The organism is Corynebacterium sp. HMSC06C06 (assembly GCF_001807295.1).
Classification (GTDB): Bacteria; Actinomycetota; Actinomycetes; order Mycobacteriales; family Mycobacteriaceae; genus Corynebacterium; species Corynebacterium striatum.
The window spans coordinates 1-43,229 of sequence record NZ_KV788449.1 but is presented as its reverse complement, the minus strand read 5'-3'; the positions used below and the strand labels follow the sequence as shown (position 1 = coordinate 43,229).

The window sequence follows — 43,229 nt, the reverse complement described above, 5'->3', positions numbered from 1 at the left end:
GCACCGTGGACTAACCCCCACAAACGAAACCCCGCCCCGAAAGGCGGGTCATTCGGCATGCCGCTTTCTAAAAAGACAGTCGCATCTGGTGCCAGACAACGCCGCCGTGAGTCGAGGCGCTCGTGCCTTCGTCGACGAAACCGTTGAATTCGGCCATGGCAGCAGTCTAAAACGCGCGCAGCGCCCCGCCGGAGTTCGGCGAGACGCTGCGGGGCGGGCGGGATTATTCCCACTCGATGGTTCCCGGTGGCTTGGAGGTGCAATCCAAGACCACGCGGTTGACGTCCTTGACCTCGTTGGTGATACGGGTGGAGATCTTCTCCAACACATCGTACGGCAGGCGGGTCCAGTCTGCGGTCATGGCATCCTCAGAAGATACCGGGCGCAGCACGATTGGGTGGCCGTAGGTGCGGCCGTCGCCTTGAACGCCGACGGAGCGGACGTCGGCAAGCAGTACCACTGGGCACTGCCAGATCTCGCCGTCCAGGCCAGCGGCAGTCAGCTCGGTACGCGCGATGAGGTCTGCCGCGCGCAAGGTCTCCAAACGTTCTTCAGTAACCTCGCCGATAATGCGGATGCCCAGGCCCGGGCCCGGGAACGGCTGGCGCGCCACGATTTCCTCGGGCAAGCCCAGCTCACGGCCCACGGCGCGCACCTCGTCCTTGAACAGCAGACGCAGCGGCTCGACAAGCTCAAACTCGACGTCGTCAGGCAAGCCGCCCACGTTGTGGTGGGACTTGATGTTCGCCGTACCGTCACCGCCGCCGGACTCCACGACGTCCGGGTACAGCGTGCCCTGGACGAGGAAGTCAACGGAGGAACCTGCGGGGGCGTCGTTAAGCACTCCTGCAACAGCACGCTCGAAGGAACGGATGAACTCCGCACCGATTGCCTTACGCTTGGCCTCCGGCTCGGTAACGCCGGCGAGCTTGGCAAGGAACGCCTCGCGTTCGTCTGCGGTGACGAGCTTTGCGCCTGTCGACGCCACGAAGTCCTTCTCCACCTGCTCACGCTCGCCCGCGCGCAGCAGGCCGTGGTCCACGAAGACACAGGTCAGACGGTCGCCGATGGCACGCTGCACGAGCGCGGCAGCCACAGCAGAATCCACACCGCCGGACAGACCGCAAATAGCGCGACCTTCAGGACCAACCTGCTTCTGGATATCAGCGATGAGCTGCTCCGCAATGTTGTCTGCGGTCCAGTTCTGCTCGAGGCCTGCAACCTCGGTGAGGAAGCGGGTGAGCACTTCCTGGCCGTGCGGAGAGTGCAGAACCTCAGGGTGGTACTGCACGCCCGCCATGCGCTTGGCGACGCACTCGAAAGCCGCCACCGGCGCACCCGCCGAGGAGGCAGTGACCTCGAAGCCTTCCGGAGCCTTGGAGACAGAGTCGCCGTGGGACATCCACACCTTGTGTGTAGCCTCGAGGCCCTGATGCAGGACGCCGCCGGAAACGTTGACGTCGGTGCGGCCGTATTCACGGGAGCCAGTCGACGCCACGGTACCGCCGAGCGCCTGGGTCATAGCCTGGAAGCCGTAGCAGATGCCAAAGACCGGGATGCCCAGTTCAAGCAGCTCGGGTTTCAGAGAAGGAGCGCCATCCTCATAGACAGAAGACGGACCGCCGGAAAGAATCAGAGCGACCGGATTCTTGGCCTTGATTTCTTCCACGGTGGCAGAGTTAGGAACAACCTCGGAGTAGATGTTGGCCTCACGGACGCGACGTGCGATGAGCTGCGCGTACTGAGCGCCAAAGTCCACAACGAGGACTGGACGCGGAGTAGTGGTTGGGTTAGTCACGCGCTACAGTCTAGCCCATTGAACCGTCTTTAAATACGGGGTACCCCAGTTCGTTGTGGGAAGCGGTGGCCGCTACACTTCGGGCTCTGGCGCGCGGACGAGCGCGTGCTGCGTTGCCGTGGCTAAAGCGGCGCGGAATGCTGCCAGACCGGGGTGGGATTCGCGGCCGGAGCGGACTGCTGTGTATAGCGTGCGGGTGCTATTTCCAGGTAGGTCCAGCACGCGGACGCTGCCGAGATTTGGCAGGAACAGCCGCGGCACGATCGCCACTGCGTGGCCGGTGTGCACGAGGTGGCCTTGCAGGAACGGGTCTGGGGTCTCAAAGACCACGTTGGGGCTAAAGCCGTGGCGCAGGCACATCTGGTGGGTAAACCGCCCCATCGACAGGTGCGCCGGGTCGATAGCAAATGGCACGCCCTCTAATTCGGAAAAAGTCAGCTCTGACCAAGGACCTTCCTGCGGCGTGATGAGGTGCAGCGGGTCCTCGGCGAGCAGCTCGCGGTGGACGTATTCGTCGGTGGCGGGGATGTCGGCGTCGTACTCCTCACCGAGAATGAGGTCCACCTCGCGGGTGCGCAGCAGTTCCGACGCCGTCTCCACATCGCGTTGCTTGATCTCCACCTGCAGGTCCGGGTGCGTGCGCGCGAGCACCGTGAGCGCTGCGGGAATGATAGACGACATCACAGTCTGGAAACTCGTCACTCGGATAGTTCCGCGCACGAGTGAGGTCGACGCGAGGACACGGGACTCCGCTTCGTCGGAAAGTGCAAGCATTCACCCTGCGTATTCGGCCAAAATCTCACCTTGCTCGGTAAGCCGGATACGCCGCCCGACCTTCTCGTAGAGCTTTACCCCGACGTCACGTTCGCACTGCGCGAGTTGCTGCGAGATAGCGGAGTGGGTGTACTGCAAAGCTTCCGCCACTGCGGTTACGGTTCCGAGGCGTTGCAGCTCAAAAAGCACGCGGAGGCGATGCAAATCCAACATTGCAGTTTTCCTTACAGGTACATGTCAAAAAGTGTAGATAGACTAACAGTTTGCCTCTGCCGCACAATATGGGCATGACAAATCCTCTCGCTATCTTGTGCGTCATCGGATCCTGCATCTCCCTGCAGCTCGGTGCGGCGCTCGCAGTGCAGCTTTTCGACGACGGCGGCACCTGGGGCACCGCTGCCCTGCGCCTGCTGATGGCGGCGGCCGTCCTGCTACTCATCAGCCGGCCAAAGGTGCGCACCTGGGGCCGCGAGCAGTGGCTCACCGCAGCTGCGCTCGGTCTCTCGCTGGGCATGATGAACGGCTTCTTCTACGCGGCCATCGCGCGCATCCCTATCGGCCCAGCGGTGACCATCGAGTTCATCGGCCCACTGCTACTGGCGGCGTTTTTATCGCGTTCGCTTCGCGACGCCGTCTGCGTCGCCCTCGCCGTCTTCGGCCTCGGCCTGCTGGGCTGGGATTCGCTGACCGGCGAGCCGCTTGACCCCATCGGCGTCGGGCTCGTGCTGGTCGCCGGTGCTTGTTGGGTTGCCTATATCTTGGCCTCGAAGAAAGCAGGAAGCCTGTTTTCCGGCCAGGACGGCCTAGCGGTCGCGCTAGCAATCGGCGGCATCGCCCTGCTGCCGATGGGCGGCCAAGGCGCCGTGGTGCTCGTCTCTGATTCCCATCTGCTGCTGCTTGCTTTCGGCACGGGTCTGCTCGCCTCGCTCATCCCCTACTCCCTGGAAATCACAGCTTTGCGAAACCTCAACCCCAACGTCTTTTCCATCCTCGTGGCACTCGAGCCGGTGTTTGCCGCTTTCTTCGGCTGGCTGCTGCTGTCGCAGAACCTCAGTCCGTTGAAGCTGCTGGCCATCGCGCTGGTTATCATGGCCTCGGTACTACAGACGATGGTGCCTGACCGCGGCACAAAACCGAAACTGCGACGGGTGCCATGGAAGGCACACCGCCGCAGTCGGGCAAAGGTCGGTTAGCGTACTGCCAGACCAACCTTCTGGAATGACTTCAAGTCCGTGTAGCCGCACTTGGCCATCGCACGCTGGAGTCCACCGACCAGGTTCAGCTGGCCGTGCGGCTCATTAGACGGGCCGTGCAAGATGACCTCGAGCGAAACCTGCTCCGGCTCCGACAACGGCGCGTATCCTGCCGCGATGAGGTCCATGTCCGCAGCCTCGATAACGCCGCGCGGGAAGCGTGGGTGCCCTGCGGTCGAAGGCCAGTAGTAGCCCTTTCCGCCTGCCTCTGCAGCGCGGGCCAAAACCGGACCCAAGACCACAGAATCAGCACCGCACGCGATCGCCTTGGCGATGTCTGCGGAGGTGAAGATGTCGCCGTCGGCAAGCACGTGCACGTAGCGGCCGCCGGTCTCGTCGAGGTAGTCGCGGCGAGCGGCAGCGACGTCGGCAATGGTGGTTGCCATCGGCACATCAATGCCCACAGTCTCCGCGTTGGTGTTAACGCCAGAGCCCACGATGATGCCGGCAGCGCCAGCACGCATCAGGTGCAACGCAGTGGTGTAATCCGCCACGCCACCAGCGATAACCGGCGTATCGATGGAACCAATGAACTCCTTCAAGTTCAGCGGCTCACCGCCCTGCTGCACGTGCTCCGCAGAAATCAACGTGCCCTGAATAAACAGAATCTCCGCGCCGGCCTTAATGACCACCGGCGCCAGCTCGCGGGCACGCTGCGGCGACACACGCACCGCCACGGTCACGCCGGAGTCACGCACCTGTGCGATGCGCTCTGCCAACAGCTCCTCATTCAGCGGCGCTGCATGCAGCTCCTGCAGCGTGGAAAGGTCAAAAGGATTCTCGGTGACCTTCGCCAAGGCTGCCTCTAGGTCCGCGTGACGGCCCCACAGACCCTCCGCGTTGATGACGCCCAAGCCACCCTGCTTGCCCATCTCGATGACGAACTCCGGCGTGGCCAAAGCGTCAGTGGGGTGCGATACCAACGGGATGTCGAAGGTATAAGCGTCGATGTTCCAGGTGGTGTCGACGTCCTTCGACGAGCGGGTACGGCGGGTAGGGACCAAGGAGATCTGATCAAGATCGTAGGTACGGCGTGCCTCACGGCCGATACCGATTTCAACGTAATCGCGCATGTGCTCTTTCCTCGAAAGATTCGTTTAGCGGTAGTTCGGAGCTTCGATGATCTGCTGCAGGTGGTGCGGGTGAGATTCCTTCAGGCCCGCCGCGGTGATCTGGACGAAGCGCTTGGTCTTCAGCTCCTCGAGGGTGGCTGAACCGGTGTAGCCCATGGAAGCGCGCAGGCCGCCGATGAGCTGGTGCACGATGGCATCGATGTCACCGCGGAAAGGAACGCGACCCTCGACGCCCTCCGGAACCAGCTTGTCCTCGCTCTTAACGTCGGCCTGGAAGTAGCGGTCCTTGGAGTAGGAGCGCTTCTCGCCGGTCAGGCCGCGGCCCTGCATAGCGCCCATGGAGCCCATGCCGCGGTAGCGCTTGTACTGCTTGCCCTGGACCACGACGATATCGCCAGGTGCCTCGGTGGTGCCTGCGAACATGGAGCCCAGCATGACGGTGTCGGCACCAGCGGCCAACGCCTTGGCGACGTCGCCAGAGTACTGCATGCCGCCATCGCCAATGACCGGCACGCCAGCCGGACCAGCCACTGCCGCAGCTTCCATGATGGCGGTGATCTGCGGAGCGCCAACGCCTGCGACGACGCGGGTGGTGCAGATGGAGCCTGGGCCAATGCCGACCTTGATAGCGTCCGCGCCGGCCTCAATCATGGCCTTCGCCGCCTCGCGGGTAGCGAGGTTGCCGCCCACGACATCGACCTTGGAGCCGAAGTCCTTCTGTACACGGGAAACCATCTCCAGCACGCGGTTGTTGTGCGCGTGAGCGGAGTCGACGACGAGAACGTCAACGCCGGCGTCGACAAGCGCGCCTGCACGAGCATAGGATTCCTCACCCGTACCGATACCCGCTGCCACCAGCAGTCGTCCGGAGGAATCCTTGGAAGAGTTCGGGAACTGCTCGGTCTTTACGAAGTCCTTGACGGTGATGAGACCGACGAGCTTGTTGTCATCGTCGACGATAGGCAGCTTCTCCACCTTGTTGGAAGACAGCAGCGCGAGCGCCTCTTCCTTGGCCACGCCTTCCTTTGCCACGACCAGCGGCATCGGGGTCATAATCTCGGAAACCTTGCGGCCGAAGTCCGGCTCGAAGCGCATGTCGCGGTTGGTGCAAATACCCACCAGGGTGCCGTTAGCGTCTACAACCGGCAGGCCAGAAATACGGAAACGAGCGCACAGCTCGTCTACTTCCTGGATGGTCATGTCCGGGGTTGCGGTAACTGGGTCAGTAACCATGCCGGACTCGGAGCGCTTAACGATCTCAACCTGGGTGGCCTGGTCCTCAGTGGACAGGTTGCGGTGCAGGACGCCAATACCGCCCTGACGGGCCATGGCGATAGCCATACGGGCCTCGGTAACGGTATCCATAGCAGCGGAAGCCAGTGGCACACCAAGACGGATGTTGCGGGTGAACTGCGCCGACGTGTCCACCTCGGACGGAACGATGTTGGATTCTGCCGGCAAAAGCAAAACGTCGTCGAAGGTCAAGCCGTAGAGGGCTACCTTGTTTGGGTCGTCGCCACCAGTACGAACGTGGTAATCGCTCATGAGTTAAGGACACTCCTTAAAGGCCAAGAGGGGTTTCGCGGTAACCACAACCTTAGTGCTTTAAGCGCGCGAAATGGTAGCCGGGCGTCCGAGTACCTGCGCCTAATGAATTCTGGCGAATAAATTGCCTAAAGGGGGTGCGACTTAATAGGCTCGCAAAGGTGAACTTCTTCGCCAATATGCCACGCGACCCATTCGCTGACGATCCCAACGACCCGGCTTCCTTCCTGGAGGAGGACGAGCAGGTCATGCCGCTTTCCGAGGACGAGCGTCTGGCTATCATCCACGACCTCACCTTGGTCCAAGAATTTGCCCGGGTGCTGGGCCCGCGGGGAATCGATGGCATCTTCTTCCTCTGCGAAGACTGCGAGGAGAACCACTTCTACGAGTGGGACATCATGGCTGCAAACATGCGCGCCACCCTCGCCGGCGAGCTCGCCCCGGTCCACGAGCCGGGCGCTGAGCCCGACCCCACCCGCTACGTCCCATGGGACTACGCCCTGGGTTACATGGACGGCCTCGACGGCCGCTAATGCGCTTGGCTACGCCACCAAAAAATCCCTAGCTCCTTTTCGGAAGCTAGGGATTTTCCTTACCGCTGGGTTTGCACCGGCGCTAGGTTATTGCCGTTGCCTTTATCTGTACCTTCGCCGTTATCTTCACTCGGTTCCGTCTGGCCCTCGGTGGGCTGCAGGGGGTTCTGCGGCGCGGAGCTCGTCACAACGACTGTCGAGGTCAAGGTCTGATATTCGGTCACCGTTACCGGGGCTGGCGCTGGGTTGGTTGCCGGAGCATCCTTCTCAACGGTCTCAGTCGAGGTCACGGTAGTACGCGGAGCGGGGGCAGGAGCTGGTTTGTCGTCTGCGCTTTCCTTGGAGGAGCGAGCGTTATCCATAATGCGGCGTGCTGCTTCCAGCAGTTCGCGGGTACCGTTCAAATCTCCCTCAGCGGAGCGACGTTCCATTTCCTCGAGGGTAGTTGCAAGCTCGACCACGGAGGCGTCGTCAGTGCCGAACAGCGACTGATTGACTCCGTATAGGGGCGAAGCCGGGCCTGCGTTATACACGGCCGTACCAGCACCAGCAATGACCAACGTGGCCGCCGCAGCACCAATAAGACCATTGACGAGAGGACGCGAACGACGACGCTTGCGGGCCGCAGCCAACGAGATTACCTCCGGCTCCAGCTCGGCGCCCTCGATGATAGGGGCGGGCGGCATCTGCCGCTCGACGTCCTCACGCAGCTCGAGGAAGAGAGCAGCCAGCTCATCTTCACCAGCGGAAGGGTCCTGTCCTTGAGAAAGGCTGGTCAGGAATGCGTCATCATCGACCAAGGGCTGTAGCTGCTCAGCAACGCTGTGAGTAGGCTCTTCCTTCTTTGCCATGATGCCCCCTTCCTTGAATGAGATATATGTAATAGAGAAACGCTTGTACTATGCGGCGGGACCGCCGATAGCCTTACGCAATTGCGACAATGCCCGATGTTGTGCGACGCGAACAGCGCCGGGAGTAGAACCCACGATCTCTGCGGTTTCTTCTGCCGACAGGCCCACGAACACACGCAAAATAATAATGTTTCGAGCTTTGTCACTTAATGTATCGAGCAACTCACGCACTCTGTTACTACCGTCTGCTACCAGCGCTGTTTCCTCTGGATTTGCCTCTTTGGTAGCGCCTTCCGGCACCTCTTCGGTGGGGTTAGACTGATCGCGCCCCATTGCCCGGTGTGCATCCGTGACTTTGTTGAATGCGATGCCGTAGACATAAGCCATAAACGGCCGTCCTTTGTCCTCGTACGAGCCGATGGACGTGGCTACGGCGAGGCAAATTTCTTGGGTAACGTCCTCGGGCGTGGGTTGGCGGCCACCTCCGATGCGAGCACGGCAGTAACGCAGCACCTGGGGGTGAATGATCCGCATGATGCTTTGGAGTGCGCGACGATTTCCGTCAATTGCAAGCGGAACGAGGTCCGCTAGCTCTTTATCGGTATCGCTCACTGTTCATCCTTGGTGGTAGTTTCCGCGTTCTGACACACGGCCAATGGCTGCAATTTTGGCATAAGCACGCTAATTTGCCCGAACCGCGAGGGTAAAGCTCCCCACTAACCTAAACCAAATTAGCCCTTTTGGGTGGATGTTTTCGCTTCATTCCCCGGCGCGCCAAAAGTTCATAAACCGTTAATCTTGCTGGTTCACACAGGTCAAAGGGGTAAAATCTCGGATCGTTTTCGCAAGTCCATATGCTGGAAAGGAACCGGTAACCAACCGTTTACCACTACGGTCAAGACTTCTTAATCGTCTTATCCATGCAAGTGCGCACCGTATTCAAGCGCTTTGGATGCCACCCCACAAAGGAGTTTTGAACGTGTCTCAACCTCATTCGCTTCCCGGCCCCAATGCGGATTTTTGGGATTGGCAGCTTCAGGGCGCATGCCGCGGAGAGAATTCGGACGTGTTTTATCACCCAGACGGGGAACGCGGAAGGGCTCGCGCCCAGCGTGAAAACCGCGCGAAAGCCATCTGCAACTCGTGCCCAGTTCTCGAGCTGTGCCGCGAGCACGCCCTTCGTTCCGCTGAGCCTTATGGCGTGTGGGGCGGCATGAGCGAGTCTGAGCGCGTTGTCGCGCTGCGCACTCGCCAATCGCGCGCCACCGTCACCGCCTAAGCCACGCATTCAGCCAAGTATCTGCTGGTTAAGGACTCTTATTGCGCAACGAATTCGCGCGGCGAGCTTGAGACGCTGACGCTCTCCGCCGGAAAGCGTATTAAGCGGCGGCCCTCGCACACCTCGCAGGGCACGTCGACGCAGCCCATGAAGCCGAACTCCACGTAGATCACGCCGGTGCCATTGCAGTTCGGGCACGCACCCTCCGAGTTGGCGGAAAACAGCGCGGGCTTCACCGTATTATCCGGGGTGGAATTGGCTTTGGCGAAGGCCTTGCGGATGGCATCCAGCGCTCCCGTATACGTCGCCGGGTTAGAGCGGCGCGAGCCCTTGATGGGGGTTTGGTCCATGAAGAGCATGCGCTTTGCGACGTCCTCCGGCAGACACGCCAGCAGCGAAGACTTGCCCGAGCCTGCAACGCCGGTGATGGCACTGAGCACGCTGATCGGGATGTCGACGTCGACCCCTTCATGTGTTTCTGCAGGCTGTCTTTGTCCTTGGAGAGGACGGAGGACTGCAAGCGCACAATGAGGCCTTGGTAGCTCATATTGATGCCGTTGATTTTGGTCTTGACATCGCTCAAGTAGTACAGGGCATGCTTCTGTTCGTCGGTGAAATCACGCACCGGCTTATCCGCAGGATGAAGGCCAGATTCTGCATATGCTTTCCATAGCCAGGAATCGATCTTCATGCCTGGGTAAAGGATGGCGCCGTCGTTGATGCTCAGAGACTCGTCCACGACCTGAGTGAGGTCTATCTGCGACGCGCGGCCGATTCCTTCGCAGGTGGGGCAGATGCCGCCAGTGCGCTCAAAGCGGCGGACTTCCTTCACACCGTTAACTTCGATGGCACCCTGGCCAGCTGCGGAGGGAACGTTGAATGAGTAAGCCGCTGGGACTCTGCGGCGATGGTTCCGAATACGAGAGAGGACTTGCCGGAACCAGAAACGCCGGTGAAGACGGTGAGTTTCTGCTTAGTGATGTCGACGCTTATCTCTTTGAGATTATTATCGCGCGCCGACAACGCGGATGAATTCTTGGTTGTGCACCTAGCCCATCCTAAGACGAAACCCCGGGCCTCCACGTGAGAGACCCGGGGTGATTCGCGGCTAAAAATTAGTGGTGATGGCCGTGGGAAGCAGCGGGAGCTTCTTCCTCAGCTGGCTTTTCCACGACAGATGCCTCGGTGGTCAGAACCATGCGGGCAACAGAGGTGGCGTTAACCACTGCGGAGTGGGTGACCTTAACTGGGTCGATGATGCCCTGCTCCAGCAGGTTGCCGTACTCCAGGGTAGCGGCGTTGAAGCCGTGGCCGTTCTCGAGTGCGGAAACGTGGTCAACGATGACGGAACCGTCCAGGCCAGCGTTCTGCGCAATCCAGTAAGCCGGGCGGGTCAGCGCGCGGGATACGGAGAGCACACCGGTCTTGGCCTCGCCCTCGAACTCCTCGGCAAACTTTTCCAGTTCCTTGGAGATCTGCACGAGTGCGGAACCGCCGCCTGCGATGACGCCCTCATCGACGGCCGCGCGGGCAGCGTTGATGGCATCCTCGACGCGCAGCTTGCGCTCGTTGACCTCGGTCTCGGTAGCAGCGCCGACGCGGATGACGGCCACGCCGCCGGACAGCTTAGCCAGGCGCTCCTCGAGCTTCTCACGGTCCCAGGTGGAATCGGTGCGCTCAATTTCGCGGCGCAGCTGCTCGCGACGCTCCTGCACTGCCTCAGCGGAGCCAGCACCGTCGACGATGACGGTGTCTTCCTTGGACACGGTCACGCGGCGCGCAGAGCCCAGCACCTCGAGGCCAACCTCGTTCAAGTTGATGCCTACCTCCGGGTCCACAACGGTGGCGCCGGTGACAACAGCCAGGTCATCCATGAAGCCCTTGCGGCGCTCGCCGAAGTACGGGGCCTTCACTGCGGCAACCTTGAGCACCTTGCGGATGGAGTTAACAACGAGCGCCTGCAGCGGCTCGCCTTCAACGTCCTCAGCGATGATGAGGGTCGGGCGGGAGGACTCAGCAATCTTCTCCAGCAGCGGCAGGAAGTCCGGCAAAGAGGAGATCTTGTTGCGCACGAGAAGGATGGCGGCGTCGTCAAGCACTGCATTGTAGGTCTCTTCTTCCGTAGCGAAGTACGGGGAAAGGTAGCCCTTGTCGAAGGAGATGCCCTCAGTAACGTCCACGGAGGACTCGATGGACTGGGACTCCTCGACGGTTACAACGCCGTCCTTGCCCACCTTGTCCATGGCGCCGGCGACCATCTCGCCGACCTCTGGGTCACGGGAGGAAACGGTTGCCACCTGCGCGATTTCCGACGCCGAGTTCACCGGCGTTGCACGCTTCATCAGCTCTTCGACGGTTTTTTCCGCCGCCGCGGCGATACCGCGGTTCAGCTCAATTGGGTTGGCACCAGCGGCAACGTTGCGCAGGCCCTCGAAGATGAGTGCCTGAGCGAGCAAGGTTGCGGTGGTGGTGCCGTCACCGGCGATGTCGTTGGTCTTGACGGCCACGGACTTCACCAGCTGCGCGCCGAGGTTCTCGAAAGGATCCTCTACGTCGATATCGCGGGCGATGGTGACGCCGTCATTGGTGACGGTCGGGCCACCAAAGGCCTTGGAGAGCACGACGTTGCGGCCGCGTGGGCCGAGAGTGACCTTGACGGCGTCGGCAAGCGTGTCGACGCCGCGCTGGATGCCCTCGCGCGCTTCCTGGTCGAATGCAATGAGTTTTGCCATAGGGTTTTCGCCTACTTCTCGGTTACTTTTCGATGACAGCGAGCAGGTCGCGTGCGGACAGCAGGAGGTACTCCTGGCCGTCGTACTTCAGCTCAGTGCCGCCGTACTTAGAGAAGATAACGGTGTCGCCTTCCTTAACGTCAAGGGCGATGCGCTCGTCTCCGTCCTCATTCCAACGGCCCGGGCCTACGGCTACGACGGTAGCCTCCTGCGGCTTTTCCTTTGCAGAGTCTGGGATAACAAGACCAGAAGCGGTGGTGGTCTCAGCCTCGACGATCTGAACGAGGACCTTGTCCTCCAGCGGCTTGATGTTTGCCATGATGATTCCTCCGTATGAAATCTTTGCCTGCCCCACGGTTCGTGGCGGAGCGGGAAGTTAGTTGTATGTGCCGGTTGTGGATGTCCAGCACAGCCGTCGTCGCGGGTGAACAACTGTGGGTCAAACAACCTTCCTAGCACTCTACCCTCGCGACTGCTAGCCCTCAACAAACACCGGACGCGCGCCGTTCGCCCTTAGCGAATATACGAAAAGCCCCGCCTAAGCGGGGCAGATTCGGAATGCGGAGTGCGGAACTTAGACCGACTTGTCGGAATTAATTACCGCTGCGCGCCACAGGTTGTACTCCTCCGGGAAATCCTCACGGTAGTTGCGCACCGCGCGGATGCCGTTCTCGACGGCGTCGATGACGGCATCAAAGTTGTCGGACTCGCCATCCGCCTCGACGAAGATGACCGGGCCGGAAATCGCACGGATTGGGTCCTGCAGGAATGCAGAGTTGCCGGTGTCGGCTGCATTGCGAGCCAGGGAGGCAACCGGGTTCGGTTCCGCGCCCTCCGCCTTGGCCTGTGGGTTAAAGAGTGCTGCGTAGGTGGAACCGTCGTCCTGGAAGACTACGGAAACGCGATCCTCGGTAGCACCACCGAGGAACTGGTTGGCATGCTCAAGCTCGAACTCGATCTTGCGGCGGGTCAGATCAGGGTTGACAAGAAAACCGGTGGTCATGGCGGATGAGAGCTCCTTTTAAAGCCAAGTGGGCAGTATCGGATCTGCAGATTACCGCCGGTTTCACCACCCCGCATCCGGAGGAAGGCAAACTTTAGGTGAACGTTAGCGCGCAGCCGCTTCGACCAACGGAACTTCCACCTCAAGCTGAGTATCCGTACCGCACGCCAAGCCGGAAGGCTCGGCGCCCTCGTGAATCAGCTGCGCCGCCACAGCCGCAATCATCACGCCGTTGTCCGTGCACAGCTTGAAACGCGGCACCCGCAACTCAATGCCCGCCGACTCGCAGCGCTTGGCCGCAAGCGCACGCAACCGCGAGTTCGCAGCCACACCGCCGCCCAGCAGCAACACCTTCGCGCCGGTGTCCTGGCACGCCCGGATGGCCTTGGCCGTCAGCACGTCCACCACGGCCTCTTGGAAGGAGGCGCACACGTCCTCGATGGAGACCACGCGGCCTTCCTTCTCCGCCTTTTCCACGTAACGCGCCACGGCCGTCTTCAGCCCTGAGAAGGAGAAGTCATGGCGGTGCTCGCCGCGCAAATCCTCCGCACGCGACAAACCGCGCGGGAAGTCGATAGTGGCCTCACCCTGCGCCGCCAGCTTGTCAATCACCGGGCCACCCGGGTAGCCCAGTCCCAGCAGACGGGAGACTTTGTCGTAGGCCTCGCCGGCGGCGTCGTCAAGCGTGGAGCCCAGCTCCTTCATCGGCTTGCCCACTGCCTGCACCTCGAGCAGCTGAGTATGCCCGCCGGAGACCAGCAAGGCCACCGCATGCGGCAACTCCTCCCCTTCCAAGTTCGCCACCGCCACGTGACCGCCCAAGTGGTTCACGCCGTAGAAAGGCACGCCCCACGCCGCAGCATAGGCCTTCGCCGCGGAAGCGCCCACGAGCAGCGCGCCCGCAAGCCCCGGCCCTACCGTCGCGGCGACGGCGTCCGGCTTAGAAATTCCCGCCTCGTCCAAGGCTGCGCGCATCACCTGCGGCATCGCCTCGAGGTGCGCACGCGAAGCAATCTCGGGCACCACGCCACCGAAACGTGCGTGCTGTTCCATCGAGGAAGCCACGGCATCGGCGAGGATTTCCATATGCCCATCTGCGGAAAGCTCGATGATGCCCACCCCGGTCTCGTCGCAGGAAGACTCGATTCCTAGGATTTTCACTTCGCGGTCCTTTCACTTGAGCGCGGCCGAAACATGGTGTGCGCGTCTGCGCCAGAAGGTTGATAGTAATTGCGGCGGATGCCGGTTTTGATGAAACCGTAGGCTTCGTACAGACCAATTGCTGGGTCGTTTCCCACGCGAACTTCAAGGAAGACCGGCGCGTTCTTCAGATCTGCGATGTAGACGATGTTGTCCATCATCATTCGCCCTACCCCGCGGCGTTGCGCGGCAGGGTCGACGCCGATGGTGTGAATCTCGAATTCCGGGTCCGCCGCGGGCCCCATCATTCCGATTCCGGCATAGCCCACGAGCGTGTGGGTCTCCTCGTCCTCTACGCCGAGATAAAACGTGTGCGGCTGGGCAACTTCCTGCACGAACGCCGCCGCTGGCCACGGGCTTTCGCCCGGAAAGAGCACGATTTCTAGCTCTGCGCAGCGGGGCGCGTCTACTGCGGTGAGTTCGCGGAGTTTCACAGGTTGAGCCCGGTGACGTCGGGAAGCGCGGCGGAGCGTGGCTTCGGCTTCGGCGGAACCGCGTCAGGCCGGCGCAGGTAGAGCGGGGTCAGCGGCTCCGGAGCGGCATCCAGGTTGGCTACAGCCACCAGGCCCGCCGGGCGTGGGTTCGCCGCGGTGTGCGGCAGGTTCTGCAGCTCTTCGGGAAGCTTTGCCACGAGGTTATCCGGGATGATTACGGCGTCCACGGCGACCTGAATCTCCGCAGGCTTGACGACGTCCGGCCCCTCCACGCGCTGCCCATCCTCATAGGTTGCCCAATAGATTTCCTTGCGGCGGGCATCGGTGGCCACGAGGGTGCGGCCCTGTGCTGCTGCCGACGCCGCGATGGCATCATGTGTGCAGACTCCGTGGACCGGAATGGAAAGGGCGTCGCCAAGCGCAGATGCGGTGGCCATGCCCACGCGCAAGCCGGTGAACGGCCCCGGACCGCAACCGACCACGATGGCGTCAAGGTCCGTGTAAGTCAGCGACGTGGTCTGCAGCAGCTCCTCAACCGTGGGGATGAGCTGCTCGTTGTGCGCGCGGGTGTCGGTCAGGATGCGCTCAGTGACTGCACCGGTTTCGGTATCCACCACGCCGGTCACGAGATCAGTGGTGGCGGTATCAATGGCGAGGACGCGCATTAGGCGGCCAGCTTCCAGGTCTCGCCTTCCTTGACGAACGGGAGAATGCTCTGAGTCGAAGCAGGCTGCAGCGGCTGGCCCGTTGGGCACAGGTTAATCTTCTCGCGGTTGAGCTTTTCTGCATAGAACTTGTTTGGGCCGCCAATAGCTACGAAGTAATTGGTGTTCTTGTCCACGTCTTCGGTGATGCCCAAATCTTCTGCATTGATGCCGTAGATTTCCTTGATTTCGGACTTCGTGGTGTCAGCGCAGATAGTGGTCATGCCCTGCCACTTGTGGCCCAGGACCTCGCTTGGAACAACGGCGCTGACGCTGAGGTTGGTTTTGTCGAGAGACGAAATTGCACTTTCCAGGGTGCGCTCCACTGGCGGCTGCTCACGCATGTTGGACAGTGCAATCATGGCGCCCAAGGCGATGATGAACAGGCCGATGAGGAAAGTGGTGATGAATTGACCGAATTTGGTCATAATGAAAGCGCTCCTTGCACGTCACGGGTAGTTGACCCCGCTAATCCTACAAGAAGCGCCTGGAAGGTTAGCCATCCGGTAGCCGCCGCACCGTGCGTCTTTGCTCCTAGACCAGCAGCAGCGCGAGCACCTGGCAGACCAGAATCTTGCCGATCATCGATGTGGGATAGACCGTGGCGTATCCCCTTTCCGCGAGTTGGGTGCCGGTTTGCGGGTTAAGGTAGGCCATGATGGCCGGGTTTGTGGTCATGCCGGCGACGACGCCCATGGCCTCGTCAAATTTCAGCTTGAACAGGAGCATGCTGCCCGCAGCCAGGCCGAGTGCCGAAATGAGAGTCAGCGCTAGGCCGACGCCGATGTAGATGAGGGAGGAAGGATCGGAAAGCGCGGCGCGGAAGCTACCGCCAGCCGAGGTACCGACACCGGCCAGGAAGAGCGTGAGTCCCAATGTGGACAGAGTCTGCTTCGCGTGGAAAGGCAGTTGCCAGTTGATAGGGCCGGAACGTCCGACGGCGCCGAGGATAAGGCCCATAACAATGGGGCCACCGCCGAAGCCAAGGCTCAAAGTGGTGCCGCCCGGCAGCGGGATTGGAATAGCGCCGAGGGCGAGGCCGAGGAAGAGACCGAGGGCAAACGGCAGGAGGTCTACGTTGCCGAGCTTGGACTCAGAGTCGCCGAGGTAGCGGCGGACGTCGTCAAGGCGGCCTGGCGCGGTGATGACGCGGACGCGGTCGGAATAGTTAAGCACCATCTCGGGCGCAGGGACCACGTCGGAGTCGCCTTTGCGCACGCGGGCGATGATGAAACCCTTGTCCTCGGTGTTGAGCTCATCAATAGTGCGGCCGGCGACCTCGGGATTGGAGACGGTGACGCGGCGGTAGACCAGACCATCTTCCTCGTGCAGGTTCACGTAGATCTCTTCGCCGAGTACGGCGATGGCCTTGTCGATTGCCTCCTCAGTGCCGTTGACGATAATCTCCATGCCTTTGCGCAGCGGCAGCTCCGGGTAGGCCAAGTTGTGGTCGTGCGGGTTGTTGATGTGGCGGGTTGCGATGATGCGTTCACCAGTGATGGCGGAAAGATCGTCGATTGTTCCCGCAAAGTCGCGGCCCAAACGCACGCCCTTCCATTCGAGGGGCGCGGCGATCATGCCTTCGGCTTTGGCGTCGTCGATGTGGTTAACCTTCAGCAGTTTCGCCCCGATGGCAGCAACGATGATGGTGCCGATGACGCAGCCCGGGTAAGTCAGCGAGTAGCCGACCACAGGCGTGGAATCGCCGCCCAAAGCTTCGACGGCCGCGGCCATACCCGGCGTCGAGGAGATAGATCCTGCGAGGGTACCGACCGCGATAGCCGGATTTAGGTCGAATGCATGCAAGAAGCCAATCGTGACGCCTGCCAAGATCAGCAACATTATGACGATGAGCAGAGATAACTTCCAACCGCGGGACAGGAAGTCGCGGAAGAAAGACTGGCCAAAGTTCAGGCCGATGACGTACACGAAGAGCGCCAGGCCGAACTGATACACAAAGGGCGGAATTGCGATGTCCGGATTCGCCGTGGAAAGACCCAGAGCCACGAACATCGCGGCAGCGGCGCCCAAGGAGACGCCCCAGGCGCTTACCTTGCCGACAGCCAAACCTACCGCCATGATGAGAAAAAGTGTCAGGAGAGGTTGTTCAGCAAGGAAGGTCAGCATTTAGTTCACCCAATTCCAAGTGATGACTCGAGTGTCATCATCACGTTCGCGGTTGATGTTGATGAAGAGATAAGCCTCCGACAGCTGGTCCATGAATCCGCCGCCCCATTCGGCAACGACTACAGCGTCTTCGAGCTCGGTATCTAAGTCTAGGGCGTCGAGCTCACCAAGAGGATCTTCCGAATGATCCAATAGCCGGTAAGCATCAACATGCACCAAGGACGGTCCGCCCACCAAGGAGCGATGTTCACGGGCGATCACAAAGGTGGGTGAGGTTACCCTGCCTTTGACCTGCATCCCCTCGGCAATTCCCTGCGTAAGGGTGGTTTTTCCCGCGCCCAGAGGACCGTCAAGAATCACCAAATCTCCAGCTTCCAACACTGCACCGAGCTCTTTTCCGAACTCGCGGGCTGCGTCAGCGGTGGCAATTTCGCGGGTTCCCGAGTGGGAAAAATCACCGATCATTTCCGAATTTCCCCTTCATATTTCCGAACGGAACGTCCGGTCGGACGGCAGATCACTTCGTAGTTGATGGTTCCGGCGGCGTCGGCAAGCGCAGTTGCGCTCATGCCGCCCACCCCGAAAATAATGGCTTCATCGCCCTGTTGCACGCCATACTCGTTATCGCCAAGGTCCACCACAATCTGATCCATGCACACGCGACCCGCCTGCGGGTAGAGCTTGCCGCCGATACCCACGCGCAACTTGCCCTGGAAATCGCGCGGCAGTCCATCCGCGTAACCACACGGAACCGTGGCCAAGAACCCACGCTTTTCTGCATGCCAGGTTTGGCCATAGCTGGTCGCCTCCCCAGCCTCGATGGGTTTTACATTCACAATCGACGCCGCCCATGTCATCGCAGGCTTCAACCCATGGTCGCGCCCGGGAATAGGCTCAAGCCCGTAACACGCAAGGCCTGGGCGCACGAGCTCGAAGTAAGCAGAGGGACGGTCCAGCACAGCCGGGGAATTGGCCAAGTGGTTGATAGGACACTCAAGGCCAGCAGCGCGTGCGCGCTCAATTGCGCGGCGGAAAGTCGCTTCCTGCTCATCATTGAAAGGATTATCGGGCTCGTCGGCACAAGCAAAGTGGGACATGAGGCCCAAGACCTCGATTTGCGGGGCATCGCGAAGCAGCGCGAAGACCTCGTCCCAATCAGACTCGTCGACGCCGGAGCGATGCAGGCCCGTCTCCACCTTGATGTACACCTTCGCGGCGACTTCCGTCTCCACTAGGCAGCGCGCGTGGGTGAGCGAGGGCACGCCGATGTGGATGCGGCAAGCCAGTGCTTCCGCTACCTCGTCCGTAGAATCCCAAATCCAAGCCGCGATGGGCTGATCGATGCCGCTGCGGCGCAGCTCGACGGCTTCATCAAGGGTGGCGACGCCAAAAGCATCCGCGCCTGCCGCCGCCATGACGGGCGCTACTTCCTTGACGCCATGCCCATAAGCGTCAGCTTTCACCACGCACATGAGCTGCGCGGGCGCCACCTTCTCCTTCAACAAAGAGACATTGTGAGCGATGGCATCAAGGTCGATTCTGGTTCGAAGCATGGGTCTATTGTGCCACCGGGCCCAAGCGCAATCGCCTCCGACTCCTGAAAATGTGGACCCGTCAATAATTAAGGCCGGGATTCCACGTACAACGGTGGAATCCCGGCCTTAAAAAGTAGCGCTAGTCGTCTACTCGACGGTGACGGACTTAGCCAGGTTACGCGGTTGATCGACGTCGTAGCCCTTGGCGGTGGCCACGCCACAAGCAAAGATCTGCAGCGGGACCGTAGCCAGCAACGGCTGCATCAGCGTCGGAGACTGCGGAATGCGGATGACGTGGTTAGCGTATGCCTCCACTGCCTCGTCGCCCTCCTCAGCGATAACGATGGTGATGGCACCGCGGGCGCGGATCTCCTGAATGTTGGAGACGACCTTGGCGTGTAGGGAGTCACGCCCGCGCGGAGACGGCACGATGACGAAGACCGGCTGCCCCTCCTCGATCAGCGCAATTGGGCCGTGCTTGAGCTCGCCTGCGGCAAAGCCCTCAGCGTGCAGGTAAGCAATCTCCTTGAGCTTGAGCGCGCCCTCGAGCGCTACTGGGAAGCCAACGTGGCGGCCCAGGAAGAGGACGGAGTCAGAACCCTGCATCGAGAAGGCAAGGTCGTAGACCTGCTTCTCATTGTCGATGACCTTCTGCACTTTGTCCGGCATGTCACGCAGTTCCTGCAGAACAGCGTTGACCTCGTCGGCGAACATGTTGCCGCGCAGCTGTGCAAGGTAGAGACCGAGCAGGTAGGTGGCGGTGATCTGCGCTAGGAAGGCCTTGGTGGAAGCCACTGCGATTTCCGGACCAGCGTGGGTGTAGAGCGCAGCATCTGCTTCACGCGGGATGGAGGAACCCTGGGTGTTACAAATAGCAATGACCTTGGCACCTTGCTGGCGTGCGTGACGCACCGCCATCAAGGTATCCATGGTCTCACCGGACTGGGACAGAGCGACGACGAGCGTCTTCTCGTTCACAATCGGATCGCGGTAGCGGAACTCGTGTGCGAGCTCGACCTCGGTTGGGATACGGCACCAGTGCTCGATGGCGTAGCGTGCAACGTGGCCAGCGTAAGCCGCAGTACCGCAGGCGATGACGATGATCTTGTCGATGGACTTCAAAATTGATTCATCGATGCGGACTTCGTCCAAAGTCAGCTTGCCCTGCTCGTCGAAACGGCCCAAAAGAGTGTCACGCACGGCAGCTGGCTGGTCGTGGATTTCCTTCTCCATGAAGGAGTTGAAGCCGCCCTTTTCTGCAGCAGCAGCGTCCCACAGGATCTCGAATGGCTTGCCCTGTGCCGGGTTGCCTGCGTAATCGGTGATGACAACCTCGTCAGCGGTGATGGTGACAACCTGGTCGTTTTCCATCTCCACTGCGGACTTGGTGTAGTCAATGAAGCCGGAGACGTCAGAGCCCAAGAAGTTCTCGCCCTCGCCCAGACCGATAACCAACGGCGAGTCGCGGCGGGCAGCCACGATGCGGTCGGCCTGCTCGGCGTGAATAGCCAACAGAGTGAACGCGCCCTCGAGGCGCTGGCCGGTCAGCTGCATTGCCTTGGTAAGGTCCTGGCCAGCTTCGTTGTGGAAAATGTCTCCCAGAAGCGTTGCTGCAACCTCAGTATCCGTCTCAGAAACAAAGTTGTAGCCCTTAGCAGCCAGCTCAGTCTTCAGCTCAGCGAAGTTCTCAATGATGCCGTTGTGCACGACTGCCAGCTTGCCACCATCAACGACGTGCGGGTGAGCGTTCAGGTCCGTAGGGCCACCGTGGGTTGCCCAACGAGTATGACCAATGCCCAAGACAGAGTCCGCCAACGGACGAGCTGCGATTTCGGCGTCGAGCGCCGCAACCTTGCCTGCCTTCTTGCGCCAACCGATTTCACCATCGGCGTACATCGCGACACCAGCGGAGTCATAACCGCGGTATTCAAGGCGGCGAAGGCCCTCAAGCACGACGTCCATGGCGTAGTATTCACGGTCATCAGCGCAGTGACCTACATATCCAACAATTCCACACATAGGCTTAAATCCTACCCCATAAGAACCGCGCCGTTATCTTCTCAATCTGCATGTAATAAACCCCCTAAAAGCAGAAGAAAAGCCCCAGCTAGATCGTCCTTTAAGACAATTCGGACTGGGACTAACCTGCGCGTTTAGAAACATTCCGTTTTGTTTGCTTCTATTGGTTGAAGTTTGCCAATGACAAGATTCACACATTCTTTGCATGCTTTGCGCTTGACGACGCCCCCTTTTTCGCAACGCTACACAAGCCCCACGCGGCCTTTCGCGGCGCTTATCCCCCGCCCGAAGGCGTTCTTCCTCTATTCTGGAATGCGTGTCTGCGAATCTAAAGAAGCATCTAGGAACTCTGTCCAAGCGCGGCCCGCACCGCGTTCTCGTCGGCGACCTTTCTTACGCCGGTATTAACGGCAAGGTTTATACCCCGGCTGAGGGAAAAGGCCTGCCTGCTGTGGCATTCGCCCATGATTGGACCAAGAAGGTCAAGAACTACCACGCCACGCTGCGTCACTTGGCAAGCTGGGGAATCGTTGTAGTCGCTCCAGATACGGAAACCGGCCTAGTGCCAAATCACCGCAACTTGGCGGCAGATTTGGAGTCTTCGCTACAAATTGCTGCAGGCGTAAAGCTGGGAACCGGCAAGATTGCGGTTTCTCCGTCCAAGCTTGGCGTAGTAGGCCACGGCATGGGTGGCGGCGTCGCTGCCTTGACTGCAGTTGATAACCCAAAGATTCGCGCCGTTGCTGCGATTTATCCAGCGGATACTGCGCCTTCTTCCTACGCGGCAGCCCGCTCGATTACCGCCCCAGCACTGATCTTGGGCTCTGAGCGCGAGGATTTGTTCCGCGCGGGTAACCCGGCCGAGCTGGCAAACAACTGGGGCGGCAAGGTCGCCTACCGCGAGCTCGCCAAGGGAACACAGGCTGGTTTCACTGAGGATCGCTTGGTCAAGCTAGCCATCGGCTCGGGCGTGTTCCAGGCTGGAGCGACCGAAACGGCACGGGCATTAGTAACCGGTTTCCTGCTTTCCACTCTGGCCGGCGAGTCTAAGTACGACGACTTCGCTGAAGCTGACGCCACCGCCAAGGGCGTTACGAGCTACTTCGGCGAAGAGCTAGCCCAAAAGGCAGGCATCCACCGCGGCTAAAAGGACAGCTAAACGGCCACTGAAATGCCACAGACACCACGCCGGTACCTAGCTAACACAATGCCAGTCCGCTAAACACGGGCTGGCATTGTGCATTGTGGCCAGCACCGGGCAATGTGATGCACTAATTTCCTCTCCGCAACACCGACTTCACTTGCCTGTTGCCCCTCCTGCTAGAGGAACTAACCTGGCCGGATGTTCCTATATAACGTTGCGCTGCCGGATTTTGGGCCACCTGACCTTGCCCCAGATGTCGCCGCTCAGTCTGCGACTGCGGCGATTGTTTAGCCATGTGTGCTCTTGCAGTAGCTTTCTCAGCTGACTTCTCGAGCTCATCCTGTGCCTTCGCCATCGCCTTTTCAAACTCAAGCAGCCGGGCTGCGGTGCGCTCCCTAAACCCCCGCGCAAACTCTGCAAACTCATCATTTACTGGTGCCATTACCACTGCCCTGCCTTCCGTGCGTGAACTGTCTTTTCTTCTGGTTGCGGTGTGGGCGCCGGTTCCGGAGCAGGAGCCGGGCTAGGGGCCGGAGCTGGCGCTGGAGCAGCAGATTCCTGCGGTACAGCTACTGGTTCAGGCGCCGTAGCGGCCTGCATGTGTGCCACCTTTTCCGGCGGTGGCGGCGGTTCCTTTACTTCCGCTAGCTCCGGTGGTGGTGGAATCACGCCGTCATTAGTTGGTTCTGGGCATGGCTCAGGTGCTGGTGCTGGCGGCTCTGGTGCTGGGGGCGGTTCGGGAGCCGGCACCTCAGGTTCCGGCATATTCTCAAGGCATTCTGCTGCCGCCGCTATTAAAAGCCCAACCCCAATGATGGCTACTCCAACCCCGATCGCACCCAAGCAACCACAGCATGCTTGCTCTGGCACGCATTCGGCAACGGGAGCCTCGTCATTGCAATCGTGCTCGCAGTCATCCGTGGGTGTTTCTTCATTCTCCACAGGTTTTTGTTCTTCTGGCTGCGGGCACGGCTCTGGGTCTGGTTTTGATTCAGGTCTTGGTTCTGGTTCTTCCGGACACGGCACCTGTGCTGGCTGAGTCTTGGGCTCCGGTTTGGGACACGGCTCAGGCCGTGGTTCTGGGCTTGCTTCAGGTCTTGGTTCAGGTTTTGGTTCAGGTTTTGGTTCAGGTTTTGGCTCAGGTTTGGGTTTTGGATTCGGCTCTGGGTGCGACTCCTCCTTGGGTGCGTTGCTTGGCTTCGTCTCACACGCTTGCTTCTCGACGACTGGATCAGCGCCCCCTGCTGTCAGTGGTTCAGTTTTTTGCGCAGGCGCCGTTGGGGTCACCCCGCCTGGTGAACTGGGCTGACAAGGTGTCTCTGCCGCTGGCTGCGGGCACTTGCGAGCTGGATCTGGTGCGGTTTCGGGTAGCTGGCGTTCACAAACCTTTGTGCAGCTCTCCTCGAATTTGTCGTAGCACTGTTCAATTGCGGAGTCCCGGTCACGGCATGTATTGACGATTGTGTCATTCGTGCGCTCGATAAGGTCAGCGCCAATGGTCGAGATAATGGGAACAATGAAACGCCCTAGCGGATGCTTTGCCGCGATCATGGTCAAGATGTTGAGCAATGGCACAACTGCAGAAATGAGTTCCGTCAAAGCTGTGTCAGAGACATCGACGATTTCTTCAATAGCGTTAGAGCATTGTTGTGCTTTATCAGTCAGCTCATCCGCCTCGTCCCGTTCTTTTTCGAAGTCCTCCTGCACACCGCCGAGGTGTTCCAGCAAAGCGTCGCCGGCAATGCTCAGCACTACCCCTACAAGGAAACCCTTCAGCCCTCCCCCGCCACGTGCTGGGCGTTTACCGCCCATCGCCGCGATAGTGCCCTGCACCAGTTCTTGAGGCTTGATTCCGTCAACAGAACCAATCATGCTCCCAAGTAGGTCAAGCGGAGTGCTCGGACCACCATATGAGCCTTGGCTTGCCGCTTGAAACTGCGACACCGCCTGCGAATAGTCCCCTAACAAAGACTTGGTAGCCGTGCTCATTTCTCCCCTCCCGCCAAGTCCGGGGTTACGCGAGTCAAATTCCCAGAATGCTCAATATCGGCCTCTGAAAATTCCTGTACTTGCGCCCGTACTGCTTCGGCGTGCGAAGCTATATTGTCCAAACGCCACGTGCCTCTCTCATGCAGGCGTTCCAACATCTCCTGAATCCGCGCCCCATGTCCCGCAAAGTCGCGCCCAGCGGCACTGGGCGGAAACGAGGGAGCATCTGCTAGATGGGCGATGCGTTGAATTTGTGTCTCATCCAAGACGCGGTTAATACGCTGAGCTATATCTTGCTCATCAAAAAATACATCCGTCACTGTAGGCACTCCTAGGCCAGCCGAGATCAATTCCTGCCCTTATTGGACTGCGCTTTGCCTCTGACGGTTCCCCCAAAACTACAGAAACCGGGAACCACAAGGAATTCGTGGTTCCCGGCTACCGCTCAGTCTGCGGATTAGACTGCGGAGACTACAGCTGCGAGCCTTCCAGCAACCTTGCGAGCCTGCTCCTTCTCAGCGGCCTCAACCATCACGCGAAACAGCTCCTCCGTGCCAGACGGACGCAACAACACGCGGCCGGTGGAACCGAGCTCTTCTTCTGCTACAGCAATTGCTTCCAGTACTTCGGCGGAAGACATGATGCTGGACTTATCAGAGACAGGCACGTTAATGAGCACCTGCGGCAGCACAGTCATCACTGATGCCAGTTCCTTGAGGGACTTCCCCGACTTAGCCATGCGAGCCATGATGGACAAACCAGTCAGGGTGCCATCACCAGTGGTGCAGTCATCAGGCAGAACCAAGTGTCCAGATTGCTCGCCGCCCAACGAGTAGTCACCGCGGTTGAGCTCTTCCAGCACGTAGCGGTCACCGACAGCGGTTTCCTTAACCTCAATGCCCTGCTCCTGCATGGCCAGCTTCAAGCCAAGGTTCGACATCACCGTTGCAACGAGAGTGTTGAAACGCAGGTCATTTTCTTCCTTCATGCCCACTGCCAGAAGGGCCATGATTTGGTCACCGTCAACGACGTTTCCCTCGGCGTCGACAGCCAGGCAGCGATCCGCGTCACCGTCGTGCGCCAAGCCGAGATCAGCGCCATATTCCACCACGGCCGCCTGGGTCTTCTCGATGTGGGTAGAACCGCAGTCTTCATTGATGTTGAACGCGTTCGGCTTGTTGTGGATTGCGATGACCTCAGCACCGGCATCCGCGTATGCCTTCGGCGCAACCTTCGAGGCGGCACCGTTTGCGGTGTCAACAACTACCTTGATTCCGGAAAGATCAGTGGTGACCACCTCGGCTAGGTGCTTCAGGTAGCGCTCACGACCGTCCGGAGCTTCGGAAATAATGCGGCCGAGCTTGGTACCCGTAGGCCCATTCTCGGTCAGGGTTTCCATGGCGGCCTGGATCCGATCCTCGACGTCGTCAGGCAGCTTCTTGCCGCCCGCGGAGAAGAACTTGATGCCGTTGTCTGGCATCGGGTTGTGGGATGCGGAAATCATCACGCCCAGGTCTGCCCCATAATCATCGGTCAGGAATGCAATAGCTGGGGTGGGCAAAACTCCCACCCGCACGACGTCGATGCCACGGGAGGCCAGGCCAGAAGCAATGGCGGCATCCAGCATTTCGCCGGAGACACGGGGGTCGCGTCCAATGATGGCTAGTGGGCGGCGCTCATAAGACTCACGGTTTGCCGTGAGCACCTGCGCCGCCGCTTGTCCCAACCGCAGAGCCAGGATAGGGGTGAGTTTTTCATTCGCGAGACCACGAACGCCGTCGGTTCCGAAAAGTCGAGTCATGGATTCAATTATGCACGTTGGCCCCATTACCACGCAGCATGAGGTAAGCCTTGCCGGGTGCGAAAACGGCACAAGCCGTCGCTTCCGAAAAGGAAGCAACGGCTCGAGCTGTACGTAAGCGAAGAATTAACGCTTGGAGTACTGCGGGGCACGACGTGCCTTGTGCAGACCAGCCTTCTTACGCTCCACGGCACGTGCGTCACGGGTGAGCAGGCCAGCCTTCTTGAGGGCCGGGCGGTCAGCCGGGTTGTAGACGTTGAGTGCGCGGGCGATAGCCAGACGCAGAGCGCCTGCCTGGCCGGTTGGGCCGCCGCCAGAAACGGTGACCTTGATGTCGAACTGGCCTTCGCGCTCAAGCAGGGTCAGCGGCAGGAGGATGTCCTGCTGGTGCAGCTTGTTCGGGAAGTAGTTGTCGAAGGAACGGCCATTCACGGTGATCTCGCCGGAACCAGCAACGAGGCGAACACGAGCGATGGCGCGCTTACGGCGACCAACGGTCTGGATCGGGCCCTCGTGAATCGGAGCAGCGGTCTCAACCTCTGCCTCGGTGGAGGTAGCGATGGAATCACCGATGGTGTTGGTGAACTCCTCGGTAGCAGCGGTTGCTGCAGCGATGTCGGCAGCGTCGGCTACGTTGTTGTCAGCGTTTGCGATGTTCTGCTCGGTCATTACTGTGCCACCTGCTTAAACTCGAAGGTCTCCGGCTTCTGACCGGCGTAAGGGTGCTCCTCACCAACGAAGACGTGCAGCTTCTTGATGGAGGCGTCGGAAAGCTTGTTGTGCGGCATCATGCCCTTCACAGCTTCTTCGATAACGCGAACCGGGTTGGTGTCCAGGGACTGACCAAGAGTCATGGACTTCAGGCCGCCCGGGTAACCGGAGTGACGGTAGCGCATCTCGCGCTCGCGCTTGTTGGAGGAAACGTGGATCTTGTCCGCGTTCAGGATGATGATGTGGTCGCCGCAATCAACGTTCGGTGCGAACTGTGGCTTGTGCTTACCGCGCAGCATGTCTGCAACGGTGGAAGCAAGCTTGCCCAGCACCACATCGGTAGCGTCGATGACGTACCACTTGCGGGTGATGTCACCGCTCTTCGGGTGGAAAGTAGACAAAATGACTCCTTGAAAGTCTGTCTGAGGACTGCCGGCCAACGCTATGAATGTCTTACGCTTCCATACAGCGGCCGGTGGAGACCTGCAGAAAGCGCGCACCCCAAAAGGATGCAAACACATAGGGCTACAACTTTAGCCGTCAGCTGCTCAAAACCCAAAACGCTTTGCTTGGCGATGCCCCTCTCGCACTAAGGGTGCGAAAACATACGCACCCCGGGCTTATATCAAAGCCCGGGGTGCGTGCATCGAGACCAGTTGCGTTCGCCTTGCTCCCTACTCGGTGTGGTGTGTTTAAGAAGATTGGCCCGGCTCGATGCGAATGAGCAACTCCTCCTTAGCCCCAGCTTGCTGCCGCACGGCGGTTGACGTCACTCATTGCGTCGTTGCCCTGCGAGACGGTCTTGGAAATGGTGGCCAGAACAGTGTTGAGCTCTGCAGCAGCGTTGTCCCACTTTGCCTGCGCCTCGTTATAAGCCGCGGCCGATTCGCCTTCCCAGGTAGCCACCATTGGTTGCAGGGTGGACTTGAGGTCCCCGAGCAAACCGTTGATGCGGCCGGAAGTGGAGTTGATATCGGCAGCAGCACCCGCGATGGCGCCAAATTCGTACTTGATAGCAGACATGTTTTCCTTCTTTGCGTCTTCCTGTGATTGCCAGTTGTGCTGTGAGTTTTAAGCCTTGAACGGCTTAGAGGGCAAGGCCTGCTCCGCCGACGTTGGAAAAGGCCTGCGCGTTGGTGGCTTCTACATCGTCGAAGTTGCGAGCGTTGTCACGGATGTTGTCAGAGATTGCGGTCAGCGCCTCGCGCAGCTGCTGTGCCGAGGTGTTGTAGCGCTGCATGAGATTGTCGAATGAGACCTGCGCACGGCCATCCCAGTTGGAACGCACCGAGTCCACGACGCCCTGCAGACGAGTGAGTTCCCCCTGCACCTCGTCATTGGTGGAGTCCACGCGTCCAGCAGTAGCCACCATTACATCGGCTTCAGTCTTAAACAGCTGAGTCATTTCTTGCCCCTTCCTTGGGCTCAAAGTGGTGTGTATTTCCCCCGAAAAAGCCGAGTGCGGCTTTCTCATACTTATTAGACTGCGCTGAATCAGAATCGGTTCCCCGGAACCGAAAAACTCTTTAGTTCTTCTTCACCAATGACTCCGCTGCCATGCGGCAAGCGGCTTTTTGCACCACATTCGGCTCGTAGCGCGTATGGCATCCAACCGAAAGCTGGTGCTCGCCATCGGCCCATGTCATCCACGACACCTTGGAACCGTCGCCAGGATCTTCCAGATAGTTTAAGCGCCCAGCTTCCTCTCTTGGCTCGGATAAAGCAGGATCCGTTTCGATTTCCGCGTGCAGCTCCTTAAAAAGCATGTCCACTGGCACTGCGTAGAGGGGATCAGCGGAAAGCAAAATGCGCAGATCCGGGTCCTCACCGGTTACTGTCACCACGCCATCTTCAACCTTGGGGTGGAAACCTTGTGGGAGAACCACGTTCATCCCCTCAACGTCGAGTTCCTTCTGCCCTGGGTTCAAACCCGGTTTGGCTTCCTCAGCGGCAGGGACGCTACTTGGCGCAGCGCTTGGTTGTGGCGCTTGGGCTACCGTCTGCGAAAGTTGCTCTACTGATGATTGTTCCTCGTGGCGCCCCATTGCCCACCAGGACAGGCCAGCGACAGTGAATACGACTGCAGCAATACCCGCATAAAAAGGATCAAACCAGGCGGGCAATGAGAGGGGCTTGAGTTTCGGCTGCTTGGTTGCCTTGCGGGGCTTTGCTTTAGGTTTCGAAGTCGCGGCGTCGTCAAGCATGTGCTCCTGGTGCCCACGATCATCAAGTTCATATCCCACACTTGGGCGCTCGGTGACTGAAGTGTTCTTTACGTGGAATTCTTGGGTCGGCGTTTCTGCGGGTTCCATGTCGGGTGTAAATACAGGCCCGGCGTATTCGGCATCGGTATCTGAAGCCACCAAGACCCCCGCCACTTCGAGTTGCCTACGCAAAATTGCCGCCGCCTCCACCGAAATTTCTGTGCCGGAAACGTCGACGATGACCTCAGCTGTTACCTCTGGCCATTGCGGACCACAAATCTTGGAACACTGCTCTACTACTGGGGACAGCGCCCAGCCATCCACGATGCCGGTACCGGGAAGGTCATAACGATAGACCGTTTCTGGGCCCTCGTAGATGGTGGCTGCATCCAAAATGGTGATTATGAGAGTGTCGGTGTCGCCGAGCCCTGCGGAAGAGAATTGGCCGGAAAGAGTGGAAGTCATGAGAAGTTCTCCTGGGTTGATTCGGTGTAAAGAGATTGGGCAACGCCAACGAGGGCGCCACGAATGGACCACTGACCGCGTCCAGGTGGTTGGGCCGCGGGTTTGAGGCCGAAGATGGTGCCTTCCTCACGATCGGAGTCGAGAAGAAATACTGCGGGTTGAAGGTCGCGGACGGCGGAGAGGAACTGGCTATAAAGTGCCCTGCCAATTCCGCCCGATTTGCGAGCAATCAGCAGGTGCAGCCCGATATCACGCGCATGCGGAAGCAGTTCAAGTAAAGGCGCCAAGGCAATCTCGCTGACCAAATCCAAGTCATCAATTGCCAGGTAAATGTCCGAGCCCTGCCACCAGGAACGCGCGGCGAGCTCAGCGGGCGTCACGTCCGCGCCAGGAAGACGCGCCTCCAGGGTGCGCGCTGTATCGATGATCGTCTGCTGTGTGGCCGCGGTGTTGGCCGCGTAGGCCGCCACCATGTCAGGTTCGAGTGTCCCCAGGTGCGCGCGCCTGTGGTCGATGACGACGATGCGCGCTTCCTCCCGCGGAAGCTTTTCTATTCCTTGCAACACAGTGCTGAGAAACGCTGACTTTCCAGAGCCTTGGGAGCCCACGCACACCACGTGTGGCGTCGCCGCGGGATCCCAGGCCAGCGGTTCCAGGTCGGGCCCGCCGATACCCCAGGTGATTCCGCTGATTCCTTCCACGTTTTCGACCTCACGCAGCACGTCCGGCAGCATCTTGAGTGCAGGCACCGGTTCAGAATCGACGTGAATCCTTGCGACATGCGCTAGGTCTTGATTGGCCGTGGCCGCAATGAGCATGTTCTCGCCGCCCACCGTGAGTCCCCGGCCCGGCGCGGCGGGGAGCTTCTGCTGCGCTTTGCGGTCGATGAGCGAATCCATCGCTTCGCCAAGGCGCAGTTCAAGACGTTGGGAAATCAGATCGCGGACATTCGGGCGCATACTAGTCCACCGGTTGGTGGTGACCACCACGTGAACCCGCGCCGATGCACCATCGGCCACGATTGCGGTGACGGGCTCCGCCAGGTCTTCGTACTCGGCGCCGGCAGTGCCGATGTGATGCCATCCATCGATGACGAGGAACGTATGTGGTTCACTGGGGCGGCGAATGTGGCCCGCCACCTCATCCACAATTCGCCGGACCTTCTCGGGCTCATCCCGGCTGGCCACTCCCGCAACGTGCGGCAGCCGTGCTAGCGCGGTCAACTGCCCACCACCCAGATCAATGACGTAGAAGCGCACGTGCGCCGGTTTGTTCACCACAGCTAATGCCGTCACCACGCTGCGCAGGGCCATCGACTTTCCGGATTGCGGGCCGCCACAAATGGCGAGGTGCCCACCTTCCGCAGCAAGATCCACCACGAGCGGGTCTTGACGCTGGTAAAAAGGCCTATCGATGATGCCGATCGCCGCCTCTAGGAAGGGCTGTGCACCTGCATTCCTACCCTGGTCTTCAGGTGTTGCCACCACTGCGGAAAGCTCCACCACAGGTGGCAGCGGCGGCAGCCAAATGCGGTGCGCATGCTGCTGGCGACGCCGCGCCTCCAGCTCGGCGGCTGCAACGAGGGCGTCGAGAAGCGACTGCGACTCATCAACCACCGTGTGCTGCGCTGCTACTGCGTGCGCGTCAACGTCCTCATCCTGTGCCGGCGCCCATCCGGAGAAGAACGTCACGCGCGGCCGCGTCTGCTGCATTCGCCCCGCGGAGTCCGCAGTGCCTTGGGATTCTGGTGCTGCGACGCGACGCTCTACCGGGCCCGAAACGTAGGCGGCTTGGAAGCGCGTTGGCGCGTCAGCATCCGTCTTAAGATAGCCCGCGCCGGGCTGGGCGGGCAGATGATAGGCGTCCGTGACGCCGAGAACCTGCCGTGATTCCGCAGCAGAAAAAGTCTTCAAACCAATGCGATAGGACAAGTGAGAATCCAGTCCACGCAACCGCCCTTCCTCTAGGCGTTGCGAAGCCAGCAACAGGTGCACGTGCAGGGAACGGCCAAGCCTGCCCACCGCGACGAAGAGCTCCGCGAAGTCGGGATGCTGTCCCAACAGCTCAGAGAATTCATCGACCACGATGACAAGAGCCGGGATGCGGCCAAACTCCTCTACCGCGCGCGGAGCGGCGTTGAAAGCATCGACGTTGGCAAAGTTTCCTGCTGCGCGCAGCAGCTCTTGACGGCGATTCATCTCACCAGAAATGGCATCGTGCATACGCTCCACCAGCGTAGACTCTTCTTCCAGGTTGGTGATGACAGCCGAGGTATGCGGCAGCGTATCGCAGCCCAGGAAGGTCGCACCGCCCTTGAAGTCGACCAGGACTAGGTTGAGTTCTTTCGGACTATGGGTCGCAGCAAGTGAGGCAACGAGTGTTCGCAGCAATTCGCTCTTTCCGCTGCCGGTAGCCCCAATGCACAGACCATGTGGCCCCATGCCGCCCTGCGCGGATTCCTTGAGGTCGAGGTACACCGGTTGCCCTACCTCGTCCAGCCCAATCGGGACCTTGAGGCGTTGCTCAGCCTGTCTGCCCGCCCACATTCCACTGGCGGCCAGCTCATCGATGTCCCCACAGCCCACCAGATCCATGAGGTCGTTACTGCGCCTGCGCGAGCGGACCGCGCCGTGCAAGTCGGGACGGCGATACTGTGCCAGCTGTCGCGCGACCAGCAGCGCTGTCTCAGCATCGACGTCATCGGGCACACCCAGTACCTCATCCCCTGCAGCGGTAACGACCTGCAAATCCTCGCCTGCTACGAGAAAGATTCCGTCTTCTTCCGCACGCTGCCCAAGCGGCGTATGCCGCTGCACGCCCACGCAGAGATAGCTCGTGACCTCATCATCCTCCGGTAGATCGGCATGCGCTGGGATGCGGGTGGCGTCGACAAGCACAATGCGAAACCGTGCCTGCTCAGGCCTTTTCGTATGCGGCAACCATTTGACCCACTCCCACTCGGTGTTGCACCGCGGGTACAGCTCAATGCCCACCGTCTCCGGGCCATGGGCCACGGCCAAGTGCAGCAACATCGCACGTGCCACATCCGCGGCTCGCTCCCCCGAAAGCCCCAGGCAGGTAAATGCCTGCAGCTGAATGACCACCGGCATCTCCGCCAACGTCCGCAAGGCATTGACCGTGTGCCGCACGCTCACCGCACACACCGGATCAAGGTCTTCCGTGGCACCTGAATCAGGCACGTTGATGGGCACGCACAAAGCCATCGGCCCAGTGCCCACGCGCACTTCAAGCGCATCGGGGTCGTCGGCGACGCGCTCCCACATCCGGTAACTTCCCACCAACGCTGCCACCTGTTCGGGCGCCGGATTTCGGTGCTCCTCATGCGCGCGTTGCGCCGCTGACAGCTCCAAGACTTTTTCCCGCAACGCCTTCAGGTGCCGCAGGTAGGTCCGCCGCGTCTCATCGGGATTCTGATCGCCGCCTTGTGGATTGAACATCATGAAGACGCTCGCCAGCATCATGAGCGGAAACATCAAGCTCATCGGGCTCACGCGGCGTTCTGGCCCCGCACCCAACACCATCAATGCAACCATGCCCAGCATCGCGCCAACCATCACCAGCGGCATAAGAATACGTATCAAAGGCACCGGTTGCGGTCGCACCGCCTCCGGCACTGCCTCCGCATCCACGCTGCCTTGCGGCAAAGGTGGTGCTGGTTCACGCTGGCCGGAATCTAGTACTTCGACAATCTTTTCGCGCGCAAGCGAATTGTTTACTCCGTTGTATAACGCATGTGAGAGTCCAGGTATGGACATAATTCCCCCATAAAATCCCTCCGATTTCCCCACGTCCCCACTGCTTTTCACTACGTTGCACAGTGCACGGCACCCCAGCCCTACACCATGCATCACCGTGAATCGGATTAACCGTTTGCGGTGGACACGATGCCACTAGTAAGCCACAATGTGTGGAGTTAGGCAAGGGGGAAGCCTTGTGGGGAAGGCCCATAAGGCACCAGTTTTTCTCGGGGGAGGATTTCTGCATGACGGAAGTTTTGAGCACCACGCAGGCGCAATCAGTGCGGGTCACGGTGCGATTCCATATTTTTGAATTCCGCAAGGAGGCAGACGTTGCGCTGCCGCTGGCTGCCAGCATTGGGGAGTCTTTAGGGGAGCTGATGCAGCTTGTCGACGCCCCCATTTTCACCGTCCCACTCCAGGCAAGCACTGCGGGCGGCAAGGCAATCCCGCTTAGCACCATGCTTGAAAGAACACCGTTGCGTGATGGCTCGGTACTCATCATCGAGCCGGTCGAAGAGAAACCGGCGCCGGTAGTGCGTGACGCGGCAGAAGCTCTAGCCCACAATGCGGCGGCGGGACTGCCAGCGCAATCCGCAACCGTGTGGGCGGGCGCCGGTTTGCTTGCCGCAAGCAGCATCATCGCGGCCACGCTGGGCCTGCTTCCGGCCGCCATGCTCGTTGCACTAGGAGCATTCGTACTGGCGTTATGGACGCGTTCGGCTCTCTTGACCTGCCTGTGTATCGCTGCGGCAGCCGTCGCGGGCTGGGTGTTTATCTCGCCCCAAGAAGCCGAACGCCCCTGGGCGCTCTGGGCCGGGTGCGTCGGGGCGCTTATTGCTCTGGCAGCCTGCCACGCCACCAAGTTAGGCGGGATGCGCTTGAGCCTTGCCACATTGACCACCGCATCGTTGTGCGCGATCGGCGCCGCCGGCAGCCTACTGCCCGGCGCGCAGGGCGCCGACCTCGTGGGCGCCCAGACACCGGAAGTAGTTCCCTCAGCAGGCGCTGCATGCGCGCTCGCTGCGACGGTGATACTGCTGGCCGGTGCGCCCTCCTTCACTACGCACCTAGTCGGGCTCAAGGTTCCGCAACTGCCCACCGCGGGACAAGACCTCAACGTCTCGGACTCCGTGCAGGATGACGTGGATCAGCGCGCAGATCGCGCCGGGCTGGCCTACGAGGGCGTGTGCATCGGCGCTGCCGCGGCGGGCCTTCCGGCATTGGCGCTTCTGGCCGTAATGCCGGTGAGCTCTACCAACCTAGTGGCGGTCCTCTTCGCCCAGCTCTTGTGCGTGGCACTCGCTGGCGCCACGGTGCTGCATGCGGTACGCCATGCCCGCGTGGTGTCATCGTGGGCATTGACTGGGCTGGCGGTGGCCGCCACGGCTGTGGCCGCTATCTATGCTGCCCGCAGCTGGAGCGCTCTCACCACCAGTCCGCCGTGGAGCATCTGGGTACTCAGCGCACTCGCTGTAGGTGTGCTCGCTGCGATGGTGTCCACTCCCCTGTGGGCGTCCAAGGTTGCGCTGGCTGCGCCCACCACGATTGCGTGGTGCGAGCGCGCTGAGACGCTCGCGATTGCGGCGTGCTTACCGCTAGCCGCACACGTGGCAGGCATCTTCCTTCTCATCCGTGGTCTCGGATAGGAAACGCCATGCAAGCTCAGGAGTCTTTTGCCTCAGGCTGCGCTCTCGCCCGCTCACTTCGGGTGGCGGCTACATTGATGCTTCTTGGGGTGTCGTTGATTCTTCCCGCGCCGGCGCAGGCCCGCGAACCTGACGTCGCATGCGCAGTGCCTATTCCTGCGGAGCGTTCACCGCGTTCCTCGCAGGAACAAGCGGCGTACCGGGCACGGCTGCATTCCTTTGCCACCGGTGAAGGAATCACCGTGGCCGTCATCGACACTGGTGTCAGCCCGCATCCGCAACTACGGGCGTTACGCGGCGGCAGCGACTTCGTCACCCCGGAAGAACCCGATTCCCTACGGGATTGCGATATCCATGGAACGGCCGTCGCCGGCGTGATTGCTGGCTATGACATCGGCATCGCACCCCGTGCGGAAATTGTGTCTATCCGGCAGACCAGCGGGCACTACCGCCATCGCTCAGAGGACAACCTCAGTTCCTCCGGGACCTTGGAGACGCTTGCCGCTGCGATCAACAGCGCTCTGGATGAGCGAGCCAAAGTCATCAACATTTCTGTAATCTCCTGCGTTCCGCGCAAGGACGCACACCGGGTGGACACGCGCGATCTCGACGCCGCGTTGCAGCGGGCCGAGGATAGCGGTGCGGTGATTGTTGCAGCTTCCGGCAATGCGTCCTCGGGCGGCTGCACCAAAGAAGACGTGGTCTATCCTGCGCATGCTGCCACCGTGCTGGCCGTGGGCGCACTGGCAAACGCCCACGACGTCGCCGAGTATTCCATCCCTATTCACGACAAGGATCGTCGTCTCAGCGCCGACGGCCACGTGCCCTTGGCGCTAGCCCCTGGCGGCGAGTGGGCACGCGCCAAGACCACCGGCGACGGCCAGCCCTCCCCATTCCACGGCACCTCCTTTGCCGCACCGGTTCTCAGCGGAACCGTCGCCTTGCTCGCGCAGCGCTATCCGCATGAAAGCCCCGCGCAGCTGCGTGCCCGCATCTATGCTGCTGCCGAACCAGGCAACGGTTTCATCGATCCGCTCAGCGCCCTGACCTTCCACCAGGATCGGGAAAGCCCCAACGCGAGCGCTGATGCAGCTGCACCAGAAAAGTCCGTAGTTGTTCGGCCAGCCGCCGCTGAACGCAGTGTTGCGCCCGCGCGGTTGATGGCGCTCGTGGCCTCATTGGGCGGGCTTGTTGTCTTAGGCGCTACGCTGCGCCGAATTCGGGACGCGTGATTCCCAACCACGCGAAGAAACCGTTGAGGAAGTCCAGGTATCCGGTTGCCCATGACCCCCACAGAATGAGCGCGAAGACGAGCCAAATAATCACGATCAGCAAGGTGATGAGCAGCGCGCGGGTACGCATGGATTGACGGCCAAACCAGTCGAAGAAGCGATCGTATTGGTGAACACCCCACTCCAAAAGGTGACGGGCCCAGTGCACCTCAAGGGAGAGAATCCCGATTCCTACGAAGGTGGTGAGCCATCCTTGGCCGGGCAGCGGGATGGTGATGAGTCCGACGATCAGCATGGTCCATCCCAAGGTCAGCGTCAGTGGACGGACCAAGAAGCCGTACTTGGCTTCCTTTGAGCGCGAGTGCCGGTCACGAAAATTCTCTACGCGCTCATGCACCGCCTCGCGCATTGTTCCCATGCGCACTGATTCTAGCTACCTGTCCGGCCCGCCTGCATCTCTTCCGAGCACCGCTTTCAGCCGCGCAGCGCCTCATCTCGCTCCAGGGGCGATCCCTCAGGCAGAAGCCGCAAAATTTCCCAAGGAACCTGCACGTCACTGGTAGTCCCGAGAGCCTCCATGAGGGTGCCTTGGGAGACTGCATGCCGAAGTCCAGTAGCGGAAATCACATGGTAGCCATGACCACTGTCGACGCCCACCCCGCCAGCTTCTAGGCCCACGAACCGGTCTGCAGCGCTTTCGCCCGCCACGGCGACGCTGCCCGCGACTGGTGTGCTGAGAGCACCTCCGCCTTCGTCGTTGGCGCACAGCCAGCCCGCATCGGGGCCATGGAACTCGTGCCTGGTAGAAGGCAGGTTGAAGCCTAATGGGGCGTCGCCAAGCGCTGCGACCTCCGTTGCTTCAGTGTTCAGGCGCTGCGCCCCCATCCCCACCAGCATCTCCGCCTGAGTGGGAGTAATCGCTGCTACTCCCTGCTCACTGCGCGCCCACAGGCCGTCACCGGTATCCAGGATCTTCGGTAGCTCCGCTGGAAAGGACAGCGGCGGCAACTCTGCGAAAGCATTGAGAAGCTCCTCTGAGACTTTCCACGTATACGTGTCATCGCGCAGCCCTAATGCGCGGCGCAGCACCCTGCCTTGTGTGCTCGTGTCCGCGGGCAATGCCACGCGCCCTGCCTCGGTGAGCAACCACTTCTTGCCACCGGACTCCACCAAGGCTGCGGCCTGCGCTGTGAATCCTTGCACATCCGCATTCGCCACGACGATGGTCTCTCCTGGGCGCCCCGCATCGTCGTCGATGGTCGTGAGGTTTTCATCGCCTACGTCTTCCTGCGGCGAATAGCAGGCTGCCCACGCCGAATGCGGCGAGGTGGGATCCGCCAGATAGTTCGGCGCATCTGCAATTCCCAGCGGCGCGCCTAGGCGGGCACCGCTCAGAAAGTCCGTGCCGATGGCATGCGGCGTCGCCGGCTCGCCCACAATCAAACGTGCGGACGTCAGATTAGCGACTGGATGGTAGGCCTCATTCACCAGAACAAAGAGCTGGCCTTGGTCCGTGCGCACGATGGGCGCATCCCCCGGATTGGGATTGGGTTGCAACCACGCCATAAGCCCCGAGCCAACCCCTAGAAAGGCCACGGCGATGATGCCGAAGACGAGCGCGCGGCGCCGCTTGGCGAGCGGATCATGAATCATCCGGATATCGCCCAGAACCAAGCCGTGTTCCACCCGTCGGCGCAGAAACTTATACCCTGAGACGTGTGCTTTTGTCGTAGGCATGGGACGAGCCATGCGAACCTCCCCCGAAATTCACGCGCAGTGCGCACCCCGCGGATGGCGTCAACGAACCCCTACCCTAAGGATTTTAAGGCGGCACCCCACCGCCTCACGCGACTGCGCTTATTTGTGTAAGTCTGCGCGCTACTTTAGCCCAACTGCACGTCATCCGCAGCGCGACGATCCCGAGTCACCGCCGCGCGCGCCGCGAGCTCCTCATCGGCCGGATAGTCCACACGTACCAAGCTCAATCCTTTGGCTGGCGCCAGCGGTATTTGGGAAGAACGCTGACTCTCAGCGAGCATCGCTGCGGCGAAGTCGACGTCGCGTGCACCCTCGCCCACGCGCAAGCAACAGCCCACCAAGGAACGCACCATAGACCAGCAGAAGGCATCTGCGCAGACGCGTGCTTCATAGAGCTGCGGCTCGGTGGGCGTGGAGACGTCCACCCACTCGAAGGAATGCAGGTCCCGGATGGTGGTGGCGTGCGGCTTGGTCTTACAGAACGCAGCGAAGTCGTGGAGACCCACCAAGGTGGTCGCGGCTTCCTGCATTGCGTCAATGTCCACCGGTTTTGGCCACTGCGCGGTATCCCGCGCGCGGGTCGGAAGTGCGCCGCGTGGGTGCGTGGTTATGCGGTAAACGTAGTGGCGCTGCAGTGCCGAGAAGCGGGCGTCGAATCCCTCTGGCGCCGCTGTGCAGGCATGCACACGAACGTCTTCAGGAAGGAGCTTTGCTAGACGACGCACCAATTTGGCCGGGTCCCCATCAATCGATCGCTGATCTAGAGCCTCCGACGGCACGTCGAAGTGCGCTACCTGCCCCGCGGAATGCACGCCTGCATCGGTACGCCCCGCGACGGTCAGCTCTACGTCGTGGCGCAGGATCATTGAGAGATTGTCCTCGAGAATCCCTTGGACTGTACGCAAATCCCCCTTCTGGCGGGCCCACCCGTGGAAGTCGGTGCCGTCGTAGGCCAGGTCTAGGCGAAGGCGAACGTTAGTCATGGATGCTGATCCTACCTAGTCGCTGGCATTCCACTCGCGATTGAGTTCCCAATCCTGGGACGCGCGCTGGCCCTTCGCGCTCTTGCTCACGCCCAGCTTGTTCAACGCGGCATAGCCAGCCCGCTTGGGGTGCTTTAGATTCTCCTTGGCCTGGCCGGCTTTGCGCTTGGCCTTGCGGGCGCCATCCCGAACAATGCGGGCTGACAAGCGCAGGCGCGGGTCCATGGGTTGCTCGGCTCCCCGGTACTCAAACACCGGCAGCGACCATCCGAAGTAGATCGCGGCCACGCGCAGCGCCAACGCCAGGCATACCGTGACTACGCCAGCGACCTCAGCGCTGAGCCCCAGCTCCATCAATCCCGCGTAAGAAAAGGCAGCAAGAACAGAAATGGAGGCGTACAGCTCCGCGGACAAGACCAGCGGAATACGGTCGGACAACAAGTCACGCAAAATACCGCCAAAGACGCCGGTCAGCACCGCCGCCACGGCAGCGATAACCAACCCATGGCCATGTTCCAGGGCCTTCTGAGCACCAAGAACGCTGAATACCGCAAGGCCCAGGGCGTCGAGAAGCAGGAATACATGCCGGAAATAGTGCATGAGGAAGGACATGTAAACCGTGGCGACGGCGGCGGCCACCACGGCCAAGAGGAAGCGCGGTTCCGCCACCCACGTCAACGGGTAGGCGCCCAGTACCATGTCACGGATCGTGCCGCCGCCCAATGCGGTGACAGCGCCCAACATGATGACGCCGAACAAATCCATCTTTTGCCGGCCAGCGGACAGCGCAGCGGTCATCGCCTCGGAGACGATGCCGATTACGTACAGCACAGTAAACAGCGGGGTCATAGAGTATACGTTATGGTCGGGGTTATATGGCCCAGAAAGCATAACAAAAGGCCGCAGCCCCACCTAAGGTGGTTCTGCGGCCTAGTTAAGGCAAGAGAAGTTTACTTCTCCTCGGTCTCCTCAGCAGCGGTCTCCTCGACCTCTGCCTCGGTTGCCTCTGCCTTTGCTTCCTCAGCCTCTTCAGCCTTGGCCTCCTCGACCTTAGCCTCTTCAGCCTGCTTGGAAGCAGCTGCGCGGGTAGCGCGGTTAGCCTCGGAGGTCACGGTCTCCTCGAGAACGAGAGAGATCTGGGACATCGGGGCGTTGTCGCCGGTACGGTTCTCCAGCTTGATGGTGCGGGTGTAGCCGCCCTCGCGGCCTTCGAACTTCGGGCCCAGCTCGTCGAACAGGTGCGCAACAACATCCTTGTGCGGGATGAGCTTCAGCACTGCGCGGCGGTCAGCAAGAGTGCCGGACTTAGCCTTGGTGATGATCTTCTCAGCGTAAGGACGAAGCATCTTCGCCTTCGCATCGGTGGTCTTGATTGCGCCGTGCTCGAACAGGCTAGCAGCCAGGTTGCTCAGCAGGTGAGCCTGCTGGGTAGCGGAGCCGCCGAGACGGGCACCCTTCTTAGGGGTTGGCATTATGTACTCCTCGTGTGCGGATAAAGTGAGCGCGCGGTTGGACTGGAAAGTCCAGCCGCAGTTCAGTGTGGTGCTTTACTCGGAATCGTCCGCAGACGGATCCTTGAAGTCACCGGTTTCTGCGTCGTAACCTTCGAGCTGGGTTGGGTCGAAGTCCTCAGGGGTGTCCTTGAGAGCCAGGCCCAGGTTAGCCAGCTTGATCTTTACCTCGTTTATCGACTTCTGACCGAAGTTGCGGATATCCAGCAGGTCCGACTCGGTGCACTCTGCGAGCTCACCAACGGTGTGGATTTCCTGACGCTTCAGGCAGTTGTAGGAGCGAACGGAGAAGTTCAGGTCCTCGATCGGCATGCTGTAAGCCGCGATGTACTCCGTCTCCTGTGGGGACGGACCAATCTCGATGCCTTCAGCAGCATTGTTCAGCTCGCGAGCTAGGCCGAAGAGCTCGACCAAGGTGCCGCCGGCGGAAGCCAGGGCATCGCGGGCAGAAATCGAGTTCTTGGTTTCGACGTCGATGATCAGCTTGTCAAAGTCGGTGCGCTGCTCAACACGAGTTGCCTCGACCTTGTAAGAGACCTGCAGAACCGGGGAGTAAATCTGGTCAACCGGAATGCGTCCGATTTCACCAGAGGTCGGTGCTGCTGGAACGTAGCCGCGGCCACGCTCGACGACGAGCTCCATGTCCAGCTTGGCGGTGTCGTTCAGGGATGCGATATGCAGATCCGGGTTGTGGATCTCCACGCCAGCCGGCGGCTGGATATCGCCCGCGGTAACAACGCCTGGGCCTTCCTTGCTCAGGTACATAACAACCGGCTCGTCAGAGTCGGAGGACAGAACCAAGCCCTTGACGTTGAGGATGATCTCAGAGACGTCTTCCTTCACACCGTTGATGGTGGTGAACTCGTGAAGAACACCATCGATCTTGATGGAAGTTACTGCTGCACCCGGGATGGAGGACAGCAGAGTACGACGAAGGGAGTTACCGAGGGTGTAACCAAAGCCCGGCTCGAGCGGTTCGATGACGAACTTAGAACGAGACGAGTCGATGAATTCCTCGGTGAGCTGAGGACGCTGGGAAATGAGCATTGAAATTCTCCTTGTCGACGCCCGCTATATGACGCCGGTAGAAGGGGTAAAGATGAAGGTTTCGAAGATTCACTCTTCTCCGAATGCAGCCGGGGCAGCACTCGGTTACAGAGTTTACTTCGAGTAAAGCTCGACGATGAGCTGCTCCTGCAGCGGAACGTCGATCTGAGCGCGCTCGGGCAGCTGGTGCACGAGGATGCGCAGGGTGTCAGGAACGACCTGCAGCCATGCCGGTACGTTGGCATCGACGAGGCGGTCCTGAGCGTCTTCGAACCATTCCATCTTCTGGGAACGCTCACGAACATCGATGATGTCGTACTGCGAAACCTGGAAGGAAGGAACGTTGATCTTCTTGCCGTTCACGGTGAAGTGACCGTGGGAGACAAGCTGACGAGCCTGGCGACGGGTGTTAGCCAGACCAGCGCGGTAGACGACGTTGTCGAGGCGGGACTCGAGCAGAACGACCAGGTTGTCACCGGTCTTGCCCGGGCGGCGGTTAGCCTCGGCGTAGTAACGACGGAACTGACGCTCAAGGACACCGTAGGTGTACTTTGCCTTCTGCTTCTCCTGAAGCTGCAGCAAGTACTCGGACTCCTTGATGCGGTTGCGGCCAGCCTGTCCCGGTGGGTACGGGCGGCGCTCGAATGCCATGTCGCCGCCGACCAAGTCGACGCGCAGACGGCGGGATACGCGGGTAGCGGGGCCAGTGTAACGAGCCATTTTCTTACCTCTTCCTTTCCCTTAAACCTTGCGGCGCTTGGTTGGACGGCAGCCGTTGTGCGGCTGTGGGGTTGCATCCGTAATCGAGGAAACCTCGAGGCCTGCAGCCTGCAGGGAACGGATGGCGGTCTCGCGGCCGGAGCCCGGACCCTTGACGAAAACGTCAACCTTCTTCATGCCGTGCTCCATTGCCTTGCGAGCAGCGTTCTCAGCAGCCATCTGCGCAGCGAACGGAGTGGACTTACGGGATCCCTTGAAGCCGACGTGGCCGGAGGATGCCCAGGAGATAACAGCACCGGACGGGTCAGTGATAGACACGATGGTGTTGTTGAAGGTGGACTTGATGTATGCGTGGCCTGCGGCCACATTCTTCTTTACGACGCGACGGCCAGTACGACGCGCGCCGGAGCGAGTCTTTGGAGGCATGAATTACTTCTTCTTTCCTGCGATCGTCTTCTTCGGGCCCTTGCGGGTACGAGCGTTGGTCTTGGTGCGCTGACCACGGACAGGCAGGCCACGACGGTGGCGGATGCCCTGGTAGCAACCAATTTCAATCTTGCGGCGGATGTCAGCCTGAACCTGACGGCGGAGGTCACCCTCAACCTTCCAGGTAGCTTCGATTACGTCACGCAGCGCCGACAGCTGATCGTCGTCGAGGTTGTCGGTGCGCAGGTCAGGAGAAATGCCAGTCTTTTCCAGCAGTTCCTTGGCACGGGTTGGACCGATGCCGTAGATGTAGGTGAGAGCAACCTCCATACGCTTGTTGCGTGGGAGGTCAACACCAGCTAGACGTGCCATGTGGCGTGTCCTTTCGGGTTGTTACGATGGTTTTCTCCCTATCCGTCCCGCTCCATGCAGCACTTCGCCCGGGCCGATGCCGGATCTGTGGGCTACTTACCAGCGCGGGCTCAGGCCATCGCAGCCTGAGGTGGAGTGGGCATAGCGAAGCTATGCCGGTTGGGTAAGGAGGCTTACAGTGTTTACTTGTAGCGGTAGACGATGCGTCCGCGGGTTAGGTCGTAAGGGGACAGCTCCACAACCACGCGATCCTCAGGGAGAATGCGGATGTAGTGCTGACGCATCTTGCCCGAAATGTGAGCAAGAACCTTGTGTCCGTTGTCGAGCTCGACGCGGAACATTGCGTTTGGCAAAGGTTCGATAATACGACCCTCGACCTCGATTGCGCCTTCCTTAGCCATAACCTCTACTTTTCTAGGCGGCAACAAGTGCGTGCCACCTGCATGTTTGGTGTCTACTGCTTGGCGACGTCCCGGTTCCTAAGATCCGTAAACATACACCAGCGCTCAAGCATACGCTGCACAGATGCAATCACCAAACTCATCTACCTGCAGAGTCGTAGCGACCTTGGGTTCAGACCGTCGTTGCACCACTTCTAG

General features: G+C 60.4%; 43 protein-coding genes and 1 pseudogene. 6 read left to right on the top strand and 38 right to left on the bottom strand.

Translation table 11 applies throughout. The features are described from left to right. Positions 1-223 precede the first annotated feature (223 nt). Entirely contained in the window at positions 224-1,798 is a 1,575-nt protein-coding gene (gene guaA, locus HMPREF3153_RS00235) for a glutamine-hydrolyzing GMP synthase (RefSeq protein ID WP_046646758.1), read from the bottom strand. A 72-nt stretch (positions 1,799-1,870) separates the two neighbouring features. Then, positions 1,871-2,785, bottom strand: a pseudogene (locus HMPREF3153_RS00230) (LysR family transcriptional regulator). A gap of 74 nt (positions 2,786-2,859) precedes the next feature. Here HMPREF3153_RS00230 and HMPREF3153_RS00225 point away from each other — a divergent pair. Beyond that, entirely contained in the window at positions 2,860-3,765 is a 906-nt protein-coding gene (locus tag HMPREF3153_RS00225; protein ID WP_246817128.1) for an EamA family transporter, read from the top strand. Here the strand turns inward: HMPREF3153_RS00225 and HMPREF3153_RS00220 are convergent. Together HMPREF3153_RS00220 and guaB are read right to left on the bottom strand one after the other, a co-directional pair. Beyond that, the gene (locus tag HMPREF3153_RS00220) at positions 3,762-4,898 is read right to left on the bottom strand and encodes a GuaB3 family IMP dehydrogenase-related protein (protein WP_070419707.1); all 1,137 of its coding nucleotides are present in this window, start codon (positions 4,896-4,898) and stop codon (positions 3,762-3,764) included. The two genes, HMPREF3153_RS00225 and HMPREF3153_RS00220, sit on opposite strands and share 4 nt — an antisense overlap. 24 nt (positions 4,899-4,922) lie before the next feature. Beyond that, complete coding sequence (guaB, locus tag HMPREF3153_RS00215; RefSeq protein ID WP_070419706.1) at positions 4,923-6,443, bottom strand: IMP dehydrogenase; 1,521 nt, start codon at positions 6,441-6,443, stop codon at positions 4,923-4,925. Between the two features lie 161 nt (positions 6,444-6,604). Between guaB and HMPREF3153_RS00210 the strand changes: the two genes are divergently transcribed. Then, positions 6,605-6,976, top strand: coding sequence for a DUF5319 domain-containing protein (locus tag HMPREF3153_RS00210; RefSeq protein WP_046646764.1), 372 nt, complete (start codon positions 6,605-6,607; stop codon positions 6,974-6,976). Positions 6,977-7,035: 59 nt separating this feature from the next. Here HMPREF3153_RS00210 and HMPREF3153_RS00205 read toward each other — a convergent pair whose 3' ends face one another. After that, positions 7,036-7,827, bottom strand: coding sequence for a hypothetical protein (locus tag HMPREF3153_RS00205; protein WP_070419705.1), 792 nt, complete (start codon positions 7,825-7,827; stop codon positions 7,036-7,038). A gap of 48 nt (positions 7,828-7,875) precedes the next feature. Continuing rightward, a complete protein-coding gene (locus tag HMPREF3153_RS00200; protein WP_005527881.1) occupies positions 7,876-8,439 on the bottom strand; it encodes a sigma-70 family RNA polymerase sigma factor in 564 nt (187 codons plus the stop codon). A 367-nt stretch (positions 8,440-8,806) separates the two neighbouring features. Here HMPREF3153_RS00200 and HMPREF3153_RS12265 point away from each other — a divergent pair, with 367 nt between their 5' ends. Continuing rightward, positions 8,807-9,106, top strand: a complete 300-nt coding sequence (locus HMPREF3153_RS12265; protein WP_034656535.1) for a WhiB family transcriptional regulator — start codon at positions 8,807-8,809, stop codon at positions 9,104-9,106. A gap of 38 nt (positions 9,107-9,144) precedes the next feature. Here HMPREF3153_RS12265 and HMPREF3153_RS12915 read toward each other — a convergent pair whose 3' ends face one another. From HMPREF3153_RS12915 to glmS, 13 genes are all read right to left on the bottom strand, one after another. Continuing rightward, positions 9,145-9,546 carry a hypothetical protein gene (locus tag HMPREF3153_RS12915; RefSeq protein ID WP_070419704.1) on the bottom strand — a complete coding sequence of 134 codons (402 nt, stop codon included), beginning with the start codon at positions 9,544-9,546 and terminating at the stop codon, positions 9,145-9,147. Between the two features lie 388 nt (positions 9,547-9,934). After that, positions 9,935-10,129, bottom strand: a complete 195-nt coding sequence (locus HMPREF3153_RS12910) for a hypothetical protein (protein ID WP_246817127.1) — start codon at positions 10,127-10,129, stop codon at positions 9,935-9,937. A gap of 92 nt (positions 10,130-10,221) precedes the next feature. Next, a complete protein-coding gene (gene groL, locus HMPREF3153_RS00180) occupies positions 10,222-11,838 on the bottom strand; it encodes a chaperonin GroEL (protein ID WP_005527873.1) in 1,617 nt (538 codons plus the stop codon). Positions 11,839-11,860: 22 nt separating this feature from the next. Further along, positions 11,861-12,163: a co-chaperone GroES gene (groES, locus tag HMPREF3153_RS00175; protein ID WP_180298343.1), complete on the bottom strand. Its 303-nt coding sequence runs from the start codon at positions 12,161-12,163 to the stop codon at positions 11,861-11,863. Between the two features lie 249 nt (positions 12,164-12,412). After that, positions 12,413-12,841 (bottom strand): hypothetical protein, encoded by a 429-nt coding sequence (locus tag HMPREF3153_RS00170; RefSeq protein ID WP_005527869.1) that lies wholly within the window; start codon positions 12,839-12,841, stop codon positions 12,413-12,415. Between the two features lie 105 nt (positions 12,842-12,946). After that, positions 12,947-14,002: a tRNA (adenosine(37)-N6)-threonylcarbamoyltransferase complex transferase subunit TsaD gene (tsaD, locus tag HMPREF3153_RS00165; RefSeq protein ID WP_049192363.1), complete on the bottom strand. Its 1,056-nt coding sequence runs from the start codon at positions 14,000-14,002 to the stop codon at positions 12,947-12,949. Continuing rightward, a complete protein-coding gene (gene rimI / locus HMPREF3153_RS00160; protein ID WP_049160842.1) occupies positions 13,999-14,475 on the bottom strand; it encodes a ribosomal protein S18-alanine N-acetyltransferase in 477 nt (158 codons plus the stop codon). The genes tsaD and rimI overlap by 4 nt, the downstream gene beginning before the upstream one ends. Beyond that, positions 14,472-15,140 carry a tRNA (adenosine(37)-N6)-threonylcarbamoyltransferase complex dimerization subunit type 1 TsaB gene (gene tsaB / locus HMPREF3153_RS00155; protein ID WP_049192365.1) on the bottom strand — a complete coding sequence of 223 codons (669 nt, stop codon included), beginning with the start codon at positions 15,138-15,140 and terminating at the stop codon, positions 14,472-14,474. Before tsaB ends, rimI begins: the two co-directional genes overlap by 4 nt. Beyond that, positions 15,140-15,607, bottom strand: a complete 468-nt coding sequence (locus HMPREF3153_RS00150; protein ID WP_005527863.1) for a hypothetical protein — start codon at positions 15,605-15,607, stop codon at positions 15,140-15,142. The genes tsaB and HMPREF3153_RS00150 overlap by 1 nt, the downstream gene beginning before the upstream one ends. Before the next feature lie 106 nt (positions 15,608-15,713). Next, complete coding sequence (locus HMPREF3153_RS00145; protein ID WP_070419702.1) at positions 15,714-17,306, bottom strand: aspartate:alanine exchanger family transporter; 1,593 nt, start codon at positions 17,304-17,306, stop codon at positions 15,714-15,716. Continuing rightward, a complete protein-coding gene (gene tsaE / locus HMPREF3153_RS00140) occupies positions 17,307-17,771 on the bottom strand; it encodes a tRNA (adenosine(37)-N6)-threonylcarbamoyltransferase complex ATPase subunit type 1 TsaE (protein WP_005527859.1) in 465 nt (154 codons plus the stop codon). After that, a complete protein-coding gene (alr, locus tag HMPREF3153_RS00135) occupies positions 17,768-18,859 on the bottom strand; it encodes an alanine racemase (RefSeq protein ID WP_049160849.1) in 1,092 nt (363 codons plus the stop codon). Before alr ends, tsaE begins: the two co-directional genes overlap by 4 nt. Before the next feature lie 129 nt (positions 18,860-18,988). Beyond that, the gene (gene glmS, locus HMPREF3153_RS00130; RefSeq protein WP_049160852.1) at positions 18,989-20,860 is read right to left on the bottom strand and encodes a glutamine--fructose-6-phosphate transaminase (isomerizing); all 1,872 of its coding nucleotides are present in this window, start codon (positions 20,858-20,860) and stop codon (positions 18,989-18,991) included. 316 nt (positions 20,861-21,176) lie between these two features. On the opposite strand from glmS, the gene HMPREF3153_RS00125 reads away from it, so the two are divergent. Next, the gene (locus HMPREF3153_RS00125) at positions 21,177-22,007 is read left to right on the top strand and encodes a dienelactone hydrolase family protein (RefSeq protein WP_049146962.1); all 831 of its coding nucleotides are present in this window, start codon (positions 21,177-21,179) and stop codon (positions 22,005-22,007) included. A 438-nt stretch (positions 22,008-22,445) separates the two neighbouring features. On the opposite strand, the gene HMPREF3153_RS12255 is transcribed toward HMPREF3153_RS00125, so the two are convergent. From HMPREF3153_RS12255 to eccCa, 9 genes are all read right to left on the bottom strand, one after another. Beyond that, positions 22,446-23,876 carry a zinc metalloprotease gene (locus HMPREF3153_RS12255; protein ID WP_246817132.1) on the bottom strand — a complete coding sequence of 477 codons (1,431 nt, stop codon included), beginning with the start codon at positions 23,874-23,876 and terminating at the stop codon, positions 22,446-22,448. A 113-nt stretch (positions 23,877-23,989) separates the two neighbouring features. Next, complete coding sequence (locus tag HMPREF3153_RS00105; RefSeq protein WP_052953227.1) at positions 23,990-24,313, bottom strand: hypothetical protein; 324 nt, start codon at positions 24,311-24,313, stop codon at positions 23,990-23,992. 137 nt (positions 24,314-24,450) lie between these two features. Next, a complete protein-coding gene (gene glmM, locus HMPREF3153_RS00100) occupies positions 24,451-25,794 on the bottom strand; it encodes a phosphoglucosamine mutase (RefSeq protein WP_070419701.1) in 1,344 nt (447 codons plus the stop codon). Positions 25,795-25,920: 126 nt separating this feature from the next. Beyond that, entirely contained in the window at positions 25,921-26,463 is a 543-nt protein-coding gene (gene rpsI, locus HMPREF3153_RS00095; RefSeq protein WP_005527843.1) for a 30S ribosomal protein S9, read from the bottom strand. Next, positions 26,463-26,906 carry a 50S ribosomal protein L13 gene (gene rplM, locus HMPREF3153_RS00090; RefSeq protein ID WP_034656527.1) on the bottom strand — a complete coding sequence of 148 codons (444 nt, stop codon included), beginning with the start codon at positions 26,904-26,906 and terminating at the stop codon, positions 26,463-26,465. The genes rpsI and rplM overlap by 1 nt, the downstream gene beginning before the upstream one ends. Before the next feature lie 334 nt (positions 26,907-27,240). Next, positions 27,241-27,528: a WXG100 family type VII secretion target gene (locus tag HMPREF3153_RS00085; RefSeq protein WP_005527839.1), complete on the bottom strand. Its 288-nt coding sequence runs from the start codon at positions 27,526-27,528 to the stop codon at positions 27,241-27,243. 64 nt (positions 27,529-27,592) lie between these two features. Then, complete coding sequence (locus HMPREF3153_RS00080; RefSeq protein ID WP_034656525.1) at positions 27,593-27,910, bottom strand: WXG100 family type VII secretion target; 318 nt, start codon at positions 27,908-27,910, stop codon at positions 27,593-27,595. A 121-nt stretch (positions 27,911-28,031) separates the two neighbouring features. Further along, positions 28,032-29,174, bottom strand: coding sequence for a type VII secretion-associated protein (locus tag HMPREF3153_RS00075; RefSeq protein ID WP_049160861.1), 1,143 nt, complete (start codon positions 29,172-29,174; stop codon positions 28,032-28,034). Then, the gene (eccCa, locus tag HMPREF3153_RS00070) at positions 29,171-32,761 is read right to left on the bottom strand and encodes a type VII secretion protein EccCa (protein WP_246817131.1); all 3,591 of its coding nucleotides are present in this window, start codon (positions 32,759-32,761) and stop codon (positions 29,171-29,173) included. Before eccCa ends, HMPREF3153_RS00075 begins: the two co-directional genes overlap by 4 nt. Positions 32,762-33,177: 416 nt before the next feature. Here eccCa and eccD point away from each other — a divergent pair, with 416 nt between their 5' ends. Further along, entirely contained in the window at positions 33,178-34,581 is a 1,404-nt protein-coding gene (gene eccD, locus HMPREF3153_RS00065) for a type VII secretion integral membrane protein EccD (RefSeq protein ID WP_246817126.1), read from the top strand. Positions 34,582-34,670: 89 nt separating this feature from the next. After that, on the top strand, positions 34,671-35,813 hold the full coding sequence (locus HMPREF3153_RS00060; protein WP_246817125.1) for a S8 family serine peptidase: 1,143 nt from the start codon (positions 34,671-34,673) through the stop codon (positions 35,811-35,813). Here HMPREF3153_RS00060 and HMPREF3153_RS00055 read toward each other — a convergent pair. The 10 genes from HMPREF3153_RS00055 to infA form a co-directional block, all read right to left on the bottom strand. Beyond that, positions 35,785-36,231: a TIGR02611 family protein gene (locus HMPREF3153_RS00055; protein WP_070419700.1), complete on the bottom strand. Its 447-nt coding sequence runs from the start codon at positions 36,229-36,231 to the stop codon at positions 35,785-35,787. The genes HMPREF3153_RS00060 and HMPREF3153_RS00055 overlap by 29 nt on opposite strands. Positions 36,232-36,287: 56 nt before the next feature. Continuing rightward, positions 36,288-37,550: a type VII secretion protein EccB gene (gene eccB, locus HMPREF3153_RS00050; protein ID WP_246817124.1), complete on the bottom strand. Its 1,263-nt coding sequence runs from the start codon at positions 37,548-37,550 to the stop codon at positions 36,288-36,290. A 146-nt stretch (positions 37,551-37,696) separates the two neighbouring features. Further along, positions 37,697-38,554 carry a tRNA pseudouridine(38-40) synthase TruA gene (gene truA / locus HMPREF3153_RS00045; protein ID WP_070419698.1) on the bottom strand — a complete coding sequence of 286 codons (858 nt, stop codon included), beginning with the start codon at positions 38,552-38,554 and terminating at the stop codon, positions 37,697-37,699. Between the two features lie 15 nt (positions 38,555-38,569). Next, on the bottom strand, positions 38,570-39,403 hold the full coding sequence (locus HMPREF3153_RS00040) for a trimeric intracellular cation channel family protein (RefSeq protein ID WP_046646781.1): 834 nt from the start codon (positions 39,401-39,403) through the stop codon (positions 38,570-38,572). Positions 39,404-39,504: 101 nt separating this feature from the next. Further along, positions 39,505-40,026: a 50S ribosomal protein L17 gene (gene rplQ, locus HMPREF3153_RS00035; protein ID WP_070419697.1), complete on the bottom strand. Its 522-nt coding sequence runs from the start codon at positions 40,024-40,026 to the stop codon at positions 39,505-39,507. A gap of 75 nt (positions 40,027-40,101) precedes the next feature. Continuing rightward, positions 40,102-41,112, bottom strand: coding sequence for a DNA-directed RNA polymerase subunit alpha (locus HMPREF3153_RS00030; RefSeq protein WP_005527816.1), 1,011 nt, complete (start codon positions 41,110-41,112; stop codon positions 40,102-40,104). A 114-nt stretch (positions 41,113-41,226) separates the two neighbouring features. Beyond that, positions 41,227-41,832: a 30S ribosomal protein S4 gene (gene rpsD / locus HMPREF3153_RS00025; RefSeq protein WP_005527812.1), complete on the bottom strand. Its 606-nt coding sequence runs from the start codon at positions 41,830-41,832 to the stop codon at positions 41,227-41,229. Between the two features lie 21 nt (positions 41,833-41,853). Then, positions 41,854-42,258, bottom strand: a complete 405-nt coding sequence (gene rpsK / locus HMPREF3153_RS00020) for a 30S ribosomal protein S11 (RefSeq protein ID WP_034656521.1) — start codon at positions 42,256-42,258, stop codon at positions 41,854-41,856. A 3-nt stretch (positions 42,259-42,261) separates the two neighbouring features. After that, positions 42,262-42,630 carry a 30S ribosomal protein S13 gene (gene rpsM / locus HMPREF3153_RS00015; RefSeq protein WP_034656519.1) on the bottom strand — a complete coding sequence of 123 codons (369 nt, stop codon included), beginning with the start codon at positions 42,628-42,630 and terminating at the stop codon, positions 42,262-42,264. A gap of 182 nt (positions 42,631-42,812) precedes the next feature. Beyond that, positions 42,813-43,031 carry a translation initiation factor IF-1 gene (infA, locus tag HMPREF3153_RS00010; RefSeq protein WP_004566852.1) on the bottom strand — a complete coding sequence of 73 codons (219 nt, stop codon included), beginning with the start codon at positions 43,029-43,031 and terminating at the stop codon, positions 42,813-42,815. Between the last annotated feature and the right edge of the window lie 198 nt (positions 43,032-43,229).

Bases quoted from the DNA above. Each gene is read 5' to 3' on its own strand.
- HMPREF3153_RS00225 (WP_246817128.1), top strand. From the start codon at position 2,860: ATGACAAATCCTCTCGCTATCTTGTGCGTCATCGGATCCTGCATCTCC.
- HMPREF3153_RS00220 (WP_070419707.1), bottom strand. From the start codon at position 4,898: ATGCGCGATTACGTTGAAATCGGTATCGGCCGTGAGGCACGCCGTACC.
- guaB (WP_070419706.1), bottom strand. From the start codon at position 6,443: ATGAGCGATTACCACGTTCGTACTGGTGGCGACGACCCAAACAAGGTA.
- HMPREF3153_RS00205 (WP_070419705.1), bottom strand. From the start codon at position 7,827: ATGGCAAAGAAGGAAGAGCCTACTCACAGCGTTGCTGAGCAGCTACAG.
- groL (WP_005527873.1), bottom strand. From the start codon at position 11,838: ATGGCAAAACTCATTGCATTCGACCAGGAAGCGCGCGAGGGCATCCAG.
- HMPREF3153_RS00170 (WP_005527869.1), bottom strand. From the start codon at position 12,841: ATGACCACCGGTTTTCTTGTCAACCCTGATCTGACCCGCCGCAAGATC.
- tsaB (WP_049192365.1), bottom strand. From the start codon at position 15,140: ATGCGCGTCCTCGCCATTGATACCGCCACCACTGATCTCGTGACCGGC.
- HMPREF3153_RS00150 (WP_005527863.1), bottom strand. From the start codon at position 15,607: ATGACCAAATTCGGTCAATTCATCACCACTTTCCTCATCGGCCTGTTC.
- HMPREF3153_RS00145 (WP_070419702.1), bottom strand. From the start codon at position 17,306: ATGCTGACCTTCCTTGCTGAACAACCTCTCCTGACACTTTTTCTCATC.
- tsaE (WP_005527859.1), bottom strand. From the start codon at position 17,771: ATGATCGGTGATTTTTCCCACTCGGGAACCCGCGAAATTGCCACCGCT.
- alr (WP_049160849.1), bottom strand. From the start codon at position 18,859: ATGCTTCGAACCAGAATCGACCTTGATGCCATCGCTCACAATGTCTCT.
- glmS (WP_049160852.1), bottom strand. From the start codon at position 20,860: ATGTGTGGAATTGTTGGATATGTAGGTCACTGCGCTGATGACCGTGAA.
- HMPREF3153_RS12255 (WP_246817132.1), bottom strand. From the start codon at position 23,876: ATGATTGGTTCTGTTGACGGAATCAAGCCTCAAGAACTGGTGCAGGGC.
- glmM (WP_070419701.1), bottom strand. From the start codon at position 25,794: ATGACTCGACTTTTCGGAACCGACGGCGTTCGTGGTCTCGCGAATGAA.
- rpsI (WP_005527843.1), bottom strand. From the start codon at position 26,463: ATGACCGAGCAGAACATCGCAAACGCTGACAACAACGTAGCCGACGCT.
- HMPREF3153_RS00085 (WP_005527839.1), bottom strand. From the start codon at position 27,528: ATGTCTGCTATCAAGTACGAATTTGGCGCCATCGCGGGTGCTGCTGCC.
- HMPREF3153_RS00080 (WP_034656525.1), bottom strand. From the start codon at position 27,910: ATGACTCAGCTGTTTAAGACTGAAGCCGATGTAATGGTGGCTACTGCT.
- HMPREF3153_RS00075 (WP_049160861.1), bottom strand. From the start codon at position 29,174: ATGACTTCCACTCTTTCCGGCCAATTCTCTTCCGCAGGGCTCGGCGAC.
- eccCa (WP_246817131.1), bottom strand. From the start codon at position 32,761: ATGCCGCTGGTGATGGTTGGCGCGATGCTGGGCATGGTTGCATTGATG.
- eccD (WP_246817126.1), top strand. From the start codon at position 33,178: ATGACGGAAGTTTTGAGCACCACGCAGGCGCAATCAGTGCGGGTCACG.
- HMPREF3153_RS00055 (WP_070419700.1), bottom strand. From the start codon at position 36,231: ATGGGAACAATGCGCGAGGCGGTGCATGAGCGCGTAGAGAATTTTCGT.
- eccB (WP_246817124.1), bottom strand. From the start codon at position 37,550: ATGCCTACGACAAAAGCACACGTCTCAGGGTATAAGTTTCTGCGCCGA.
- truA (WP_070419698.1), bottom strand. From the start codon at position 38,554: ATGACTAACGTTCGCCTTCGCCTAGACCTGGCCTACGACGGCACCGAC.
- HMPREF3153_RS00040 (WP_046646781.1), bottom strand. From the start codon at position 39,403: ATGACCCCGCTGTTTACTGTGCTGTACGTAATCGGCATCGTCTCCGAG.
- rplQ (WP_070419697.1), bottom strand. From the start codon at position 40,026: ATGCCAACCCCTAAGAAGGGTGCCCGTCTCGGCGGCTCCGCTACCCAG.
- HMPREF3153_RS00030 (WP_005527816.1), bottom strand. From the start codon at position 41,112: ATGCTCATTTCCCAGCGTCCTCAGCTCACCGAGGAATTCATCGACTCG.
- rpsD (WP_005527812.1), bottom strand. From the start codon at position 41,832: ATGGCTCGTTACACTGGCCCCGCTACCCGCGTATCCCGCCGTCTGCGC.
- rpsK (WP_034656521.1), bottom strand. From the start codon at position 42,258: ATGCCTCCAAAGACTCGCTCCGGCGCGCGTCGTACTGGCCGTCGCGTC.
- rpsM (WP_034656519.1), bottom strand. From the start codon at position 42,630: ATGGCACGTCTAGCTGGTGTTGACCTCCCACGCAACAAGCGTATGGAG.
- infA (WP_004566852.1), bottom strand. From the start codon at position 43,031: ATGGCTAAGGAAGGCGCAATCGAGGTCGAGGGTCGTATTATCGAACCT.